54 protein-coding genes and 1 pseudogene (2 of these 55 running past the window's edge) are annotated in these 55,774 nt (G+C 62.1%); 21 read left to right on the forward strand and 34 right to left on the reverse strand.

The window, feature by feature from the left end:
• Positions 1-1,316 carry the 3' end of an efflux RND transporter permease subunit gene (locus tag BUA36_RS09800; RefSeq protein ID WP_072783982.1) on the forward strand. The gene continues 1,759 nt to the left of window position 1, outside the view, so only the last 1,316 of its 3,075 coding nucleotides appear in the window; its start codon lies off the left edge, out of view; it ends in the stop codon at positions 1,314-1,316.
• Positions 1,317-1,324: 8 nt separating this feature from the next.
• Entirely contained in the window at positions 1,325-2,362 is a 1,038-nt protein-coding gene (locus BUA36_RS09805) for a GGDEF domain-containing protein (protein WP_072783984.1), read from the forward strand.
• Here the strand turns inward: BUA36_RS09805 and BUA36_RS09810 are convergent.
• The 13 genes from BUA36_RS09810 to BUA36_RS09870 all read right to left on the reverse strand — a co-directional run bounded on the left by BUA36_RS09810 (position 2,339) and on the right by BUA36_RS09870 (position 16,277).
• The gene (locus BUA36_RS09810; RefSeq protein ID WP_072783986.1) at positions 2,339-3,874 is read right to left on the reverse strand and encodes a class I SAM-dependent methyltransferase; all 1,536 of its coding nucleotides are present in this window, start codon (positions 3,872-3,874) and stop codon (positions 2,339-2,341) included. The genes BUA36_RS09805 and BUA36_RS09810 overlap by 24 nt on opposite strands.
• Positions 3,875-3,974: 100 nt before the next feature.
• Entirely contained in the window at positions 3,975-4,550 is a 576-nt protein-coding gene (locus tag BUA36_RS09815) for an NnrU family protein (protein ID WP_072783987.1), read from the reverse strand.
• Between the two features lie 81 nt (positions 4,551-4,631).
• Positions 4,632-5,516 carry a MaoC/PaaZ C-terminal domain-containing protein gene (locus BUA36_RS09820; protein WP_072783988.1) on the reverse strand — a complete coding sequence of 295 codons (885 nt, stop codon included), beginning with the start codon at positions 5,514-5,516 and terminating at the stop codon, positions 4,632-4,634.
• Entirely contained in the window at positions 5,513-6,919 is a 1,407-nt protein-coding gene (locus BUA36_RS09825) for a serine hydrolase domain-containing protein (RefSeq protein WP_072783989.1), read from the reverse strand. Before BUA36_RS09825 ends, BUA36_RS09820 begins: the two co-directional genes overlap by 4 nt.
• A complete protein-coding gene (locus tag BUA36_RS09830) occupies positions 6,920-9,313 on the reverse strand; it encodes a TonB-dependent receptor (RefSeq protein ID WP_139260457.1) in 2,394 nt (797 codons plus the stop codon).
• On the reverse strand, positions 9,310-10,530 hold the full coding sequence (locus BUA36_RS09835; protein WP_072783991.1) for a sterol desaturase family protein: 1,221 nt from the start codon (positions 10,528-10,530) through the stop codon (positions 9,310-9,312). Before BUA36_RS09835 ends, BUA36_RS09830 begins: the two co-directional genes overlap by 4 nt.
• A 118-nt stretch (positions 10,531-10,648) precedes the next feature.
• Complete coding sequence (locus BUA36_RS09840) at positions 10,649-11,341, reverse strand: CPBP family intramembrane glutamic endopeptidase (RefSeq protein WP_072783992.1); 693 nt, start codon at positions 11,339-11,341, stop codon at positions 10,649-10,651.
• A gap of 88 nt (positions 11,342-11,429) precedes the next feature.
• Positions 11,430-11,939: a peroxiredoxin family protein gene (locus tag BUA36_RS09845; protein WP_072783993.1), complete on the reverse strand. Its 510-nt coding sequence runs from the start codon at positions 11,937-11,939 to the stop codon at positions 11,430-11,432.
• Positions 11,940-11,983: 44 nt separating this feature from the next.
• Positions 11,984-12,637: a MarR family winged helix-turn-helix transcriptional regulator gene (locus BUA36_RS09850; protein WP_072783994.1), complete on the reverse strand. Its 654-nt coding sequence runs from the start codon at positions 12,635-12,637 to the stop codon at positions 11,984-11,986.
• A 51-nt stretch (positions 12,638-12,688) separates the two neighbouring features.
• Positions 12,689-14,818 (reverse strand): TonB-dependent receptor, encoded by a 2,130-nt coding sequence (locus BUA36_RS09855; protein WP_072783996.1) that lies wholly within the window; start codon positions 14,816-14,818, stop codon positions 12,689-12,691.
• 66 nt (positions 14,819-14,884) lie between these two features.
• On the reverse strand, positions 14,885-15,220 hold the full coding sequence (locus tag BUA36_RS09860; RefSeq protein WP_229255657.1) for a hypothetical protein: 336 nt from the start codon (positions 15,218-15,220) through the stop codon (positions 14,885-14,887).
• A 28-nt stretch (positions 15,221-15,248) separates the two neighbouring features.
• Entirely contained in the window at positions 15,249-15,881 is a 633-nt protein-coding gene (locus tag BUA36_RS09865) for a LuxR C-terminal-related transcriptional regulator (RefSeq protein ID WP_072783999.1), read from the reverse strand.
• 21 nt (positions 15,882-15,902) lie between these two features.
• The gene (locus BUA36_RS09870; RefSeq protein ID WP_072784002.1) at positions 15,903-16,277 is read right to left on the reverse strand and encodes a DoxX family protein; all 375 of its coding nucleotides are present in this window, start codon (positions 16,275-16,277) and stop codon (positions 15,903-15,905) included.
• 171 nt (positions 16,278-16,448) lie between these two features.
• Between BUA36_RS09870 and BUA36_RS09875 the strand changes: the two genes are divergently transcribed.
• From BUA36_RS09875 to BUA36_RS09895, 5 genes are all read left to right on the forward strand, one after another.
• The gene (locus tag BUA36_RS09875; RefSeq protein ID WP_072784622.1) at positions 16,449-17,096 is read left to right on the forward strand and encodes a response regulator; all 648 of its coding nucleotides are present in this window, start codon (positions 16,449-16,451) and stop codon (positions 17,094-17,096) included.
• Positions 17,097-17,221: 125 nt separating this feature from the next.
• Complete coding sequence (locus BUA36_RS09880; protein ID WP_072784004.1) at positions 17,222-17,485, forward strand: DUF1427 family protein; 264 nt, start codon at positions 17,222-17,224, stop codon at positions 17,483-17,485.
• Positions 17,485-19,404: an amidohydrolase gene (locus BUA36_RS09885; RefSeq protein WP_072784007.1), complete on the forward strand. Its 1,920-nt coding sequence runs from the start codon at positions 17,485-17,487 to the stop codon at positions 19,402-19,404. Before BUA36_RS09880 ends, BUA36_RS09885 begins: the two co-directional genes overlap by 1 nt.
• Complete coding sequence (locus BUA36_RS09890; RefSeq protein WP_139260459.1) at positions 19,404-19,841, forward strand: DoxX family protein; 438 nt, start codon at positions 19,404-19,406, stop codon at positions 19,839-19,841. The genes BUA36_RS09885 and BUA36_RS09890 overlap by 1 nt, the downstream gene beginning before the upstream one ends.
• Positions 19,828-20,484 carry a YoaK family protein gene (locus tag BUA36_RS09895; RefSeq protein ID WP_072784009.1) on the forward strand — a complete coding sequence of 219 codons (657 nt, stop codon included), beginning with the start codon at positions 19,828-19,830 and terminating at the stop codon, positions 20,482-20,484. The genes BUA36_RS09890 and BUA36_RS09895 overlap by 14 nt, the downstream gene beginning before the upstream one ends.
• An 8-nt stretch (positions 20,485-20,492) precedes the next feature.
• Here the strand turns inward: BUA36_RS09895 and BUA36_RS09900 are convergent, their stop codons facing one another.
• Positions 20,493-21,125, reverse strand: coding sequence for a response regulator transcription factor (locus BUA36_RS09900; protein ID WP_072784011.1), 633 nt, complete (start codon positions 21,123-21,125; stop codon positions 20,493-20,495).
• 38 nt (positions 21,126-21,163) lie between these two features.
• Positions 21,164-22,099: an MBL fold metallo-hydrolase gene (locus BUA36_RS09905; protein WP_072784013.1), complete on the reverse strand. Its 936-nt coding sequence runs from the start codon at positions 22,097-22,099 to the stop codon at positions 21,164-21,166.
• Between the two features lie 119 nt (positions 22,100-22,218).
• Between BUA36_RS09905 and BUA36_RS09910 the strand changes: the two genes are divergently transcribed.
• Positions 22,219-23,187 (forward strand): LysR family transcriptional regulator, encoded by a 969-nt coding sequence (locus tag BUA36_RS09910; protein ID WP_229255658.1) that lies wholly within the window; start codon positions 22,219-22,221, stop codon positions 23,185-23,187.
• Between the two features lie 32 nt (positions 23,188-23,219).
• Here the strand turns inward: BUA36_RS09910 and BUA36_RS09915 are convergent, their stop codons facing one another.
• The 4 genes from BUA36_RS09915 to BUA36_RS09930 all read right to left on the reverse strand — a co-directional run bounded on the left by BUA36_RS09915 (position 23,220) and on the right by BUA36_RS09930 (position 28,945).
• Positions 23,220-24,167 (reverse strand): tetratricopeptide repeat protein, encoded by a 948-nt coding sequence (locus tag BUA36_RS09915; RefSeq protein WP_229255659.1) that lies wholly within the window; start codon positions 24,165-24,167, stop codon positions 23,220-23,222.
• 41 nt (positions 24,168-24,208) lie between these two features.
• Positions 24,209-25,468: a D-amino acid dehydrogenase gene (locus BUA36_RS09920; protein WP_072784015.1), complete on the reverse strand. Its 1,260-nt coding sequence runs from the start codon at positions 25,466-25,468 to the stop codon at positions 24,209-24,211.
• A gap of 47 nt (positions 25,469-25,515) precedes the next feature.
• Complete coding sequence (locus BUA36_RS09925; RefSeq protein WP_072784017.1) at positions 25,516-27,363, reverse strand: DUF885 domain-containing protein; 1,848 nt, start codon at positions 27,361-27,363, stop codon at positions 25,516-25,518.
• A gap of 79 nt (positions 27,364-27,442) precedes the next feature.
• Complete coding sequence (locus BUA36_RS09930) at positions 27,443-28,945, reverse strand: FAD-dependent oxidoreductase (protein ID WP_072784018.1); 1,503 nt, start codon at positions 28,943-28,945, stop codon at positions 27,443-27,445.
• Positions 28,946-29,054: 109 nt separating this feature from the next.
• Between BUA36_RS09930 and bla the strand changes: the two genes are divergently transcribed.
• The 7 genes and pseudogenes from bla to ybiA form a co-directional block, all read left to right on the forward strand.
• Entirely contained in the window at positions 29,055-29,936 is an 882-nt protein-coding gene (gene bla / locus BUA36_RS09935; protein ID WP_072784019.1) for a class A beta-lactamase, read from the forward strand.
• A complete protein-coding gene (locus BUA36_RS09940) occupies positions 29,933-30,151 on the forward strand; it encodes a DUF7661 family protein (RefSeq protein ID WP_072784020.1) in 219 nt (72 codons plus the stop codon). Before bla ends, BUA36_RS09940 begins: the two co-directional genes overlap by 4 nt.
• On the forward strand, positions 30,148-30,864 hold the full coding sequence (locus BUA36_RS09945) for a hypothetical protein (RefSeq protein WP_072784021.1): 717 nt from the start codon (positions 30,148-30,150) through the stop codon (positions 30,862-30,864). Before BUA36_RS09940 ends, BUA36_RS09945 begins: the two co-directional genes overlap by 4 nt.
• Positions 30,861-31,262, forward strand: coding sequence for a GFA family protein (locus BUA36_RS09950; protein WP_072784022.1), 402 nt, complete (start codon positions 30,861-30,863; stop codon positions 31,260-31,262). Before BUA36_RS09945 ends, BUA36_RS09950 begins: the two co-directional genes overlap by 4 nt.
• A 1-nt stretch (position 31,263) precedes the next feature.
• Complete coding sequence (locus BUA36_RS09955; RefSeq protein WP_072784023.1) at positions 31,264-31,590, forward strand: hypothetical protein; 327 nt, start codon at positions 31,264-31,266, stop codon at positions 31,588-31,590.
• Entirely contained in the window at positions 31,584-32,528 is a 945-nt protein-coding gene (locus BUA36_RS30680) for a GNAT family N-acetyltransferase (protein ID WP_167544273.1), read from the forward strand. Before BUA36_RS09955 ends, BUA36_RS30680 begins: the two co-directional genes overlap by 7 nt.
• Positions 32,529-32,539: 11 nt before the next feature.
• Positions 32,540-32,773 (forward strand): annotated as a pseudogene (ybiA, locus tag BUA36_RS09965) (riboflavin biosynthesis intermediates N-glycosidase); the annotation flags it as partial.
• 23 nt (positions 32,774-32,796) lie between these two features.
• On the opposite strand, the gene BUA36_RS09970 reads toward ybiA, so the two are convergent.
• The 5 genes from BUA36_RS09970 to BUA36_RS09990 form a co-directional block, all read right to left on the reverse strand.
• Positions 32,797-33,171, reverse strand: a complete 375-nt coding sequence (locus BUA36_RS09970; protein WP_072784025.1) for a VOC family protein — start codon at positions 33,169-33,171, stop codon at positions 32,797-32,799.
• 66 nt (positions 33,172-33,237) lie between these two features.
• Entirely contained in the window at positions 33,238-33,819 is a 582-nt protein-coding gene (locus BUA36_RS09975; protein WP_072784027.1) for a YdeI/OmpD-associated family protein, read from the reverse strand.
• Positions 33,820-33,828: 9 nt separating this feature from the next.
• Positions 33,829-34,632, reverse strand: coding sequence for a hypothetical protein (locus tag BUA36_RS09980; protein WP_139260463.1), 804 nt, complete (start codon positions 34,630-34,632; stop codon positions 33,829-33,831).
• Positions 34,629-35,237 carry a 4'-phosphopantetheinyl transferase family protein gene (locus tag BUA36_RS09985; RefSeq protein WP_072784031.1) on the reverse strand — a complete coding sequence of 203 codons (609 nt, stop codon included), beginning with the start codon at positions 35,235-35,237 and terminating at the stop codon, positions 34,629-34,631. Before BUA36_RS09985 ends, BUA36_RS09980 begins: the two co-directional genes overlap by 4 nt.
• A complete protein-coding gene (locus BUA36_RS09990; RefSeq protein WP_072784033.1) occupies positions 35,234-39,274 on the reverse strand; it encodes a Pls/PosA family non-ribosomal peptide synthetase in 4,041 nt (1,346 codons plus the stop codon). Before BUA36_RS09990 ends, BUA36_RS09985 begins: the two co-directional genes overlap by 4 nt.
• 126 nt (positions 39,275-39,400) lie before the next feature.
• On the opposite strand from BUA36_RS09990, the gene BUA36_RS09995 reads away from it, so the two are divergent.
• From BUA36_RS09995 to BUA36_RS10005, 3 genes are all read left to right on the forward strand, one after another.
• Positions 39,401-40,906, forward strand: a complete 1,506-nt coding sequence (locus BUA36_RS09995; protein WP_072784035.1) for an AMP nucleosidase — start codon at positions 39,401-39,403, stop codon at positions 40,904-40,906.
• Between the two features lie 82 nt (positions 40,907-40,988).
• The gene (locus BUA36_RS10000) at positions 40,989-41,759 is read left to right on the forward strand and encodes a hypothetical protein (RefSeq protein WP_072784037.1); all 771 of its coding nucleotides are present in this window, start codon (positions 40,989-40,991) and stop codon (positions 41,757-41,759) included.
• A 142-nt stretch (positions 41,760-41,901) separates the two neighbouring features.
• Positions 41,902-42,540, forward strand: a complete 639-nt coding sequence (locus BUA36_RS10005; protein ID WP_139260465.1) for a hypothetical protein — start codon at positions 41,902-41,904, stop codon at positions 42,538-42,540.
• On the opposite strand, the gene BUA36_RS10010 is transcribed toward BUA36_RS10005, so the two are convergent.
• The 3 genes from BUA36_RS10010 to BUA36_RS10020 all read right to left on the reverse strand — a co-directional run bounded on the left by BUA36_RS10010 (position 42,537) and on the right by BUA36_RS10020 (position 43,867).
• Positions 42,537-42,881 (reverse strand): four-helix bundle copper-binding protein, encoded by a 345-nt coding sequence (locus tag BUA36_RS10010; protein ID WP_072784040.1) that lies wholly within the window; start codon positions 42,879-42,881, stop codon positions 42,537-42,539. The two genes, BUA36_RS10005 and BUA36_RS10010, sit on opposite strands and share 4 nt — an antisense overlap.
• Before the next feature lie 70 nt (positions 42,882-42,951).
• Positions 42,952-43,371, reverse strand: coding sequence for a response regulator (locus BUA36_RS10015; RefSeq protein WP_072784041.1), 420 nt, complete (start codon positions 43,369-43,371; stop codon positions 42,952-42,954).
• On the reverse strand, positions 43,364-43,867 hold the full coding sequence (locus tag BUA36_RS10020; RefSeq protein WP_072784042.1) for a GAF domain-containing protein: 504 nt from the start codon (positions 43,865-43,867) through the stop codon (positions 43,364-43,366). The genes BUA36_RS10015 and BUA36_RS10020 overlap by 8 nt, the downstream gene beginning before the upstream one ends.
• Before the next feature lie 152 nt (positions 43,868-44,019).
• On the opposite strand from BUA36_RS10020, the gene BUA36_RS10025 reads away from it, so the two are divergent.
• Together BUA36_RS10025 and BUA36_RS10030 are read left to right on the forward strand one after the other, a co-directional pair.
• Positions 44,020-44,958 (forward strand): bifunctional helix-turn-helix transcriptional regulator/GNAT family N-acetyltransferase, encoded by a 939-nt coding sequence (locus tag BUA36_RS10025; RefSeq protein ID WP_072784043.1) that lies wholly within the window; start codon positions 44,020-44,022, stop codon positions 44,956-44,958.
• Between the two features lie 77 nt (positions 44,959-45,035).
• Positions 45,036-47,444: a penicillin acylase family protein gene (locus BUA36_RS10030; protein WP_072784044.1), complete on the forward strand. Its 2,409-nt coding sequence runs from the start codon at positions 45,036-45,038 to the stop codon at positions 47,442-47,444.
• On the opposite strand, the gene BUA36_RS10035 is transcribed toward BUA36_RS10030, so the two are convergent.
• On the reverse strand, positions 47,380-48,591 hold the full coding sequence (locus BUA36_RS10035) for an acyltransferase family protein (RefSeq protein ID WP_072784045.1): 1,212 nt from the start codon (positions 48,589-48,591) through the stop codon (positions 47,380-47,382). The genes BUA36_RS10030 and BUA36_RS10035 overlap by 65 nt on opposite strands.
• 147 nt (positions 48,592-48,738) lie before the next feature.
• On the opposite strand from BUA36_RS10035, the gene BUA36_RS10040 reads away from it, so the two are divergent.
• Positions 48,739-49,362: a hypothetical protein gene (locus BUA36_RS10040; RefSeq protein WP_072784046.1), complete on the forward strand. Its 624-nt coding sequence runs from the start codon at positions 48,739-48,741 to the stop codon at positions 49,360-49,362.
• A gap of 2 nt (positions 49,363-49,364) precedes the next feature.
• Here BUA36_RS10040 and BUA36_RS10045 read toward each other — a convergent pair whose 3' ends face one another.
• The 6 genes from BUA36_RS10045 to BUA36_RS10070 all read right to left on the reverse strand — a co-directional run.
• Entirely contained in the window at positions 49,365-50,081 is a 717-nt protein-coding gene (locus BUA36_RS10045) for a hypothetical protein (RefSeq protein ID WP_072784048.1), read from the reverse strand.
• A 2-nt stretch (positions 50,082-50,083) separates the two neighbouring features.
• Positions 50,084-51,886, reverse strand: a complete 1,803-nt coding sequence (locus BUA36_RS10050; RefSeq protein ID WP_167544274.1) for a DUF3857 domain-containing transglutaminase family protein — start codon at positions 51,884-51,886, stop codon at positions 50,084-50,086.
• A 103-nt stretch (positions 51,887-51,989) separates the two neighbouring features.
• Positions 51,990-52,403: a hypothetical protein gene (locus tag BUA36_RS10055; RefSeq protein ID WP_072784052.1), complete on the reverse strand. Its 414-nt coding sequence runs from the start codon at positions 52,401-52,403 to the stop codon at positions 51,990-51,992.
• A gap of 74 nt (positions 52,404-52,477) precedes the next feature.
• Positions 52,478-53,209, reverse strand: a complete 732-nt coding sequence (locus BUA36_RS10060; RefSeq protein ID WP_072784054.1) for a LytR/AlgR family response regulator transcription factor — start codon at positions 53,207-53,209, stop codon at positions 52,478-52,480.
• Positions 53,197-54,198 (reverse strand): sensor histidine kinase, encoded by a 1,002-nt coding sequence (locus BUA36_RS10065; RefSeq protein WP_229255660.1) that lies wholly within the window; start codon positions 54,196-54,198, stop codon positions 53,197-53,199. Before BUA36_RS10065 ends, BUA36_RS10060 begins: the two co-directional genes overlap by 13 nt.
• A 66-nt stretch (positions 54,199-54,264) precedes the next feature.
• On the reverse strand, positions 54,265-55,774 hold the 3' portion of the coding sequence (locus BUA36_RS10070; protein WP_072784056.1) for a Na+/H+ antiporter. The gene runs 125 nt beyond the window's last position; 1,510 of the gene's 1,635 nt are visible here — the last part of the coding sequence; its start codon lies off the right edge, out of view; the stop codon is at positions 54,265-54,267.

A 55,774-nucleotide genomic window follows, 5' to 3' on the forward strand; every position in this document is an offset into this window, starting at 1 on the left:
TGCCGGAATACGAGCAGATGTTCCAGATCACCGGCGTACCGACCACCAATGCCGGTATCGGTGGCGTGCTGTTCAAATCCTGGGACAAGCGTAGCCGTTCGGCGCACGAGATCCAGCAGGAACTGCAAGCCAAGTGGAACCACATTGCCGGTGGCCGCGTGGCGGCATTCCAGTTCCCGGCGTTGCCGGGTAGCTCGGGCCTGCCGGTGCAGTTCGTGATTACCACCACGGAGCCGTTCGAAAACCTGAACACGGTGGCGCAGGCAGTGCTGGACCGCGCGCGCAAGGACAACAAGTTCTACTTCGTCGACGTCGACCTGAAAATCGACACGCCGCAGGCGCGCGTTGACGTGGACCGTGAAAAGCTGGCCACGCTGGGCCTGACGCAGCAGGACTTCGGTAACGCCATGGCGGCGGCGCTGGGCGGCGGCTACGTCAACTACTTCTCGATCGCCGGCCGTTCGTACAAGGTGATCCCGCAGGTGCAACAGGTGGACCGCCTGAATCCTGACGACGTGCTGGACTTCTACATCAAGACGCCGAGCGGCGACATGATCCCGGCCAGCACCGTGGCGACCATCAAGTACAGCGTGCAGCCGGAATCGATTACCCGCTTCCAGCAGCTGAACTCCGCGACCGTCTCCGGCGTGAGCGGTGCGACCCAGGGTGAGATCCAGCAGTACCTGCGCGATGTGCTGAAGGAAGTGGCGCCATCCGGCTACACGGCGGACTTCTCGGGCGAATCGCGCCAGTACGCCAAGGAGTCGGGCGGCTTCCTGGTGACCATGCTGTTTGCGGTCATCATCGTGTTCCTGGCGCTGGCCGCGCAGTTCGAGAGCTTCCGCGATCCGATTGTGATCCTGTTCTCGGTGCCGATGGCGCTGTTTGGTGCGATGACGTTTATCTTCCTTGGCTTCGCGTCCATCAACATCTACACCCAGGTGGGTCTGGTGACGCTGATGGGCCTCATCTCCAAGCACGGTATCCTGATCGTGGAAGTGGCCAACCATCTGCGTGAAGCCGGCAAGTCCAAGCGCGAGGCTATCGAGGAAGCGGCTGCTACCCGTCTGCGTCCTATCCTGATGACCACCGCCGCGATGGTGTTCGGTGTGGTGCCACTGGTGATCGCATCGGGCGCGGGTGCGGCCGGCCGTCACGCCATGGGCCTGGTGATCTTTACCGGCCTGTCGATCGGTACCTTGTTTACGCTGTTCGTGGTGCCAGCCATGTATATGTTCCTGGCGGGTGAGCACAAGGTGGAGGCCAAGCCGGCCGACGCCGCACCAGGCGAGCCGTCGGCGCAAGGCGTCCACTGAGCGCCACCATGAGCAGGACCGACATCAGTAGCGCTGGCCGCTGGCGCTGGCTGTCGGGCGGGCGCCAGCGGCGTCAGGAAGAGATCATCCTGATGCTGCTGTGCGCCCTGAGTATCCCCAGCATTCTGCCGTTCGGCATCTACCGGCTGCTGCAAGGCAGCTGGGCCTCGGCTGCGGTAGACATGGCGCTGGTAAGCGGGATGTTTGCCGTCATCGTGCACGTCTGGCGCACTGGCCGATACCAGATCGCGAGCCTGGGCGTGACCATCTTCTATTCGCTCGGCATGCTGACCACCGTCTATCTGCGCGGTGTGTCGCTGGTGTACTGGGTGTACCCCACCATGATTGCCGCCTACTTCGTGCTGCGGCCGACAGTGGCCCTGGCCATCAACAGCGTCGGGCTGGTGGCGCTGGTGGGCATCCTGGTGTCGCAGTTGGCGGTGGTGAACCTGATGACCATTGTCGTGACCATCGGCCTGGTGAATCTGTTCGCCTACATCTTTGCGTATCGCACCGGTTTGCAGAACAAGGAACTGCACACGGCCGTGGAGCTGGATTTCCTGACCGGCATCGGCAACCGCCGCGCGCTGGAACGTAAGCTGGCCGAGCATGCGCAGGAGCGCCGTCCGCATCTGGAATCGAGCCTGCTGTTGCTGGATCTGGACCACTTCAAGCAAGTCAACGACCAGTATGGCCATGCGGCGGGCGACAAGGTGCTGATACGCCTGGCGGAACTGATGCGGCGCCACACGCGCTCGTCGGACCGCCTGTTCCGCTACGGCGGCGAAGAGTTCGCGATCATCGCCAGCGGCGCCGGCCTGAGTGCGGCGGCGCGACTGGCGGAGGGGCTGAGGGCCGCAGTGGCCTCAGCCACGCTGCTGGAGTCCCACCCCATCACCATTTCGATCGGCGTCACCTACATGAACAAGGAGCATACGCCAGCCGAATGGCTGGCGCAGGCCGACAAGATGCTGTATGCGGCCAAGCAGGACGGCCGCAATGCAGTCCACGTGGCCTACGGTTCAGACTACGCCGAGAGCCTGTAGCATGGGCAGGCGGCTGGTCTGGAAACCGGCAGCCTGCACCTTGAGTTCCGCAAGATTCGCCGCATCGCCCTCCAGCGCCTTGCCGTCCTTGAGGACTGCCTGCTGCTGTATCTTGAGCAGCTGCCATGCGTATTCTGCCCATTCGTCTGACTGCTTTTTGCCTTCCACGTAAGCCAGCAGAAGCAGTTGCTGAACCACCGACAGGGGCAACGCGCCGCCAGTGACCGGGCTGGCCAGATAAGCCAGGCCCCTGCCGTTACGGGCATACGTCAGCAGCGTCTTATTCAGCTGGGCGGTGCGGGGGCGGGCCTCGGCAATGGCATCATCATCTTGTGCCGCCACCAGCACGGCTTTTTCTGCCATCACCAGCGCACACTCCACTAGCTGGATCAGGTTGACCTGGTACTCGCGCAGTGCAAATTCGATTTCACCCAAAGTCCGTGGACGAAAATCGGACATCAGCTCCAACAACGGGCGGTAGACTTTTTCTTCCATGGTGCCCTGGCCCAGCGTGCCGGTGATGGTCATGTCCACTTCCTGCAGTGGGCGCATCATGACCAGGCGTAGTTGGCGTAGCTGGCTTACGCGTTCGAGCGCGTTAAGGGGACGTGGACCCTTGACCCAGTAGTCGCGCCGGAACTGCTGGTTGACGACGAAGTCGCGTACGCTCTCGCGGAATACCGGATCTGAAATCTCGTTGAGCAGCGTCTTCTGCTCGGCGCTCAGATGAAGCTGCGGCAGATGGTCCAGCGCCGTGGCGGAACAGCCGAAACTGAGTTTGGCCGTCTCCATCCAGTCTGCCATTTCTGCAAACGACATGGGCAGCCAGTCGCGGTTGAAGTATTCATGCGCCAGATAGTGGCGGTCCTGTTTTTCCATGGCCTTGAGCTTTTCTCCGATCAAGGGATAGGCGCGCGCAAAAAGAGGATTGGCGGCCCACAATTTGTGGGCGAAGGCAATCGCGCTATCGACCTTGCCCACCACGCCCGCGCCGGGGGGCGTCATGATCTCGGCATGGCGTGCCAGCAGGTTGCGGACCGGGACCATGGCGCTCCAGCCTGGAGACGTGTTATAGCTGACGTAGACGATGCCGCCCACCTTGAGTTTGCGGCGGATGAAATCGACAATGATGTGGCGGTTCTCGTTGGAGATCCAGCTCCAGATGCCATGCAGGCCGATGTAGTCGAAATCGGGGAGGTCGTCACGGCTGCAAAATTCTGCAAACGACTGGTCGTACAGCTGTGCGCCATTGGTGTAGCTGGCCGCGAGATCGCGTGCAAACGCGGCCTGAGAAGGGTTGAAGTCGGTGCCGTACCAGGTGCTGCCGGAAGCGGCGGCGTGAACGTTGGCGCTGACGCCTTGACCAAAACCCAGTTCACAGGCAATGCCATGCTGGGGCAGCGCCAGGCCGGCATTGAGCATCAGCAGCTGCGCACGCAGCGGCGAGAGCTCAGCATAATAGCCATAGGTGTAACCAACATTTGCAACGTATCCGCTAGTCCAATCAGTCATGACAGTCCTTTACCGGTAGAGAGGTTGTCAAATATTCTAGGCGATTTTGCAGTCTGCGGGCCGCACGGCATGCTGCTGCCGCTGGATGCGGCAAGTGCCTTTAGAAGGGACGTACGCCAATCAGCGGGCCATGTAGCCAGACGGCGAATATGCCCGCTCCTATGACGCCGGCTACGATGGTCAGCGCGGTGGCCGCGCCGTTACCGGCCGGGTAGACTGTCCCCATCGCCGCATCGCGCTTGCGGGAGGCGCGGAACAGCAGCACCGACCATGCCAGGAAGCTGCCAAACAACACGATGTCGTGCAGTGTGCCGTTGGCGATCAGGTGAGCCAGCGCCCAGGTCTTCACGCCCAGCGTCATCGGATGGTGCAGCCTGGCCTTGATGCCGTTGCGCGGAATGTAGGCGGCGGTGATAAAGACAAACGCGATGACGGCCAGCAGGGCGGCGATATGGCGCGTGAATGGTGGCGGCGCCCAGACCACGACGGGCGTTTCGCGTGCGATGCCGTAGCCATAAATAATCAGCCCGAAACCGATCAGCGAGATCACCGAGTAGATGCCTTTCCACGCATGCTCGCCCAGACGCGCGCGCGTGGCAGTGCGCCAATCCTCCGCCACAATACGGACCGAATGTAGTCCGAGAAATATAATCAGGCCAAGTATCAGTATCGTCATCGCGCTTCCCTAAGGTTGATCTGGTGGCGTGACGATACACTGGTAAACCCGGCCATGCAACGGGCTGGCGTGGGGTAGCCGTTAGCGCAGCCGGCCCGCCAGATGGACCGCGGCGCCGTTGCCGGCCAGCCGCAATGCGCGCCAGCCGTCGGCGTCGGCGCTGCCTTCCGGCGCCACCTGCACTGATAGCGCGGCGCAGGGCAGGGGCACCGGCTTGACGAAGCGGATGTCGATTTCGTCAAAGCGCACACCCTGCCGCATCAGCACCTCATAACTGCGCACCAGGCTGCCGAAGCCGTGCAACACCATGCCGCGGAAAACCGAACGACGTGCCAACGGGCCGCACCAGTGGATGGGATTGAAGTCTCCCGTCAGCAGCGCAAAGCGCAGGCCATCGCGGTCATCCGCGTGCCACAGACCAGCGGTAGTCCACTGCGGCTCGGGGCCGCGCTCCTGCTGCGCTCTGGGCGCGCGCGGGCCGGGCAGCAGGAAACTCATATGCAGCTGCGCTTCGACCAGTGCCGGCTGTTGTTCGGTGCCAGTGGTGACCGCCACCACGACCTTGATGCGGCCAGGCGTTTCCTCGATGCGGTCAACACCGGCACGGACCAGCAACGGCGTGCCGCGTGGCAGAGGACCGTGCACGCGCAGCGTCACGCCCTGGTTGATAACGGTGACAAGGCGATAGGGCATGCGCAACAGCAGCTCGCCCACCAGCGGCAGGCTCCATTGCGACACCATATGGGGCGGCAGCTGGCCTGCATAACATCCGCTGGCGCCGGCCCAGGTCAGATACTGCTCCACCAGCTCATGCGATGGCGGCGCGATCAGGCGTTCCACCGGCGTGTTGACGCCATGGCGGGCGCGACGCAGTGCATGGGATATTGTATGGCCCACCACGCGTGCGCCGGTCAACAGCATCGGCAGCTGATAGCGCAACAGGCCATAGGGCACAGCGGCCGTCATGGCTGGACCTGTTTCACGACTGCCGCCAGCAGCGCCTGCGGTTGATACAGCAGCTTGTGCGGCGTCAGTCCAAGCCGCACGACCACCAGTTGCTGCGACGGCACGATGGCGATGCTCTGGCCATCGTGGCCTTCCATCCAGTAGGTATCGGCCGGCAGCTGGAAACGGGTGTCGGGATTCTGTCCTTCCGGCGTGTCGCCGGATGGTCCCCAGCGCCACAACTGGCCCTGGCCATACTGCCCGCCGGACGCCGTCGCCACCTGCTGCATGCCCTCGACAAAACCGGCCGGCAGTATGCGCTTGCCTTGCCAGACGCCGTCCTGCAGCAGAAACTGGCCGAAGCGCGCCCAGTCCAGCGTGTTCGCATACATATAGCTGGAACCCACCAGATTGCCGCGTGCATCGGCTTCGATGATCGCGCTGTGCATGCCCAGTGGTGCGAACAGGCGGTCATGCGGCAGTGCCAGCACGCTTGCCGCAGTGGCGCTGTGCCCGGCGCCGGCAGCGGCGCGCTGCCAGATGCGCGACAGCAGCACCGTGGTGCCGCTTGAATAATTCCACTTGGTGCCCGGCGCCTGTTCGAGCGGCTGCGCCGCCGTGAACGACGCCATGTCCGGTTCCAGATACAGCATGCGCGTTACGTCGGAAACGTCGCCATAGCTTTCGTTGTAGCGCAAGCCGCTGGTCATGGACATCAGCTGCGCCAGCGTGATCTGCGTACGGTTGTCTGCCTTGTCCTGCCAGAAGCCGCTCTGCGTCAAGGACAGCTTGCCGTCGGCGATCTGCATGCCTGCCAGCGCCGCGCTGACAGTCTTGGTCATCGACCATCCCAGCAGGGGCGTGGCGGCGTTGAAACCTGCGCCGTAACGCTGGGCAATGAGCCGGCCGCGGTGAATCACCGCCAGGCCGCGCATGCCGGGACCCGCCAGCGCATCCTGTTCCAGCAACGCCTGTACCGCAGGATTGCTCTCCGCCTGCGAGCCGGTAGGCCAGGCCACGTTGGGCGAGGGCGCCCATATCTTGATCGGATTGAACTGGTACTGCGAGGCTTGCGCTACATCGCCATCCGGTACCGCCGCGCAACCGGTGCCGGGGCGGTAGACCGCCAGCCCATCGCCGACAAAACCCAGGAACTGCGCGCGCACCGTCTTGCGCTCCTGATCGACACGCACGCTCAGATGTTTGAGGATGGGGTGGCCGGGCGCCTGCACGTCATCGGCTAGCACGGCCTGCGCATCGCGGCCGGCGATGAAGACATTGGAGCACACCATCTTGGCGCCGTAGTTTGCGCCCACCCGCAACAGCTCCGGCGGCTTGGTGGCCAGCACCACCGCCAGTGTCGCCGCACCGCCTGCTGCAAGCACCACTACTGCCGCAGCAGCCAGTACGATTTTTGATGCCATTTACATGCTAGCCCTGAATTCGACACCGATTGCGCGCGGTGGCGTGAGATAAGCATACGGCGCGCCGTATTGTTCCGTCTGACCGCCCAGCGACGTGATGTAACGCTGGTCGAAGACGTTATTGACGATCAATGCTACACCGTAGCGCGAAGTTGGGCTATCCCAACCGACGCGCAGATCGAATTTGCTCATCGCTTCGCCGGTTTTCAGCCTGGCGGTGCTCAGGCAGCTCAAGGCGGCGGTATCGTTGTTGCAGCGCTGGCTGGTGGCATGCGTGCCCTGGAAGTTGACGCTGGCGCGGCCGGCGGCATATTCCCAGTTCATATTGATGCCGGCCATCGCGGTCAGGCGTGGCGTGCCGACTGGCTGGCCGCCCAGGTCCAGCGTGACTTTGCCGCTGGCATCCAGACGCTGGTAGCGCGTGTAAGTCTGGTCGATGTATTCGAAGCCGCCGAACAAGGATACGCGCGGCGATATGCGGATACGGCCATCCACATCCAGGCCATGCGCCTTCTGGTCGCTGGAGACCACGTTATAAGTCGGCAGCGTGCCCACGCTATATAGCTGGATGTCCTGCAGGTTCTTGAACTTGTAGGCGAACAGCGAAGCGTTGATGCTGGCGCGGATGTCCGGCAGCGCCATCTTCATGCCGGCTTCGAAGTTGGTCATTTTTTCCGGCTCAAAGCTGGGGTCCTGGCCGGTGCGCGTGGTGGAAGCCGGATTTGGTGGCGTGAAGATGTTGAAGCCGCCGGCCTGGTAGCCGCGTGACACGGAGGTGAACAGCAGCGTGTCCTTGTTGAGCTTATGGTCCAGCACCAGGCGCGGGCTCCAGTCGGTCCAGTCCTTTTCACGCTGGACCGGCGACGATGCCAGTTGCGCGGCGGTGCCAAAGATGACGTTCGATGGGAAGGCCGAAGCGTCCAGGCCAGCCAAGGGGCCGAAGCGGTTGAGGAAATTATCCAGTTGCGGCGATACTCGGCCCGGCACAAACCAGGTCATGCTCTTGTTGTCGCGCGTGTAGCGCAGACCGATGGTGGCGTTGGTCTGCGGCGTCAGGTGCCAGATGGTGTCGCCGTAGATCGATGCGGACCTGGTGCGCACGTCGCTGTAGTGCGTCTCATCCCAGTTGAATACCGTATTTGGGCTGATGCCCGGCAGGCCAGCTGCCGCAAGGCCGCCAAACAGCATGGCGAAATTCGGACTGCCGCCCTGGAACTGGCTCAGGGTATCCAGTGTGCCGGTGGTGACGTAGGCGCCCGCATCCTGATGTTCATTGTTGTGATAGAAGCTCAGGCCCGCGATCCAGTCCAGCTTATCGGTTTTGCCGGACAGCTTGAACTCCTGCTGGAAGCTGTGCGCGTGCTTGGCATCCTGTGTGGTCAGGTATAGGTCCGGGCGTGCACCGCCATCGTTGTCGGTCAGGTTGTGGGTCTGGAAGCGGCGGTAGGCCGTGACGGAATTGAAGGTCATGCCCGCCACAGGTGCCTCGATGCGCAGCGTGGCGCCGTCAAACAAACGGCCTTCGGTACCTTGCTGGTCGTTGGCCAGCGGTGCGTCGAACGGGTTGACGAAGTTGGCGACGTAGGCCGCGTCATAGACGCCGCGGTAGCCGCCCAGCGGCAGGTTGGGGTCTTTGATGACGCCAAAGGCCGGACGGCCATACTGTTCCATGTTCTCGTGCTCCCACGTGAACACCAGTTTGGCGGCGTCGAAGTCCTTGCGCAGCGACAGGCGAGTAGCCCAGTCCTTGTCGCCGCCGGATTTCTTGCCGGTGGCCGTATTGTCCGCCCAGCCTTCGCTGCCGGAACGCACCGCGACCAGGCGGGCTGCGAAGGTGCTGGAGAACGGGTAGTTCATCATCACATCTGCATTGGCGCGGCCGAACTTGCCCAGTTTGACGTGGGCCGATGCATCCAGGTCATTGCCCGGTTCATTGGTGGTGATGGCGATGGCGCCGGCTGCGCTGTTACGGCCGAACAGCGTGCCTTGCGGGCCTTTGACGACTTCAATCCGCTGCACGTCGATGAAGTTCATCAGCGCGCCGCCGGTCTTGCCGGTGTAGACGCCGTCCACATAAATGCCAACCGGGGAATCGGTGGCGATGCCGAAATCGCCCGCCTGCACGCCACGGATGCCGAAGCTGGGCTGCGTAGGTTCGTTGGCATCGACGGTCAGACCGGGGATGTAGCCGTTGAGGTCTGCCAGATCCTTGGCGCCGACGTTGGCGATGTCTTTGGCGGTGACCACCTGCATGGTCATCGGCACGTCCTGTACCAGCTGCTTGCGCGACTGCGCGGTGACGACGACGGACTGGATATCGTCAGCGGCCCACGCGGGTGGTACGAAGAAGGCCGCAGCGAGGCTGGCGGCAAGTACGGTGCGATTTGTTTTCATGTCGTCTCCCATTGATTTGCTTTTATGTTTTTTTCCAGCCATAACGCAGCGCCCAGCGTGAGCGCCAGCACCGTTGCCCGCAGCAGCAACGGCGCCTCGTATCCAAACCAGTCCGGCAGCAATGTAAACGCCAGGCCAAGCAGCATGCCGCGTGCCTGCTCGATGCGCGCGCTCAGGCGGCGTCCTTCCAGCAGTGCGCCCACGGTAAAGGTGCTGGCGACAATCAGCAGCGCATACAGTGTCAGTTCGGGCAGCAGCAATGCCGGGCCGGTGGCAATCAGGTGTACGACGCACGGCACCAGCAGGGCGAATTGCAATGCGGCGTAGGCGGCTATCGGCGCTGGCGTGCCGGGACGGTAATGCTGGTACTGGCTGCCATCGAAATGGGGTAACGGTTCTCCCGTCCATGCGCCCGGGCCGCCCAGCCATACGTGCAGCTTTCTCCGCCAGCCCTTGACCTGCGTGGTGGATTGCCACAGGTCGGCGTAGTAGTGAAAATTGGCCCACAGCGGATTCAGGCTGCGCAGCGGCGAGCGTACGCCGTAGATGATTTTCTCGTCGTCGCGTTCGTCGGCAAAGGTACCGAACAGGCGGTCCCACAGGATCAGGATGCCGCCGTAGTTCTTGTCGATGCAGTAGTCGTTCTGCCCGTGGTGTACGCGGTGATTGGAGGGGGTGACGAAGACGCGGTCCATCCAGCCCAGGCGGCCCACCATTTCGGTATGCACCCAGTACTGGTACAGCAGGTCGATCAGTGCGACGCCGACCATGACGATGGGCGGCACGCCGGCCAGTGCCATCGGCAGGTAGAACACCCAACCAAAAATCCAGCCGCTGGATGTCTGGCGCAGTGCGGTGGACAGGTTATAGAACTCGGAAGAATGGTGCACCACGTGCGCAGCCCACAGCACAGCCACTTCGTGGCCCATGCGGTGCGCCCAGTAGTAGAAGAAATCGTAGACCAGCAGCGCCGCCAGCCAGACCCACACGCTGCTGATGGGCAGCGTGGTGAAACGCCAGTGATTGTAGACGGCGGTGTAAATGCCAAGCACCGCCAGTTTGACGAACAGGCCGGTGACCTGACTCAGTACGCCGAGATGCAGACTGGTTAAAGCATCTGCGGTGTCGTAGGCTTTGACACCGCGGCGACGGGCTATCCAAACCTCCACCAGGATGGAGGCCATGAAGACTGGAATGGCAAAGACGATAGGATTCACGTGAGGCCAAGATCGTTTAAGTCGCTTCGATTATGCCTACAACAATGCTTAATACTCAAGAAATTAGCGGCCATGTGACGCGTAACGAACACATTTGGGCCGCCAGCACGCTTGATAGTTAATCCAGTTGTAGCGCCGGCCGGCGCGCATGCAACTGCCAGGAAGTGAGGGCGCCGTTCAATGGCAGCACAATGTGAATCACCATCAGCCACCACAAGCTGCCGCTGAGCGCATAGGCTACGGCGAATGCCAGTGCCATGACGATGCTGAGTGCAAACTGTTTGGGATTCTTGTAGCCGTGGGCCGCGCCATAGGCAAGGCCGGACAGGGCGACTGCGCCCCAGACGCCGATGTAGGGTTTCAGTGCCAGCAGCAGGAAGCCGCGGTACAGCAATTCCCAGCCGCCGCCGAGGGCGAAGGCCAGCAGTACACACAGACGTAATTCTTCCGATGTGGTTGGCATGCCGGAGTCGCGCATGCGGTCCAGCATCTCCACGCGTTTTGCGTCTGTCATTTTGCTGGTGCTGCGGTAGGTGCTGGCAAGGAGTATCGCCATGCCGATGACGGCGGCGCCCAGGCACCACAGCGGCACGCCGGAGGCGGGGAGCGTCAGACCCAGGTCCACAGCGCTGTAACCGTTCCACCAGCAGCACGCCAGCATCGCTACCAGCAATAGGCAGACGTCGCGGATGGTGGCGACATAACGCTGCGCGAGTGGACGCTTGGGTGCAGTAGAAGGGCGCACGCTGCGCCACAGGTGTCTCACCGGGAGGATGAAGACGAGATAGAACGCCAGCACCAGATCGATCATATAAGCCCCGCCATGGAAAAATGACGACCGATTATACGTTACGAAATAAGCAATCTGTCAACGCCGGCGTTCTGGCTGTGATCTGCCGCTAGTTAATGCTGCACGCGCCGTCCTCGCACCGCGCCTGCTGCGGTGCGGCTTCGGCCACCAGTTGCCCGATCAGTGCACCGACCCGCATGTCCTCGGCCTGGCCGAAATGGCTCAGGCGCAGGCGCCCCTGGCGATCGATCAAGATCAGTGTCGGCGTACCGCGCAGCTGATATTGCGCCATCGTCAGCGGTACAGGGCTGTGTGGCGACGGCTGATCTATCGCGACCGGGAAGCCGATGCGGTATTCGTGCATGAAGGCTTCCAGTGCCGCGCGGTGCATGACGGCGTGATGCTCGAATACCGAATGCAATCCGAGCACCGCTACATCCTGTTCATCGAATGCGGCGCGGATGGCTTTGGCCTGCGGGATGCCATGCGAAACACAGCCAGGGCACAGCATCTGGAACGCGTAGATGACCACAACCTTGCCGCGCAACTGCGTCAGCGACAGCGGCTGTGCGGCGTTCAGCCAGGCGGCTACCTGGAGTTCGGGAGCGATAGCGTGCATGGTAGGACTCCTAATTAAAATGATTAAAAAAACGAAGCAAAAAACTACGCAAAAACTTTCCAGTTGCGTGCCTTGGCAAGTGGATCGGCTGGTTCATGTTCCTGGCAATCCATGCGCAGCAACGACACCGACAGCGGCGCATTCACCAGATTGCAGTGGTGCGGCGCAGGCTTGCCCGGGTGGGCGTTCGGTTCAAAGAAGCGGCACGACAGACAGGCCCGCATCTCGGGAAAGCGCTCTGTCTTTTGCAACTGCGCGATCAGCTTGAACAAGCCGCCAAGCAGTTCCGTCTGCGTGGATGCAGGCAGGGCGTCTGCGGCTTCTTCGGCAAAGTGCAAGGCGCTGCCGATGCGGGCAGCCATGACCGCGCCCTCCGGCGTGAGGAAAAGTGCGGTGGCGCGGCCATCATCCTCGGCGCGCGCCTTGTACAGCAAACCCTTGGCGACCAGTGCCGATACCGAATCGCTGGCACTGGCGGCGCTGATCGACAACTGCGACGCGAGCCAGGACAGGCGCACACCCTGCTTGCGGCCCTGAAGCAGCTGCAGCATCTCGGCCTGGGTGGGATTCAGGTTTTCGGCCGTGGCGAATTCCCACATACCGGAGCGCATCACGCTGGCGATGCGTCCGATAGAGGTAACGATGCGCGCTGAAACATCAGGCGTATCCTGCCACGGCTTTTTCGGTTTGGTGTCCATGCGGCGGATTATACACCGCAATTCTGATTTACAAAGGAGTCCTAATAAAGATCAGAAGCTGGTTGAGATGCCGGCATACAGCGAGCGGCGTTCGCCATACTGTGGCGCACCGACGCCCACACCTGAACCGTCACGCAGCAGGTAGGATTTGTCGAAGGCGTTGATGAGCGCCAGGCGGCCTTCCACCGTACCCACCGGCGTGGCCTTCCACGTATGCGTGAGCGCCAGGTTGACCGTGGTGTAATGCGGCAGGTGACCGGAGTTGGGGGCGCCGCCATCGGGCGTCAGGCGCAGGCCGCTGCCATACAGGAAGTCGCCGCTGACCTGCGAATCGCCCCAGTGATAGTGGGCGCCGCCGGAAACCGTGACCGTCTGGTCGTGGTCCACGTGAATATAGTGGTTGGCGATATACGCCAGTTCATCCGGTCCAAACAGCGACTGGCCGGAGATGATGTTGGTCGCCTCCGCCTTCTGGGTGGTCAGGTTGAGGAAGCTGCCCCAGTTCTTTTGGCTGTAGACGGCGGACAGTTCCAGGCCCTTGGCATAGCCGCGGTCATAGTTGAACGGCGACAGGATCAGTGCCTGTCCGAACTGGCCTTCATCCAGCATGTTGCGGATTTTCTTGTAGTAGGCATCGGCCGTCACGGTCAGCGATTCGCTGATCTGGTGGCTCAGGCCCACGTCGAAGTAGTGCGTACGTTCGGACTTCACATTGTCCGACACCGCTACCGCCGGGGCGTTCGAGGTGCCGGCATATTTGTCGATGCTGGACTGCGCCGCCAGCTCCTGCGGCGGTGGCGTGAAGTAGCGCGAATAGCCTGCATGCAGTGCCGTGCCTTTGGCCAGCTGGTACGCCACGTTGATGCGCGGGCTCCATTGCTGTTCGTCGACGAAGGCCGACACCTTGTCGAAGCGTACGCCGTAGTTGACGGTCAGCGGCGCGCCGATATGCCATTCATCCTGCAGATAAACGCTGGACAGCCGGCCGGTCTTGCTGCCGTTGTCGACGATGATGCGGGCGAGACTGCTGGCCTGGGTGCCGTCGTCGTTCATGTCGAACACGCCCACGGTGTTGTCGCTGTGCGTGGTCTGGCGCGTATAGGCCAGGCCGCCGCGTATGGTATGCGTGTCATTCAGCTTGTAGCTGGCATCGAACTGCAGGCCGTTGGCGGAGTTGGAGCGCAGCGTATTGGAGGAGACGCCGTTGTACACCAGATCGCCGACAGGATCGGGCGTGTAGTGCAGCTCCGAATACTGGTTAAAGGCCGATACCTGGTAGTTCAGTGCCCCCACGCTCTTTTGCAGCGACAGCGTGACAAAGCGGTTGGTCTCGCGCTGATGCTGGTCCAGCTGCGACGAGGCGGGCGGCGTGGCGCCAGACAGCGTAAAGCCTGGCGACTGCTCCGGGTTGTTGGGAATCTGGAAGCGGCCGTTATAGGTGCCGAACATCAGACCCAGGCGCGTGTCGTCGTCGAGGAAATAGGACAGGGCGCCGAAGGACTTGGTCTGTTTGGTGCGGTCATGCAGCGCATTGCGCGTCGGCAGCGGGTTTTCGATGCCCAGGTTATTCGACTCGTAGCTGCCGGACAGGTAGTAGTTGAATGCGCCCTGCGAGCCAAAGAACTCTGCGCTTGGTTCGACATGGTCATGGCTGCCGACCAGCACACCGATGCGGCCACCAGGCTGGGTCTTGCCTTCCTTGGTCTGGATGTCGATGATGCCCGCAGTGCGCAGGCCGAATTGCGCCGGCAGTGCGCCGGTCATGAAATCGGTCGACTCGACAAAGCGCGTATCGATGGACTGGCCAAAGCCGCTGATGGCCTCCGGCAGCTGCACGCCATTGACGCGGTACTGCACATTGCCATGGTCGTCGCGTACGTGGATGGAGCCGGAGCCTTTGGAGTCCTGGCTGATGCCTGGAAGGCGCAGCAGCACTTCATTGAATGGCGTGTTGTCGCCCTGGCCCAGCTGGTCAACCATGTGGCGGTCGATGCTATAAATGGTGGTGCCGACATTGGGTGACAGGTCGATGCGTGCGCTCTTCAGGTGGGCGGCGGTGACTTCCACTTGTGGAATTGGCGCCGCATCTGGTGCAGCAGTATCTTCCGCGTAAGCGTGATGTGCGTAAAAGGCGGCAGCGATCAGCAGTGGCAGGGTACGGAGTTGTGGCGTGTGTTGCATATTAAATCCTTGAATGTACAGACGTGGCGCTGCGGCGGCCCGCAAAGGGCGTGCAACGGTTTAAATTCAGATGGAAGTAACAGCAACGCCAGGCGGCGCGTGGGAAGGCGGGGTGAGATAGCTGGTCTGGGCGGCGCATACGGCTGCCGGCGTCGCCAGCACCGGAAGGCTGCTTTGCAGCGCGACTGGCGCGACATGCACGGTTGCCGGCGGAACGCCGCCAGTGGGCAGATGCACCACCGCGCAGGCGGCGCAATCGGGTTCGTGGTCAGTGTAGGCGTGGGTGTGCGAACCCGCGCCGAGCAGCTGCAACGCCAGGAACATCAGCACGAAGAACATCATGACGCGTTGATAACGCGTCTGGCGATGTTCGGTGCTCATGGTGATGGTCGGGGCGTACATACCCGGATTTTACAACGGAATCCGCTACTTAGTGCTGCTGATTGTGATAAGAGTCACCCACCAGTCCACGCCGCGTCGCCAGTACCACGGCGTGCGTACGTGCCGTGGCGCCAAGTTTGTCAAAAAGACCTTTTACGTGGGTCTTCACGGTGCCGACGCCGATGCCCAGTTCGCGCGCGATGGACTTGTTGCACTGGCCTTGCGCCAGCAGTTGCAGCACATCGGTTTCGCGGCTGGTCAGGCCGATGCGCGTGAAGCTGTCGGCCACACAGCGGCTCAGCTCCGGACTCAGGTAGCGCATGCCACGGCTCAGCGAACGCACCGCCACCAACAGCTGTCCGGCATCGGCATTTTGCAGCAGGTAGCCATGTACGCCGGCCATCATGGCGGTGCGGACTTCCCACTCGCGCTCCAGCTGCGTGACGATCAGTACGCGCGGCTGGGCGTCGTGGTGCGGGGCGCTGGCGGCGCGGCGCATGTGTTCCAGGCCGCCGCGGTGATCGAGGATGATGACATCCGCGCGTTCGCCGGGGGCGGCGATCCGCAGGTCGTCGTGTGCGCCCAGCAGGGCGGCCAGGCCGGCGCTGATGATCGCATCTGCGTGCGCGACCTGCACATGCACTTTGTCGGCTTGCTGGACGATGGCGTTATCATCTCGCATATCTCTCTCCTAAAATAAAAACTAAAATCTGTCGCTGTCGGACGGCACCACCAGCCGGCGGCGGCCAAACAGGCGCGCATCCACCGAGTAGGCGCCGGCCCCCATCAGCACCAGCGCAATCGCCGTCACGGTGGCGATCATCAGCATGGCCGTTTGCGGCCAGCCTGTGTAGCCCAGGCATATCACCTGCCACGCAGCGCTGAGCAGGGCCGCGACTGGCGTCAGCAGTCCGGCCACCAGCGCCATCACCAGCAGTAGCTCCAGCATCGCAAGCCACCATGGCGTGACGTTGCAGCAGCCGCTCACCATCAGCAGCTGCAAGCTCACGGCCACCCTGAGCATCAACAGGCCGATACCCGCGCTACCGCGCGGAAAACTGGAGCTGAATCCCCGCATTTGGTCCGGCCCTCATGAATACGCTATGCCAGGTAGAAGAGTAAGCGTTCCCGCCTGTCTTGCCACGCCCCGATCCGGGAGGAGCGCTCTACCCATATGGAGGTATAGGCAAAGGCTTGCGCTTGTGTCATGCTGCGTGCCAGCTGTCAGAACTTTAATCACGAGATACGCATGAACCCTAGGCCTATCACCATCCTGAGCGTGGACGATCACCCGATGTTCCGCGAAGGTATCGCCAGCGTGATCGCTGACGAGGAGGATATGCAGGTAGTGGAAGAAGCCACCAATGGCGCGCAGGCAGTCGAAGCCTATCGCCGCTTGCAGCCTGACGTCACGCTCATGGATATCCAGATGCCGGATATGAACGGCATCGACGCCACCCTCGCCATCCGCAAGGAATTCCCCAACGCGCGCATTGTCGTGCTGACGACCTATGAAGGCGACGTGCTGGCCCAGCGCGCAATCGCCGCCGGCGCTGCCGGTTATCTGCTCAAGAGCATGCTGCGCAAGGAGCTGCTGGCCACCATTCGCTGCGTGCACCAGGGGCGCCGCAGCATTCCGGCGGCGGTGGCCACCGGTATCGCCGAACACTGGCACGAGGGTGCGCTGAGCAAGCGCGAAGTGGAGGTGCTGCAGCTGGTCGCAGGAGGGCAGAGCAACAAGCGCATCGGCATGCATCTGGTGATCTCGGAGGAGACGGTCAAGGTGCACATGAAAAGCATCTTGGCCAAGCTCAATGCCAGCGACCGCACGCACGCCGTCACACTGGCGATTGAGCGCGGCATTCTCGACCTGCATTCCTGCGGCGTGATCCAGTAGCCGGTCCATGCGCCGGCCGCCCCTGTCAAAAGAGGGAGCCCGGGGCGATCATTACCGGTGATGCCAGAAGCAGGCGTGCTCTCTACACTATGGGCACGATTTACTTACTGGAGTACCGTTAGATCATGAAAATGTATATCGTATCCGTGGCTGTTGGCTTGCTGGTCGGCCTGATTTACGGCTTCCTGAATGTGCGCTCGCCCGCGCCGCCGGTGATTGCGCTGGTTGGCCTGCTTGGCATGCTGCTCGGCGAGCAGTTGCCGCCGCTGCTGCGCCAGCTGTGGCAACAGGAAGCCCCCAAAGTCTCGTGGATCGAAGACCACGTCAAACCGCATTGTTTCGGCCAGCTGCCGTCCGCGCAGAAGTCCGATGAAACCAGGAGCACCTGATGACCCAAACTCCCGACCTGATTCTGCACCGTGGCCTGTTCACCACACTGGACCGCAGCAATCCGCATGCCGAAGCTGTCGCCATCACGGATGGCAAATTTACCGCCGTCGGCCGCGCCAATGAGATCATGGCGCTGGCCGGGCCGAATACCCGGATCATCGACCTGCACGGCAAGCGCGTGCTGCCAGGGCTGATCGACAATCACTGCCACATCATCCGTGGCGGCCTGAATTTCAACCTGGAGCTGCGCTGGGACGGCGTGCGCTCGCTGGCCGACGCCATGGCCATGCTCAAGGCACAGGTGGCGATTACGCCTGCGCCGCAGTGGGTGCGCGTGGTGGGCGGTTTCACCGAACACCAGTTTGCCGAGAAGCGTCTGCCGACCATCGAGGAACTGAACGCGGTGGCGCCGGATACGCCGGTGTTCATCCTGCACCTGTACGACCGCGCACTGCTGAACGGCGCTGCGCTGCGTGCCGTTGGATACAACAAGGAGACGCCGGCGCCGCCAGGCGGCGAGATCATGCGTGACGGCTCAGGCAATCCTACCGGCCTGCTGCTGGCCAAGCCGAATGCCTCGATTCTGTACGCCACGCTGGCGAAAGGGCCGAAGCTGCCGCTGGAATACCAGGTCAATTCGACGCGCCACTTCATGCGCGAACTGAATCGCCTTGGCGTGACCGGCGTGATCGACGCGGGCGGCGGCTTCCAGAACTATCCGGACGACTATCAGGTGATCCAGCAGCTGGCCGATGAAAAGCAGCTGACCATCCGCATGGCCTACAACCTGTTCACGCAGAAGCCCAAGCAGGAGAAGGAAGACTTCATCAACTGGACGCAGAGCGTGAAGTACCAGCAGGGCGACGACTACTTCCGTCACAACGGCGCAGGCGAGATGCTGACTTTCTCGGCCGCCGACTTCGAAGACTTCCGCCAGCCGCGCCCTGACATGCCGGACAATATGGAAGACGACCTGGAAGGCGTGGTGCGCGTGCTGGCGCAGAACCGCTGGCCATGGCGCATGCACGCGACCTACGACGAAACCATCAGCCGCGCGCTGGACGTGTTTGAGCGCGTGAATCAGGACGTCCCGCTGGAAGGCCTGAACTGGTTCTTCGACCATGCCGAGACCATTTCCGACCGTTCGATTGACCGTATCGCAGCGCTGGGCGGCGGTATCGCCGTGCAGCACCGCATGGCCTATCAGGGTGAGTACTTCATCGAGCGCTATGGCCACGGTGCAGCCGAAGCCACGCCGCCGGTAAAGAAAATCCTCGAAGCCGGCGTGAAGACCTCGGCAGGCACCGATGCCACCCGCGTCGCCTCGTACAACCCTTGGGTATCGCTGGCCTGGCTCATCACCGGCAAGACCGTCAGCGGCGCCCAGTTGTACCCGCGCGCCAACTGCCTGGACCGCGAAGCAGCGCTGCGCATGTGGACCGAGAACACCACCTGGTTCTCGAACGAGGAAGGCAAGAAAGGCCGTATCCAGGTTGGCCAGCTGGCCGACATGATCGTGCCAGACAAAGACTTCTTCGCCTGCGCGGAAAGCGAAATCTGGGACCTGGCTTCGGACCTGACCATCGTCGGCGGCAAAGTGGTGTATGCGGCCGGCATGTTCGCCAGCCACGATCTGCCGCCGCCGCCCGCAATGCCCGACTGGTCGCCGGTGCGCCGCTTCGGTGGCTATGCCGGCTGGGGCGAGAAGCAAGGCACCAGCCGTGCCGCGCTCAAGGAGCTGGAGCAGCGCCAGTTGCAGCAGAAGCGCGAACGCCAGCAGCAGGCCGCCGCCTGCGGCTGCGCCAATAACTGCAATGTGCACGGCCACCAGCACACCGGCGCGTGGGCCAGCAAGTTGCCGATCTCCGACCTGAAGAGCTTCTGGGGCGCGCTGGGTTGCGCCTGCTGGGCGGTGTGATGCGGTCGCCGGATATCGCCACGACCAGCGTTCCGCACGGCGGCGTGAGGGCGCCATGGGTACGCCGGGTATGCCTGCTGCTGTTGTGCGCCGCCTATCTCCAGGGCGGCATCAACAAGCTGACTGACTTCAATGCCGCCATCGGCGAGATGCAGCATTTCGGCCTGTCACCTGCGGCGCCCCTGGCAGCGCTGGTGATCGCGCTGGAACTGGGCGCGTCGGTCGCCATCCTGACCGGCTTTTACCGCTGGCTGGGCGCGGGCTTTCTTGGCGTGTTCACGCTGATGGCAACCTTCGTGGCCAACCGTTTCTGGGAGATGTCGGGCATGGAGCGCTTCATGGCCGCCAACAGCTTCTTCGAGCATCTGGGCCTGACCGGCGCCTTCCTGCTGGTGGCCTGGCTCGATATGCAGAAAGGCGGCGATGGAACGCGGTGACATCAAGCAGGGCATCGCGCTGGGTTTCCTGGCCGGGTATGTGGACACGCTGGGCTTTGTCGGGCTGTTCGGCCTGTTCACCGCCCACGTGACCGGCAACTTCGTACTGATAGGCCGCGCGCTGATCGAGCCCTCGCAATCGATCACCATCAAGCTCATGGTGTTCCCAGTATTTATCCTGTTTGTCGCGCTGGCGCGGCTGGCGATACTGTACTGGGACCGGCGCAGCGCCAAAACGCTGCGCAACAGCTTCCTGTTCCAGCTGGCGATGATGCTGGCGACCGTGGTGTGCGCGTGGCACGCGGCGCCGGTGGTGCGGGCCTCCGCGCCGCTGACACTGATGACTGGCATGCTGTGCGCCGGCGCCATGGCGGTGCAGAACTGCTACGGCAAGCTTTTGCTGGGCAAGACGGCGGCCACCACGGTCATGACGGGCAATGTGACCACGCTGGTGATTGAGCTGGTGGACTCGCTGCGCGGCGATCCCGAGGCGATAGGCCGCTGCAAAAAGCTGACCTGGCCGGTGCTGGCGTTTGCCGCCGGCTGCATGAGCGGCGGCGTCGGGTTTGTGCTGGCTGGCTTCCACGGCCTGCTGCTGCCGTGCGTGTTGCTGGTCTGGCTGGCCTGGAGTGCGAAGGACTAGATCGTCAATTACATTGTAATAATCCCGCGCTTGAGGGCGATCGTTACCGCGTGGGTGCGATCGTTCGCGGCCAGTTTGGCCAGCACGTTCTTCATATGCGCCTTGACGGTTTCCTCGGAAATCGACAGGCGTTCCGCGATGCGGCGATTGGAATTTCCGGTCGCCGCATAATTCAACACTTCCATCTCGCGCGAGCTTAACGGACCCTGGCCCATGTGCTGGGCCAGTTCCATGGCGATTTCCGGCGGGATGCGGCGCTGGCCCATGTGCACACCGCGCACGGTGTCCAGCAAGTCCTTGCGCAAAGTGCTCTTCAACAGGAAGCCGGCGGCGCCACCCTGGACGGCGCGCAGGATCTGCGCGTCGCCCTTGTAGGTGGTCAGCATGACGACACGGGCGTTGTTATGCTCGCGGCGGATTTCCTGCAGCGCGGTGACGCCATCCATTTCCGGCATGGCGATATCCATGATGGTGACGTCGGGCCGCAGCTGCGCGTGCGCGGCGACGGCCTCGCGGCCATTGCTTGCTTCGCCCACCCAGGCCATGTCGGCCTGGCTGGAGATGGCCTCGCCCAGGCCAGCACGCAACAGCGGATGGTCGTCCACAACCAGCACGGAAATAGGGCGGGAAGTATCACTCATACTACGCATTGTCACGATATTCGCTGACACCAGACTGACTAGCGCAACTGCGTGTAGCTGACCGGCACCCAGTCGTAGCCTTTGCCCGCCGTGCGCAGATGGCCCAGGCCCGGGAAGGAGATGTGGCTGGCGCCCACCAGCGCACCTTCCCTGGCTGCCGCCTGGAAGACCTTGGCGCGTGCAGCTGCGGCGTTCTTGGCGTCGCTGTCAAAACCGATCGTCACTTCCGGATGCGGGAACTGCACCGCGCCTGCGTGGATCAGGTCACCGATCAGCACCAGCTTCTTGCCCTTGCTTTCCACCGTATAGATGGTGTGGCCTGGCGTGTGGCCGTAGCTGGACGTGGCGCGCACGCCGGCTGCCAGTTCAGTGTCGCCGCTGAACGGTTGCACGCGCTGGGCGTAGGGATTCAGCGACGCCATCGCGCCCTGGAAGAAGCCTTTGCTGGCGGCCGGCGCCTTGTCCATATTGGCCTGGCTGAGCCAGAAGTCGGTATCGTGCTTGTCGGCGCGCACCACGGCGTTGGTGAACACGGTCTGGCTGCTGGCTGCCAGGCCGCCCACGTGGTCCGGGTGCAGGTGGGTCAGGTAGATTTCATCCACTTGCTCCGGCTGATAACCGGAGGCCTTCAGGTTGGCCACCAGCTTGCCCAGGGTCGGGCCGAACAGGCTGCCCGCGCCCGTATCCACCAGTATCAGTTTGCTGCCGGTGTTAATCAGGAAGGCGTTGACCGACGATTCGGTTGGCGTGTTCTGGAAGTTGCGGGCCAGCGCCTTGGTGGTGACGGCAGCCGGTTCGTGCAGCAGTTTGTCGAATGGCAGATCGATTGTGCCATCGCTCAGCGCGGTGACTTCAAAATCGCCCAGCATGATGCGATGGAAGCCTGGCGCATTGGTGCCGGCCAGCGGCGCGGCAGCAAACACAGGAGCGTAAACGGCGAAGGCCAGAGCGGCAAACAGGGGTGTGAATTTCATTATTGTCATCCTTAACAATTCATCGATAAGCGAAGTATGCTGCTTTGCAAAAAATGGCACAATATGCAAAAAGGCAAATAGTCTTTGCAAAATCCGCAAAGATGTCTGCCGGTGGAGAAATGATGATTGATGCTTTGAAGTGCTTCGTGACCGTGGTGGAGTTGAGCAGTTTGTCGCGGGCTGCGGTACAGCTGGAAATGGCCGTGTCTTCGGTGTCGCGCAAGATCGACGCGCTGGAGTCTGAACTGGGCGCGCGCCTGCTGCTGCGCAGCTCGCGCCATGTGGTGGTGACCGATGCGGGGGAGCGCTTCCTGCCGCGTGCTCGCAATATCCTGGCCGAGCTGGCGGATGGCAAACATGCCGTGCAGGAGCTGGACAGCGAGCCTCGCGGCCTGCTGACGGTGACTGCGCCGGCCGCATTCGGGCGCCTGCATGTGGCGCCGGCGATCGCCTCGTTCCTGCAGCGCTATCCGCTGATTGAAGTGGATCTGCATGTCAGCGACGACGTGGTGGACCTGTCCGCGCGACGCGTGGATGTTGCAGTGCGGGCCGGCGTGCTGCCTGCCAGCGACCTGGTGGCGACGTGGCTGGCGGGAATGAACCGTGTGGTCAGCGCCAGCCCGGCCTATCTGGCGCGGTATGGCTGGCCGGCGTCGCCCGAGGACCTGCTCAAGCATCAGTGCCTGACGGTGAATGGCCGCGTGCCGCCGCGCGGCTGGTGGCGCTTTGAAGGTGTCAACGGTAACCAGCCCTTGCCGGTCAAGGGCAATCTGCGCTGCGACGATACCGACTCGCTGCTGCATGCGGCCATCAGCGGCGCCGGCATTGTGCATCTGGCCAACTGGCTGGCCAGTGATGCGATTGTGGCGGGCCAGCTGGTGCCGGTGTTTCCGATGCTGCCGATTGAGCGCGACGACGTGCGCCGCGATACGAATGCGCCGGCGATACATGCCGTGCATATGCCGGGCCGGTCCAACCAGGCCAAGTCACAGCTGTTGATACGTCATTTGAAGGAGTATTTTGGCAGTCCCGCATATTGGGACGTGGCGATGGAGGCTGCCGGGGCGGGCGAGCGCCGCGCCCCGTGAGGTGAGTCAGCGGTCAGGCAGATGCAACGGGCTTAGTCCCAGTCGCTGCCGCCACCACCACCGCCGCTGTCGCTGCTGCCGCCGCCATCATCCCAGCCACCGCTGGTGCCAAAGTCGTTGCCGCCCATGTCGTCACGGCGCAGCAGTTCGTCGCGCGAGGACGGATCGTCGTAGACGATGTCATTGCGTGGCTGGCCGGAGCCGGAATCGTGGTTGCCGCCCGTGAACTGGCGCGCAATCGCTTCGCCGGCCACGATACCTGCACCTACTGCGGCGCCGGTCGCCAGGCCGCCCATGATGCGCGAGCCCATGCCAGGCTGCTGCGGTTGCGGATAGCCCGGTTGGCCGTAGCCTGGCTGGCCATAACCCTGTTGCGGTACGCCACCCGGCGTATAGCCTGGAGCGCCGCCGGGATTGTAGCCGCCCGGGTTGAAGCCATCATTAACGGCTTGCTGTTGCTGGCCGCGCTGCATGAAGCGGGTCGCCAGCCAGATAAAGCCAACCAGGCCGACGCCCAGGATCAGGATACTGGTCAGGGAAAAGCCGCTGCTTTGCTGTGGCGCGTTGGCGTAGCCGCCGCTGTTATAGCCGCTGCCGCCGCCATTCTGGCGTGCCGGCTGCTGCGAATAATTCACCTTCTGGCCTTGCACCAGCAGGGTTTTGAGCTTGGTCACCGCGGCGGGATCGATTTTGGGCAGGCCGGGGGCCAGCTGTTCAGCCTTGGCCAGCGACGCTTGCGCAGCCACGAACTGGCCTTGCTTGGCCTGCAGCTCGGCTTCGACAAAATACGCCTTCGCGCTGTTCGGGTGCGCTTTGAGCACCTGGTCCAGCATGGACTGGGCTTCCGCGTACTTGCCCGCTTCCGCCGCCACATAGATTTCGTGGATGGTGGGTTCGGCGGCAAATACAGGTGCGGTCAGCGCCATGGCGCCCGCCAGCAAGGTGATACGTGCAATAGATTTAGCCGTCAAATGTTTCATGTGATACCTCCTGGTGAAGACAGGCCTAAGATGAAGCTAGTTTACGCTAATTTCAAGGGGGTGGCGGTGCGCTGCAACACAGAGTCCCGCGAAGCGGCAATGGCGCCCGCCACCATCTCGGCCGTGGCGGCGGCCAGCGTCCAGCCCAGATGGCCGTGGCCGGTGTTGTAATACACGCCTGAGACCTTGCCGGCGCCCACGCGCGGCACCAGATCCGGCATCATGGGCCGCAGGCCGGCCCATGGCGTCAGGTTGCGGGTGCTGACCTCGGGGAAGTTCTGTTGCACCCAGTTGGTCAGCGGCGCGATGCGGTCGGCGCGAATGTCGCGGTTAAAGCCATTGAACTCCGCCGTGCCGGCCACGCGCAGGCGCTTGTCGCCCAACCGGCTGCAGACCAGTTTCACCGTGTCGTCCACCAGGCTGACATTGGGCGCGGCCGCCTGGCTGGCTGCATCGTCCAGATGCAGCGTGACCGAGTAGCCTTTGACCGGATAGACATTGACGTTCTCGCCCACTTGCGCGGCCAGCTCGCGGCTGGCAGCGCCGGCGCAAACCACCACGGCATCGTAATCGCTGGTAGTGGCGCTGTCGTCGTGCAGCACGGTCAGGCGCACGCCGTTGCTGATGGGGTTGAGCTGCACCACATGCTGATTGAAGCGCAGTTGCGCGCCCAGGCGCTGTGCCGCCTGCGCCAGGCCGGTGGTGAATTTGTGGATATCGCCGCTGCTGTCGCTGTCGGTGTAATGTCCGGCGTAGTACTGACCTTGCAGCGACGGCTCAATGGCCCGCATCTCCTCCGGCGTTACCGCGCGGCGCGGCACGCCCGCGCGCGCCAGCAGCTTGCTGACAGCGACCGCGTGTTCGAACTCTGCGCGGTCGTGGTGGATGTGCAGGATGCCCTGGCGTTTCAGGTCAAACTGTATGCCTTCCTCGTCGGCCCATTGGAACAGGTGCTCGCGCGCCGCCACCGCCATGCGGGCGAGGGCGATGGTGTTGTCGTGATAGTGCTGCATGGCGCCGATGAATTCGGAAAACCACGACAGCTTGTGCCACGTGGGATGCAGGTGCACCAGCAGCGGCGCATCGCGCTTGAGCATCCACTGCAGCGCCTTGGCGATGGTGGCGCGGTGATTCCAGACTTCCGCATTGGAGGCGGACAGCTGGCCGCCGTTGGCATACGAGGTTTCCATCGCCGCATAGCGATGGCGTTCCAGCAGGGTGACGGCAAAGCCGCGCTTGGCGAGGGCGTAGGCGGTGGTCACTCCCGTGACGCCGCCGCCGATGATGGCGATGGTTTTCATGATTTCGTGACAAGCTTACAAGAAAACCATCTCCGGATAAACGACTTTTACGTTTTCTGTTGTTTGGCGATGTAGCGGTCGATCACGGTCGGCAGCACGGTCAGCGGCACGCCAGTGCTGGTGACCAGCGCGTCGTTGAAGCCGGCCAGATCGAACTTGCCGCCCAGCGCCGCCTTGGCGCGCTCACGCTGGCGCAGGATTTCGTTGTGGCCCATCTTGTAGCCGCAAGCCTGGCCTGGCGATACTGTGTAGCGGTCGATTTCACTGGTCATGGCCTGCTGGCCGCGGCCCGTGTTCTCGACCAGGAAACGGATCGCCTGCTCGCGCGTCCACTTCATGGCGTGCATGCCTGTGTCCACCACCAGGCGGCAGGCGCGGAATTGCTGCGCTTGCAGATAGCCGATCTGGCTGAATGGATCGTTGGCGTACAGGCCAAATTCATCAACCAGTTGTTCCGCGTACAGCGCCCAGCCTTCGATGAAGGCGTTAAAGCCGATCAGCGAGGAGATCAGCGGCAGCTGGTCGTGGTGTTCGGCCAGGTAGGCGCCTTGCCACGCGTGGCCGGGCAGGCCTTCGTGCGCGGTCAGGGTGGCGATTTCCGACTTCGGCCACAACGTGGTCGATTTCAGGTTGATGTAGTAGATGGCAGGACGCGAACCGTCAAGCGAGGCAAAGTTCATATAGCCCAGCGGTGCGCCGGCTTCGATATCGACCGGCACGCGCTTGATTTGCAGCGGCACCTTCATGCCGAGGTGCGAAATTTGCGGCATCAGCTTGCGCACCGCCGTCACGCGCTCGTTGCAGTAGGCGATCAGTTCTTCGCGGCCCTTGTCGTTGTCGGCGTAAAAGCGTTGCGGCTGTTTCGACAACGCCAGCAGGCGCTGGCCCACAGTGCCATTGGTGATGCCCTGTTTTTTGAGGATGGCATCAATGCGCGCCTGCAGCTGCTTGTTCTGCTCCAGGCCAATCGCGTGGATTTCCTTTGCGCTGTGGGTGGTCGAGGTGCCGAGGCGCAGCGCCCATTCGTAATACGCGGCGCCATCCGGCAGGCGGTGTACGCCGGCCACGCTGGTCGCTTTGGCGGAGGCTTTGCTGAACGCGGCGATCTGGCGCTCCAGCGCTGGATAGATGGAACCCTCCACCAGTTTCAGCGCGCGGGCATTCCACTCGCCGGGGATGTTCTGCTTTTGCGTACGCTCGGTAATCGAGGTCACCAGCTTTTGTTTGGCAGCCGGCGTTTTGCGGAAGTCTTTCAGTTGGCCGAGTGCCGTGCGGCAGATGAAGTCGGGCGGCATGATGCCTTTGCCCGCCTGCTCCGCGATGCGCGCGGTTTCCTGGTCCAGCATCCTGGCCATGCCTTCCAGGCGGGCCATGTAGGCGTCGGCATCGGCGGCATTGTTGATCTGATGCTGGGAGTCGAGGAATTCCGGGAGGCGGGTCAGCGTGCCGTCCTGCTGCGTGACAGGGAAGGGCGCGGTGCCGCCATTGAAGCCGCTGGCCGCGCCACCGAACGGGAAGCGCAGACCTTGTACGCCCGATTCGGCGGCGTAGGCGATGGTGTCGTAGCGGGTTTGTGCCGTCTCGCTCAGGGCGGCGCGGCTGATCGCCTGCAGGCGGGTCTGGATGGATTTGACTTCCGCGGCCCATGCGGCATCGCCGGCCGGCGACAGATCTTCCAGCTGCGACTTCAGCGCGGCGCGCGCGTCCTTGTCCAGACCCAGGCCGGTGGCGCTGGTCGGCGACAGGCGCAGGATCTCTTCTGCGATATCGTCCAGCAGTTTGGCGAAGGTGGCGTCGGCGGCGTTGCCGCTGTCGGCAAAAGCCAGGCCAGGAGCGGTGCTGGCAGCAGTGGCGGAGAGCGTGGCCAACAGGAAGTCGCGGCGGGAGTAAGTCATGGCATCCTTTGTATGAGTAAGGTAAAGAATCAGCGCGATGCTGACCTTAGCGTGCTCCCTGCTGCGATGTCAATGGCTTTTAGCTATCCCTGCTGAAGCGAAGCTGGAAGCGCACAGCCAGTTCCCGCAGCACGTCGGTTTCCTGGCGTGGCATGGCGAGTGCGACGTGCATGTCTGGCCGTACCAGGTAGGCGGCGTCCTGCAGCAGGCCGGCGTGGGCCGCCTGCTCGCTCCATGGATAAGCGTGCAGCGGCAGACGCAGGGCTTGCGCCGCCGCCGTCAGGAGCGGACTGGCCTGGCCGTAGACGTGGATTTGCCAGTCCAGCGTCTGCAATGACGCGAAGTTGTCGGGCACCCAGGGCAGCCTGTCGCCGCCGATCACATCGCCCGCGCGGCCGCCGCTCAATGCGCTGTCAGGATAATGTATCAACACTTGTGAAACTGTTTTAAACAAGGTGCGCCGCGCCGCCGCAAATCCGCTCAGGACCGGGAACACATGCGGCAGCAGCCAGCTACGCAGCAGCTGCCCGCCGGTGCCCTGCGAGACGATCAGCTGGAAAGCGCGGTCGGTGGTGATGACCAGTTTGCGCGCGAAGACGATGCGTTCTGCTTCGTAGGTGTCGAGCAGTGAGGGATCGGCGCGACCTTGCAGCACGTGCGCCAGTTTCCAGGCCAGGTTGACCGCGTCGCCGATGCCAGTGTTCATGCCCTGGCCGCCGGCGGGACTGTGAATGTGGGCCGCATCGCCGGCAATGAAGCAGCGGCCGGCGCGGAAATGCGCAGCCACGCGATGATGCACGCGATAGGTGGAGAACCAGTTGACCCGTTCCACCTGTATGCCGAGCAGCGGTTCCAGTACCGGACGTATGTCCTCGAAAGTTGGCTGCTGCGGTGCGCCCTCTGGCATCACGCCGATCAGCCGCTGCATGCCGCTGGAGCGTACCGGCAGCATCAGCGCAAAGGTCTGGGCGCCCAGATTGCCGATCAGGTCTTCGTTGGGCGGTCCGCTGACCTGCGCGTCGGCCACATAGAACTGGTGGGCATAGGTGCCGCCGGTGAAATCCAGTTTGAGCGATTCGCGCACGCGGCTGCGGGCGCCGTCGCAGCCGCACAGGTACGCGCTGCTGCAGGTGATGCGGTCGCCGCCGTGTTCCAGCACGGCGCGTACGCCCCATTCATCCTGCGTGAACGATTCCAGTTCGGTATTCCATTCCACTTCCACGCCTTCGGCTTGCAGCTGGGCCGTAAGGAAGCGTTCGTGGTCATCCTGTGGAAACGCCAGCACGAAAGGATAGGGGCTGATGCCGGTGCCGATGTCCTTGAGCGGCAGTGCGGCGATTTCCTCGCCATGTTCGCGCAAATGGATGGCTTCTATCTTGATGCCGAGGTTGACCACCATGTCGCCAAAGCCCAGCTGGCGGTAGAACTCCAGCGTCCGCGCGTGGACCGCCATTGCGCGGGAAGCCTGGCCAGGTCCGCTGTTTTTATCGATGATACGGACCGTAACACCCCGTCTCGCCAATGCGATGGCAAGCACTAAACCGGTAGGGCCGGCACCGACGATGAGCACTTGGGTAGCCATGAAATCAGTCTACAGCGACGGCAGATTGCGGTGCGCGCAATTGAGTCTCCCCGGTCGGCGCCGGCACTGGTATGATATGTTTATTTTTATTTAACTGTGTGCTGGTTGTATGACTCACTCTACCACCCGTCGCGCGCTGATGCTGGCGCTGGTTTCCACGCCGTTTGCGCGAGCGGCAGACCTGCTGGACCAGGCCCCTACTACCGTGCAGCTGTCGCCGACGGCGCAACTGGCCTTGCTGGAGAAGGAATCCGGCGGGCTGTTGGGTGTCGCAGCGCTGAACACGGGCGATGGCCGTCAGCTGCTGCATCGTGCCGATGAGCGCTTCCCGGTTTGCAGCACTTTCAAGATGATGCTGTCGGCCGCAGTACTGGCGCGCGATCCGGCATTGCTGAAGAAGCGCATCCCGTACGAGAAAAGCGACCTGGTACCGCATGCGCCCATCACGAGCAAGCATGTGGGCGAGGGCATGACGGTGGCCGAGTTGTGCGAGGCGACGCTGCAGTACAGTGATAACCCTGCCGCCAATCTGCTCATGAAGCAGCTCGGCGGACCGGCTGCAGTCACGGCATATGCACGTTCCATCGGCGATAGCGAATTCCGCCTGGAGCGCTGGGAGACGGAGCTGAACACCGCGATTCCCGGCGATCCTCGCGATACCACCACGCCGGAGGCGATGGCAAGGTCGCTGCAAAAGCTGGTGCTCGGCGATGCGCTGCCGCCAACCCAGCGCAAGCAATTGAAGGACTGGATGCTAGGGAATACTACCGGCGCCACCCGCATCCGCGCCGGCGTGCCCGCCGGCTGGCCGGTGGCCGACAAGACCGGTGCGGGTGATTACGGCACGGTCAATGATATTGCGGTCATCTGGCCGCCGGGGAAGGCGCCGATTGTGCTGGCGGTGTATCTTACCCAGCCTGGCAAGGATGACAAGTCGCACCCGGAGATACATGGCGAGGTCGCCAAAATCGTGATCGAGGCATTCAAATGAAAGAACTGAAGTTCAAGGTCTTTGGTTCCTTCATCGCCGTGACCGGCGCGCCCGGTGCGTGGCGGGCGTTTTACTTCGGTGCGGAAGGCAAGCGCCGTCCTGCGGATTTCATCATTCCCGGCGACGTCGCCGAGCGGGATCTGTGCGAATACCTGTCCGACCTGTTGCATGAAGATGCGACGCCGCGCAACCACACTGCGGTGCAGCTGTCATGACGCACGACGGCGCCGTACAGCAGGCGGTCGACGCCTATCAGGAGGGCCGCTACGAAGAGGCTTTGGATCTGGTGCAGGCGCTGTTTGAGCGTGCCGACCGTACCCACTTCATCACGATGTTCACATGGAGTCAGCTGATTGAACACCATGCGCCCGCGCGCGACGCCCTGGTCCTCAAGCGCGAAGCGCAAGTGCGCCTGCTGTTGCAGGGTGACGTGACATTCCAGATGCGCGATGGCCGCTGGCCACGCTCGCGGTTTAGCGTCATCCATGAAATCAACGACATGCTGAATGACAGCCGTGCGACCTATGAGTTGTTCCTGCAACTGCTGGAGACGCAGCCGGAGCAGGCCGACAATGAGTCGTATCTTGCCTTGCCTGCCATCGTGGCGGCGGGCGACTACACGCTGGCCGAGCGTTATCTTCGCAATCCTCTGGAGCGCCTGGATGAACTGAATCAGACTTCCATCAGGTTCCCTCTGTTTCCGCCAGCGGGCCAGGCGCCGCGTCTGGCGGCGGAATTGAGCAATTACGTCAACAGCCTGTCCTTATGCCTGAACGTGCTGCTCGGACGTGGCCAGATTGCCGAAGCGGAGTCGCTGCGCGAGGCGGCATTGGCAGGGCTGCTGGACGATAAGCTGCGCGCACTGGCGGTACGCCAGCTTGCCGATCCAGGCACCATCTCACGCGAAGTCTCTGCGAGAATCGAATGATGAAAACCTACCATGGCAGTTGTCACTGTGGAGTGGTGACTTTTGAAGCGGATATCGATTTAAGCCAGGGCACCATACGCTGCAACTGCACGATTTGCACCAAGGTGCGCTTCTGGCCGGCGATCATCAAACCGGACGCCTTTCGTCTCAAGTCCGGCGAGGATGATCTGACGCTGTACCAGTTCCTCACCAAGACCGACAAGCACCTGTTCTGCCGCCACTGCGGCGTGCGCTCCTTCGGCATCGGCCGCTCGCCGCGTTGGGGCGATTTCTACGCAGTGAACCTTAGCTGCCTGGATGATGTCACGCCCGAAGAATTGGTGAACGCGCCAATCACTTACCTCGACGGCAAAAACGACAAATGGGAAACGCCGCCAGCAGAAACGCGGCATCTTTGAAATGAAGCACATCACGTTCAGGAACTGTTCGCTGGCGCTGGGTATATTGGCCAGCGCAGCAGTCATCTACCTGATGTATCAGCATTGGCTATTTGAACAGTGGGCGCGTGAGCAGGCGGCTCACGGTTACTTTATCTGCGGTATGTCGGTCATAGGCGTGGTGATCGGGGCAGGAGTTGCGCTGATCGTTGCTGCAATCGGTAGCGTGCTAGGCCTGATAAGCTATTGGCGTATTTCCCGTCCCCGGCCGCGTCGGCGTTTGCTGGAGCCCTTGTTGATTGTCGCCTTTCCTCTGTTTTGTATTTTTGTAGGCTTGTATCGATGGTAGTACGTTACACAAGAGAAGAAGACTGGCAGGAACTGAAACGTATCCGCTTAGCGGCCTTGCTGGACGCACCCACTGCGTTTGGCGTGGCGCATGCTTCCGCCGCTGCGTACACGGACACCGGCTGGCAAGACCGTGCGGCAGGTCGTGGACCCGCGCGGTATCTGCTGGCGTTTCAGGATGGTGCGGCAGTCGGCATTGTCGGGCATGTCCCGGTCAATGCGCAGACCCTTGGCCTGATTGCCATGTGGGTGGCGCCGGAAGTGCGCGGCACCGGCATCGCGAAGTCTTTGGTGCAAGCCGTGCAATCCCACGCTGCATTACACAACTACGTGCGCGTGACCTTGGATGTAGCTCCCGAAAATAGCCGTGCCGCAGCCTTCTACCTGAAGCAGGGCTTTACCTTTTTGCCTGAATGGGAAGCGCTGGAAAGCCATCCGGCTATCCAGTTGCAGAAGATGGCATGGCGCCACATCAGCATTGGCGTCGCCACAGAGACAGAACTGGCCGCTGTGGCAGGCTTGTATCAAACCGTCGGCTACGGCGGTGGCGTTTCCGCTACGGACGTGACCCTGTGTGCAAAAGCAGGCACCCGCCTGGCAGGCGCTGTTCGTCTCTGCAAGGAAGAGGGCGTGATGGTCTTGCGAGGCATGCACGTCCATCCAGACTTTCAGCGACAGGGAATCGGCAGCCTGCTGCTGACGCACTGCATTCCATACCTGTCACAGGGCGAGTCGTACTGTCTGCCGTACGATCACCTCGTGCAGTTCTATGAACAGGCGGGATTCAGGATTGCCGCTGTTGCCGGGTTGCCGCCATTCCTGGCAGAGCGCCTGAATGGCTACCTCGCATCCGGCCAGCAGATAGTGGCAATGAAGCGCCCTGGCATCCTGGGAAAACAATCCACGATCTCAAACACTGCGCAGACATCCGCTCCGTGACCTAGCTCCATATCGTGGTCCGCGCAAACCTGGGCAAGTTCGGGCAAAACCCCGCCTTGCGCGAATTCCTTTTGCAGACTAGCGAACGTGTGCTGGTCGAGGCCAGCCCCGTGGATAACATCTGGGGCATCGGCCTTGCCTTTGACGACCCGCGGGCAGAAAATCCGCTCGAATGGCAGGGACTCAATCTTCTCGGCTTCGCCCTGATGGAAGTGCGCGCCCGGCTTGATTTAGCCAATCATTGAAGCGGAACGCGCGCCGCGCTTTCTCAGGCTGCCGGCCTGGAGAAGATGTTGACCAGGTTGCCGTCCGGGTCGCGCAGCAGTAGCGAGAGGTTCCCCCAGGGCATACGCGTTGCGGGCATGACCACCTCAATTTGCTCTTTGATTGCGAGCTCGCTTATGGCCGGGACGTCGGCCACCTCAAATTCAAGAATGGCCGAGCGGTTGGCCGCTGCAACCGCAGCGTCAGCGTTAAAGCGGGCTACCAGCGCCTGCGACGATATCGCCAGCACCGCGCCATCAAAGCGCACTTCCGCGAAGCCGTCGGCCAAACGGACAGGGTCAATCCCGGAGATTTTTTGGTAGAACGCGAGGAGCGGTTCAAACTGCGCGGTGACCAGACGGATGGATGCGAATTTCATAATGGGACTCCAATTCAAAAGGAGCCCCAGTATATGGACGGGCACTGTCAGTTTTTGTCAGGAGCTTTAATCGTCCAGCCCTTTGCCGGCCAGGATGCGTTGAACGCATTTGTCGATGCGGGATTCGCGCGTCTTTGCCTGTTTGGCCGACGAGAAGTGCAGCAGGTAGCCGCGCTGGCGGCCGGGCGTCAGTTCTTCGAAGGCGGTGCGCAGGGCCGGGATCTCATCCATCTTGCGTTCCAGCTCTTCGGGGAAGGAAAATTCCGCAGTTTTTTTGAACGCCACCTTGGCGCCGGACTTCTCCAGCTCGATGGCGTTCTTGATGTAGCTCTTGAGTGTCTTTTCCAGCTTGGTGATCTGGTCGAGAGAAGTGAAGCGGACCTGGCGCGCGGCCTGCACGTTTTCTGTTTGCTGGACCAGGATGCTCTTGGAATCTTTCATCAGCGCGCCCTTGAAGAACAGCAGCGCGCAGTAGTCTTTAAAGCCGTGCATCAGCACCACGTTCTGGCCATCCAGCGTGTAGCAGGGCTGGCCCCACTTCAATTCTTCGCTCAGGTCACTCGACTGAATGATCTCACGCAGCGCCGCGAATTCAGCTTGCCAGCTGGTGGCGCGGTGCATGAACGCATCAACTTTTTCGCTGCTCATGTGGTCTCCTTATTTGCTGGATATGCCGCAAATAATATCGCATTGTGTAGAGCGCAGCGCGGTAATGACCTGCTGATACTGCGTGCTGAATTCAGGGGGCATGTTCGCTGCCTGCATCAGCCAGAATTTGAGCGCGGCTTCACGACGCTCCAGATCAAACACCTGAGAAAACGACGGTGTGACATCTGCCATCGCGGACATCATCTGCCGGCGGTTTTCAAAGCGGATCTCGGAGGTGCCAGCACTTTGCGCCGTGCCGAGATAGGCCTGCATCAAACCTTTGCGCATCTGCTCCAATCCTGCGCGGCGCTCATTGGTCATTTCTTCAGGCTTAAGATTTTTCGTCAACTCGGCCAGCAAAGGCATTTGCCTGGCCTGGCAACGCAGATTGAATGCCATCACCAGCGTCATTTCGTCCTGGTAGGTGAGCGCATTGCGCGCGCCCACCGCAGCGACGGCGGCAGCAACGCGCTGAGGATCGGTGATTGACTTGTCTACCTTCGCCGCCAGATCGTACAGCAGGTAGCCGATGACGATCTGGTTGGCCTGGCTGCACATGGTATTCAGCGATGACATGTCAGCGCTGGAGAAGGTTTGCGTGTCCAGGAAGCGCCTGTGGTCAGCCAGCGTATTCAGAACTTGCGCTGTAAGCGGGTCACTGCGCCTTGGCATGCCATGCTGGCTAGCTGCGGCAGTGCTGAGTTGTGCAAACTGCTGTGCGGCCAAGGCGTATTCCTCATATGGCGCCGCCATTGCAGCAAGGCTGGCAAGGCAGAACAAAGTACAGGCAGCGCGGTGGAGGCGTTTGATCATTGTCGTGGTGTTGTCGTATCTGAGGGACGGTAGGCCAATGTACCGGCCATCCCGGCGGGAAGTACAAGCGATTGCAAGTGGATCGCCGCGTCCGGCGCATGGCCGGTCCATTCGGATAAAGCCAGGCCAGAGAGTTTTAACCGCGCCTCGTATCGGGTCCAGGCTTCGGCGAGGGCGAGAGGGCGGTCCGGCGCAGCCAGCAATGCGGCGACGGCATCCTGCCCCAGATAGTCGCGGGCGACTATCTGCCAGTCGGGGATGTCCTGAATCTGCATCAGGTCCGCGCCGACAGGGCCTTGCAGATTGATTGCGGCGAGCGCGTAATTGCCGTCGTGGCTGAACGAGCAGCCGATACGGCATACGCTGCCGGCCAGCAGGATGCGTGGCGGCTCGCCCGGTTGTGAGGCGATGCTGATGTCGCCAACGCGCACGCGAAGCACGGCGGCCAACGCCTCGCGGGTGGCGAGGCGAATCCGGCTGCGGGCGATATCACGCTGAGGACCTGCCGGTGGCGGCGTGGCCGTGAGGTCAATCAGAATCGCAAACAGGCCGTCCTGCGGCACCGGCACGGGACCGGGCCAGAGCTGGACGGCCAGTGTTTTCATTTGCGCGTCGGGGCCGCCGGGCAGCCTGCCCAGTTGCCGTTGGCCGGGATGTGCTCACCTTTCATCACCAGCGTGAGCGGGCCAAGGCGGGCGTTATCGCCGACCGCTGCGCTGTACAGCACCGCCGCGCGTGGCCCCATGTAGACACGCTCGCCGATGAAGACATGGTCGATTTTCATGACGCGGTCTTCAAACAGGTGCGTCTGCGGGCAGGTCAGCGCATTCAGTTCGCTATTGTCGCCGATGCGTACGCAATCGAATTCGGTGATGTCGGTGGTGTCCATGTACACGCCTTTGCCTATGCGGCAGCCCAGCACATTGAAGGCCAACGGCAGCCACGGCGTACCGCGCAGGTAGCGCATGAAGTTCGGCACCGCGATCCCTTCGTACAGATTGGTCACGCCTTCGGACAACCAGACAAACGGCGTCCACATGGGTTCCGACTGTTTGCGATAACGCCCGATCAGCAGCCATTTAAGCAGGACCACGAAGAAGTAATTGCCGATGCCGTAGCCCAGGCCCGCCAGCGCCAGGTCCCAGATCACTTCGCCCCAGCGTCCTGCGCCTGCGGCAGGCATCACGGCCAGCACCAGCGTGTAGCCCACCGCAATCACCAGCGCGTGCGGCGCCACGATGCGGAAGGCCTCGATCAAACCACGGCCCAGGCGGCGCAGTGGCGACGGGTGAAAGGTCAAATGTTCCGGATAGCCGCTGGTCTGCTCGCGCGCCGGCAGATTGATCGGCGGGGAACCGAGCCAGGTGTCGCCGTCCTTCATGTGTTGATTATCCGGCGCGCGCGAATGCACGCCGATCAGCACATGCTCGGGCAGCACCGTGCCATCCGGGATGTAGGCGCCGTTGCCGACAAAGCTGCGGTGTGAAATTACCGTCGGCTTCATGACCATCCAGCCGCCGTCGATTTCCTCGTCGCCCAGCATCACGGCGTCGGCGATGAAGGTTTCGTCACCCAGCGTCAGCATGTCCGGCACCACGCCCAGCGCGGTGGAAATTTCCGCATCCTTGCCTACCTTGGCGCCGAGCAGGCGATACCAGTATGGCGCATACACCGTCGCATAAATGCCGTGCAGGACGTTCAGGCTGGATTCCTGGATTTGGCTCACCAGCCATTTGGCGCAGTAGGTATTGCCGTGCACGGGGAACTGGCCCGGTTTCAGGCGCGGCAGCGCGCTCCAGCGGATGCCGGCCGACACCAGCGCAGTCAGGATGATGAGCACCGCGCTGGCCGGGAAGGCCAGCAGGAAGTAGCGCAGCAGGCGAATTCGCATGTCGTCGCCCTGTATCCATGGCAGCCAGTTGGCCTCGTCGAACCAGTCGATGAGTACAAAGCTTGGGAATACCGGCATGAAGAACAGCGTCACAATCAGCAGGGTGCCCAGGATGAAGAACAGCGCTTCCGCCGCATGACGCGCGGCGCCAGTGGCTGGACGCGGTGGCAGCGTTCTGGTGAACGCGCCCATGTCACGCGCTGGCGAACCTGCCCACACACGCCCTGCCGGTACGACGCCGCCGTCGGCCAGTGCGGACTGGCCTTCCAGATGGCCCAGCGCCTCAACGCGTGTATTGCCTTCCATGATGGCGTAGGAACTGATGCAGGCATCCTGCTGCAGCGTGATCTGGCCCAGATGCAGCTGTCCGCGTTCGACGCGGGCGTTTTCAAAGTTGACCGCGTTGCCGATGCTGACCTTGTCGCCGATGTGCAGCAGGTCCGGTACGCGCAGCGTCATCGAACCGATGGTGACGTCCTTGCCAACCTTGGCGCCCAATGCACGCAACCACCATGCGTTGAGCGAGGACCCGCTGAGCAGATAGGCCGGCGCGGCTTCGACCAGGCGGTCGGCCAGCCACCAGCGGTAGTAGGTGATGCCCCACAGCGGGTAGACACCGGCTTTCAGGCGGCCGGCGATGAGCCATTTGCCAGCGATGGCGATACCGAATTCCATGATGGTCGCCAACAGGAACACACCAACTGACGCGGCGATCGCACGCACCACCGAGTCGCCCGGATCGCCGGTGAAGAAGTGGTAGGTGAAAAACGGCGCCAGCCACTGCGCCATGCGCAGCGTGACCAGCGGCGGCATGGCCGCAGCTTGCGCTATGCCGCATATCCAGCGTTTCAGCGTCGAAGGCGGCGTCCAGTCCTGTTCTTCGGCGCCGGTGTCCGGCGCGTCAGCCAGCACCTGGGCGATTTTGCCGATCTGGCGTTGCTGATAGATGTCGCGCACGGTGATGTGGGCGTAGCGTGGATCGGCACGCAGTGATGAAGCCAGACGGGCGGCAAAGAAGGAATGGCCGCCAAGGTCGCTGAAGAAGTCGGCCTGGCGCAGGATGGGCTGGCCGGGGAACAGCGTCGCCAGCGCGGCAAACAGGGCTGCTTCTGCTGGCGTTTCGGGCAGGTCCGAGTCTTCCGCGCTGCCGGCTTGGGCTGCGCTGAGTGGCCGGGCTTTCAGTGTTTTGCGGTCGATTTTGCCGGAGGTCAGGCGCGGCATGGCGTCCAGCATCTCGTAGCGGCTGGGGACCATGTACGGCGGCAGCTTTGCTGCCAACGCGGTGCGCAGTTCGCGCGGCTCCAGCGCGGCTGCGCCTTCCGGGACGATGTAGGCGACCAGCTGGTCGATGCCGTCGTCCTTGCGCAACAGGACGGCAACCGTGCCGACGCCAGGCTGCTGCGCCAGCAGGGCTTCGATTTCGCCGAGCTCCACGCGGAAGCCGCGGATTTTGACCTGGTCGTCGGCGCGGCCCAGGCAAACCACTTCGCCGTCAGTGCCGATGCGGGCCAGGTCGCCGGTGCGGTACAGGCGCGCATCATGCGGGCCGCTGGACCAGGGATTGAGCAGGAACTTTTCCGCCGTCAGATCCGGGCGGCCCAGATAACCCGCCGCCAGACCCGGGCCGGTGATGCACAACTCGCCCACCTCGCCGCGTGCGAGCAGGCGCAGTGCCGGTTCATGTGGTGCGGTGGCGGCGATGGCCGGTTCGGTGTTGGTGTCGATCACCAGCAAGCCGTAGTTGGGCAGCGGTGTGCCGATGGTGACTGGCTGGCCGGGCTGCAGGCGCGCCAGGCTGGCCGATACGGTCGCTTCGGTCGGGCCGTAGGTGTTGAACATCTGCCGGCCGTCGCGCGACCAGCGCTGCACCAGCGATTCCGGGCAAGCCTCGCCGCCGAGATTAATCAGGCGCAGGCTGGGCACTTCCTGGTTGAACAGGGCCAGCAGGGTCGGGACGGCATGCAGCACCGTCACGTGGTTTTGCTCCAGCATGCGCGGCAGGGTTTCCGGATCGCCGCTGATTTCCTTGGGACCGATCCACAGCGTCGCGCCGACCAGATACGCGATCCAGATTTCTTCGAACGACATATCGAAGGCCACCGAAAAGCCTTGATAGACCTTGTCGCTGGCCTGCACGCCCAGCACCGCGTTCTCGCTGCGCAGGAAGTGGCAGATGCTGCGCTGGGTGATGAGAATGCCTTTGGGTTTGCCGGTGGAGCCGGAGGTGTAGATCACGTAAGCCGGTACGTCGGGCGAGACGGCGCCGCGGCGCGCCAGCACTTCGCCGGCGGCGGGAGCGGCCAGCAGGGCTTCGGCGGTCCACACAGGCTTGCCGATGCCGTCCAGGCGTGGCGCCAATGCCGCGCTGGTCAGCACGCCGGCGCCGGCGGCGTCATCGAGGCAGACCTGCAGGCGTTCGACCGGCGTGTCTTCGTCCACCGGCAGCCAGGCCAGGCCGGCTTTGGCGATACCGGCTTGCAGCACCAGCAGCTCGATGCCGCGTGCCAGCCACAACCCGACGATCTGGCCGGGCTGCACGCCCGCCGCGATCAGACGCGCGGCAACCAGATCGGCCTGGGCGTTCAATTCGCGGTAGCTCAAGGAACGGTCGCCAAAAATCAGCGCCGTCTGGTCAGGCGTGCGTGCGGCAGTGGCTTCCAGCAGGTCGGCAAGGATTTCCTCGCGCAGTAAATGGTCCTGCTGCGGGCCAAAAAGAACATCGGGATTGAGCTGTATTACGCGTTGATTCATGCTGATACTTTATTCTGATTTAGCCGCCATTGTACGGTACGCCAGTTGGTTCCCCTAGGGGGAGAATGCAAGTTCTGCTTACAGCCTTTACAATAGGAAATACGAGTTGAAAATCGAAGGAGCCGCATGACTACGAATCACCGTCCATTCATCGCCCCTGAGCAGTTTGATGACGCCCAGGCGGCCTATGACCAGGTGTTGGCTATCTATGAAACCAACATCGCTTATTTGCGCGACTCCATGAAACGTTTTGTCGCTGGCGAAGACGTCGGCGACCATGTCCGTGCCTGTTATCCCTTTGTCCGTGTGCATACCGACACCGTGGCCCGCGCCGATTCGCGGCTGGCGTTTGGTTTTGTGGCCGGCCCTGGCACTTATGAAACCACGCTGACCCGGCCGGATCTGTTCGCTCGCTACTATTTGCAGCAATTCAAACTGCTGCTGAAGAACCATGGCAGCCATCACGTCAAGATTGAAGTTGGCACCAGCGCGCAGCCGATACCCATTCACTTCTCGTTTGCCGAGCATGAACATATCGAAGGCAGCCTGACCGCCGAACGCCGCCTGCTGATGCGCGACGTGTTCGACCTGCCCAACCTGGCGGCCATGGACGACGGCATCGCCAACGGCACCCACGAGCCGCCGCCAGGTGAAGCGCAGCCGCTGTCGCTGTTCACGGCGCCGCGCGTGGACTATTCGCTGCAGCGCCTGCGCCATTACACGGGCACCTCGTGCGAACATTTCCAGAAGTTTGTTTTGTTCACCAACTACCAGTTCTACATTGACGAATTCATCAAGCTGGGACATGAACTCATGGCCAGTCCATCCGGTGCGCCGGGCGACGATTACATCGCTTTTGTCGAGCCGGGCAACCTGGTGATGCGCCGTGTGGGCCAGGCCGTGGCGCCGGGTGACGCCCACGGCGCGCCGCTGCCGCGCATGCCGCAGATGCCGGGCTACCACCTGGTGCGTGCCGATGGCACCGGCATCTCCATGGTCAATATTGGCGTCGGTCCCGCCAACGCTAAGACGATTACCGACCACATCGCCGTGCTGCGCCCGCATGCCTGGCTGATGCTGGGGCACTGCGCCGGCCTGCGCAACACGCAGGAGCTGGGCGATTACGTGCTGGCCCATGGCTATGTGCGTGAAGATCACGTGCTCGATGAGGACCTGCCGCTATGGGTGCCGATTCCGCCGCTGGCCGAGGTGCAGGTGGCAATTGAGGCGGCGGTGGCGGAAGTCACGCAGCTCACGGGGCATGACCTCAAGCGCGTGATGCGGACGGGTACGGTGGCCAGCACCGATAACCGCAACTGGGAACTGATGCCGCAGCGCACCCCGGAGCGCCGTTTCAGCCAGAGCAGGGCGATTGCGCTGGACATGGAAAGCGCCACCATTGCCGCCAACGGCTTCCGCTTCCGCGTTCCGTATGGGACCTTGCTGTGCGTGAGCGACAAGCCCATGCATGGAGAAATCAAGCTGCCCGGCATGGCCAACCAGTTCTACCGCGACCGGGTTGACCAGCATTTACGCATCGGCATCCGCGCGATGGAACTGCTGCGGGCGCTGGGCGTGGACAAGCTCCACAGCCGCAAGCTGCGCAGTTTTACGGAGGTGGCTTTCCAGTAAAGCGGCGACGGTGAGAATGTGAGATTTTTTGTGGCTTGCGATCAAGTATCCTGCGTGTTCATTAATAAAAAGTGGACTGAACATGAAATTGATCCTGGCTAGCCTGGGCGCCGTTGCGCTGTGCACATCGGCCGCCTGCTTTGCTGCTGACAGCCCGGCCACTGTCGCCCAACAGTTTGTGGACGCGTTGCAGCATCACCGCGTGAACGATGCGGCAGCGATGTTCGCGCCGGGCGTGGATGCGGCAGCAACGGCGCAGATGCTGAAGCGCGCAGATGACAGCGTCGGTGGTTTCTCGACGATGCACGCGATTCCCATGCTGCCGGACGGTAAAACCATCAAGCTGCTGGTTCCGGCGCGTAATAATGCATCCCTGCAGAAGTTCGTCCAGTTTCGATATGGCGCCACTGCAGACGATGGGCAGCCGGTGTTTTACGAGTTGAACCTTGCCGACGACAGCAATGCGCCGCAAGTGCTGTCGTTTGATCTGCATTTTCCTGCCGCTGACGCCAACACCAGCCAACGCGCTAATAAGCTGGTGCGTGCTGTGCTTGGGTTGTCCGCGCAGCCGGTTTCTCCCCATGAAGAGGCGAACATGAACAACGTGGTGCATCTGGTCGTCAGCGACGACAGCTATATACACCTGGGTGATAAAAAACTGCGCACCCGGGAAGAAGTCACTGCCGCCCTGCGCATCGTTAAGGAACAAAATCCCGACGCGATTGTGTCGCTTGAGGCTGGCAGCTCAAACCAGTATGAAGCCATCGGCCAAGCCATCTATGGCGCGCATTTCGCCGGCTTTTCCGGTGAGCGTTTTCGCATGATGATTGAGGGCAAACCACTGGTGCCCTAGGAATATTGGTCAGGCACTCCGGTATTCAATTGACTATTTAAACCACGCCGCCTATATTCAAAGCCGACTTATGGTCTGCGTGGTGCGATCAGCGTCCCGACGATTTGCCGCGCAGTCTATCGCTATCTTCATGGAGGCTTTGATGTCCCAGGAACGAATTTCAGTTGATGATCTGCTGCAGAAGCAGGCTGCGCCACCCCAATTGCTGGTCACCATTGAAGCACTCACAGAACCCGATCTGGTGAAAGTCACGCCGTTTAACAGCGGCGCGAGATGTGCCTGCAACACCGCACTCAAAATCAGGAAGGAGGCCATCGACTGGGTCAAGCCGACCGACCAGACCCATGAGTGCTGCGGCAAGCAACTGATCGTGGTGGAAATTGGGTTGAAGGACGCCACGCTGGCCGACGTCCTGGGGCAGCTCGCCGCCAACGCCCAGGCCCGCTCGCTGCCTACGCCGGAACAGGCGCAAGCGTATTTTCAGGACAATATGCCTCCGGCCGGCGCGGCCCGGCCCCGCAGACCAATGGCCAAGCGCCCTCCCGGGAGAAATGAACGCCCGCTTGGCCCGGTCGGCATCTGGGACCCGGAAGAAGGCAGTTCCGGTGTCGGCGAGCAGAATACCTGCGAAGAGGCGTTCAAATATTGCAATTACTGGTGCAAGTTCTTCGGCAAGAGCTACCCGAGCGGTATCGCCAGATGCCTATGCAACTGCCAGAATGATTACTGGCGCTGCGGCGATCCGAACACCTTCATCCCGATTGACTGCGATCAGCTTTAAAGCCTGTTTTGCCCTGACGCCATTGCGCGGCAGCTTTTTTCGCACGCTTCGCAGGCGCGGACGCATTCCACCATGCCGTCCAGGTCACGGCAACTGAGCGCGCAGGCATAGCAGATGTCTGCGCACAAGGCGCACAACTGCGCGCTGTATGGCGAACCGCTCAGCTGAAGATTGGCGGACGTTTCGCAGATCGTCGCGCAGTCCATCATCAGGCGGAAGTGTTGCGGTTCGACGTGCTTGCCGCCCATCTGCAGACAGTGGCGTAATGCCGTTTGCAGGCAGGCTTGATGGCAGTTGGTGCAGGCGTCGATGCAGTCCTGCATGTCAGGCATTTCATCCATTTCGGCTCCTTGTGCTTGGCTTGGAAAACTTCCATGCTAGGCGTGGGGGTAGCCGGGCTCTGTACGTTGCCTATCTTTGGGCGGCCACCGTGCCGAACGATTCAAATGCTTCCAGCAGTATCTTGGCGCGGAAGGGTTTGAGGATGACACGGTTGACGTGGCGCTCGCGCAGTTCGCGCATCAGATCCGCAGTCGCCTGGTCCACCATGACGGCGATGGGAATGCTGGCCGCACTGGCCGACAAGCCGTTGCGTACTTTATCCAGCAAGGCCAGGTTGTAATGGCAGTTCTCATCCGCGCCGCAGTCGATCGAGATGACGGCGCCATGGAAGGCGCGCTCACGCAGCATGCGTTCCGCCGCCTGCATGCTGGCGGCTTCGTGTACCGTGCCCAGGCCCAGCGAACGCGCGGTCAGCGACACGGTTTTACGCAGCAGCGTTTGCTCTTCCACGAGCAGCATGTTCAGGTTCCTGACTGGCGCTTCACTCATGAGGGGCCTCCGCAGGATTGCCTAGTTCTTCCACCAGCAAGTCACGCAGCGAGGAGAAAATGGCCAGCTCGGTGTTGTCGAGTGTGCGCGGTTTGTGATCGATGAGGCACAGCGTGCCGATGACGTAACCGGACGGCATGGGCAGCGGGGCGCCGGCATAAAAAATTACGTAGGGCGCGCCGGTGACGATCGGATTGTCGGCAAAGCGCGCATCCGCCCGCGCATCGTGAATGACGAAGATGTCCGGCTGCAGGATCGCGTGGCCGCAGAAGGAGACGTCGCGGCCCATCTCGCACACGTCCAGTCCCACGCGGGCCTTGAACCATTGGCGGTTATCGTCGATCAGTGAGATCAGCGCGATCGGCACGTCAAACTCCTGCGCCGCAAATTGGACCACCTTGTCGAAGCGCGCTTCGGGTGGCGTGTCGAGTATCAGCATCGCGCGCAGCGCGGCGAGGCGTTCGCTGTCGTAAGCAGGGATCGGCGCAGCTAACATGGCAAGGGGCGGCGCACGGCCGCGTAGTCGTGTTGTGCTTACTCTAACATTACTGGCCACAGATGGCGCATCTGGTGCCGCGATGAGACACAATGTTGACTGAGTCAGCAATTTATCGCACAATCGGCCCGTTGACGCTAGCCGGAGTCCCCATGCCTGCCCCTGTTTTCAGCGACCGCGTTGCTGCGGTCCGTTCGTTTAACCGATTCTTTACGCGCCAGATCGGCGTGCTGCGCGAAGGCCTGCTGCATAGCGACTTTACGCTGACCGAAATGCGCGTACTGTATGAATTGGCCCACCACGGCGACCAGCCATCCGCCACGCTGTGCCGCGACCTGGGACTGGACCGCGGCTACCTGAGCCGCATCATCGCCAAGTTCGAGAGCGCAGGCTTGGTGGGCAAAGTCCCATCGGCCACCGATGGCCGCGCCAAGCTGCTGCACATGACGGAACACGGCCGCGCCGTGTATGAACCGCTGGACCGCCGCTCGCGCGAAGAAGTGGGCGACATGCTATCGCGCTTCGATGAACCGGACCAGTTGCGCATGCTGGACGCGATGAACACCATCCGCGAACTGCTCGACTCCGCAGAGGGCATGAAGTATGCGCAGCCGTTCGTGCTGCGCGCCCACCGTGCCGGCGACATGGCCTGGATCACGCGCCGCCATGGTGATCTGTACGTCCAGGAGCAGGGTTGGGACCGCAGTTTCGAAACGCTGGTAGGCCAGATCTGCGCCGATTTCGAGCGCGACTTCGATCCGCAGCTGGAGCATTGCTGGATCGCTGAAATGGCGGGCGAGCCGGTCGGCTCCATCGCCGTGGCGCGCAGCGGCGAGGAAGGCGTGGCCAAATTGCGCCTGCTGCTGGTGGAAGAGGAGGCGCGCGGCTACGGACTGGGCTCGCGCCTGGTCGACGAATGCCACCGCTTTGCGCGGAACGCGGGTTATCGCAAGATGCGCCTGTGGACCACCGACCAGCAGAAAGAAGCGCGTCACATCTACCGCAGCAAGGGCTATGCGCTGGTGGCGGAAGAACCGGTGCACGCTTTTGGGCAGGATATGGTCAACGAAACGTGGGAGCGCGATCTGTGACATCAAGTAGCTGATTGCTCCGCTGGCGCGGCTCTGGCAATATCCTCCACTAATCGTTTAAACAACATGGGGATGGTATGCAAAAGAACCGGCTGCTGGTGTGGTCCAGGCGTGTCCTGTTTATCCTATTGGCTTTATTGGTGCTGGCAATCGCCGGCGCCTGGCTGTACCTGCGCGGCAGTCTCGCACAGCTGGATGGCACGCTGAAAGCGGCCGGCCTTGAATCCACGGCCAGCATTGCGCGCGACGCGCATGGCGTGCCGGTCATCAGCGGCGGTAGCCGGGGTGACGTCGCCTATGCCACCGGTTTCGTCCATGCGCAGGAGCGTTACTTCCAGATGGATCTGCTGCGCCGTGTGGCGGCGGGCGAGCTGTCGGAGCTGTTCGGCGAACGTGCGCTGCCGCTGGATAAATCCCACCGCCTGCACCGCTTCCGCGCGCGTGCCGAACTGGCAGTCAAGTCCATGCCCGCCGCCGACCGCGCGCTGCTGGAGCGTTATGTGGCAGGCGTCAACGCCGGTTTGAATGCCCTCAGCGCCAAGCCGTTCGAGTATGCGCTGGTCGGCATGCCGCCGCGCGCGTGGGCGCCGGCCGACTCGCTGCTGGTGATCTGGGCAATGTATTTTGACCTGCAAGGCAGCCAGGAGCCGCGTGAACTGGCGCGTGGCTGGTTCAAGGAGCATACGACCGAGGAGCAGCGCGCCTTCCTCGCGCCAGAAGCGTCACCATGGGACGCGCCGCTGGATGCGAACAGCATTGCCGCCAGCGACATTGCCATCCCTGCCGCGCCGCCGGCATGGTGGGGCAAGCCGAAAGCGGCGGATGCGCCAGCGCCGGCCAAAGTGGCGGCGGCTGAATTCCTCAATACCGTTGGCAGCAACAACTGGGCGGTGGCCGGCAGCCGTAGCGATACCGGCGCCGCCATCGTGGCCGATGATATGCACCTTGGCATCCAGCTGCCCAACACCTGGTACCGCGCGGCCCTGCAATTCCCGGACGGGAAGGGCGGCCAGCGGCGCCTGGTGGGCGTGACGTTGCCAGGTACGCCGTTTGTGGTGGTGGGCAGTAACGGCCGTGTAGCGTGGGGCTTCACCAACAGCTATGGCGACTACATGGACTTCATTGCACTGGACACGGATGCCTCCAGACCCGGCCAGGTACGCACGCAGGCGGGTTGGGAGACGCCGGCCGAAAACGAGGAAACCATCCTGGTGAAAGGCGCAGCGCCGGTCAAACTCATCGTACGCGAAACCTCGCTTGGACCGATCCGCGAAGCGCTGGGCCGCAGCTATGCGCTGCACTGGACGGCGCATACCCCAGCCGCCACCAACTTCAATGCACGCAACCTGGAAGTGGTAGACACGCTGGAACAGGCGCTGGCGATCGCGCCGACGCTGGGCATCCCGGCGCAGAATTTTGTCGGCGGTGACGACAAGGGCAATATCGGCTGGACGATCGCCGGTCCGCTGCCGCGCCGCGCACCGGCTGGCGTGGCGTCGACCTATCCGATGACGGCCGATGATGCGGCGGGCGTATGGCAAGGCTGGCTGGCGCCGGAAGAGTATCCGAAAGTGATCAATCCCGCCGATGGTCACATCGCCACCGCCAACAGCCGCCAGCTGGCAGGCAACGGCGCGGAGAAAATCGGCGACGGCGGCTTTGACCTCGGCGCGCGCACGCATCAGGTACGCGACGACCTGGCGGCGCTGGGAGCGAAGACGGACGTGAAAAAAGTCTACGCCATCGGCCTTGATGACCGTGCCGTATTCCTGACCGCCTGGCGTGAGCGTGCGCTGGCCACGCTGGATGCCAAGGCGATCAACGGCAACGCGCAGCGCACCGAAGCGCTGGCGCTGTTGAAGGATAACTGGAGCGGCAAGGCCAGCGTGGATTCCGCCGGCTACCGCATCACGCGCGGTTTCATGTACGCCGTGTACGACATCCTGTACGAGAGCGCCAACGCCGAACTGGCCAGGGTCGATAGCAAAGCCAGCATGGCGTCGGTCAGCTCGCGCTGGCCGGTGGTGGTGGCGCGCCTGCTGGACCAGCAGCCAGCCGCCTGGCTGCCACCGCAGTACGCGGACTGGCAGGCCTTGCAGCTTGCCGCCATGGACCGCGTCATCAAGGACCTGACCAAAGATGGCCAGCCGCTGGCCAAGGCGACCTGGGGCCAGCGCAATACGGCGGCCAGCGCGCATCCGTTTGCAGCGGTGCTGCCGGTAGTGGGCAAATACCTGAAGGTGGCGCCGGATATGCTGCCGGGCGACCAGCACATGCCGCGCGTGTCCGGTCCCACGTTCGGCCAGTCGGAGCGCCTGACCGTGTCGCCGGGCCACGAAGAGCAGGGCATCTTCAACATGCCGGGCGGCCAGAGCGGCCATCCCTTGTCGCCTTACTTCCTGGATGGCCGCATGGACTGGGTTACTGGCCGTGAGTCGCCGCTGCTGCCGGGACCTGCGCAGCATACGCTGACGTTTGTGAAGTAAGCGGGCCGAGACCGAACAGTGGGCGCAGCACGGCGATGCGGCGCACCACTTCAAAGACACCGAAGCTGAAGCCGAAGGTCAGCACGATCAGGAACACGCCTTCGATGCCTGGCGCCAGCTTGATTGGCTTCATCCAGTGCGCCATGCTGACGATCAGCGTCTGGTGCAGGATGTAGACCGGGAACACGGCTTCGGTCAGGTAGCGGCGCTTGGCGCTGTCGAAATTCAGATGGCGGCGGCCGAACCCGCACACGGTCAGGATGGGCGTCCACTGGCACAGGCAGTAGATGACGCGGAATACCGGCCGCCATTGCTGGACTTCGGGCGTGTTGGCCAGCGCTTCCGGCATCGACCAGTAGCACACGATCAGCGCCCAGCTGGTAAGCCACAGGCCAAGACTGGTCCAACGCAGCGTTTCGATTTTCGCCCACAGGCCGCCTTGCACCGCCATCAGTGCGCCCAGCGAGAACAGGAAGAAGTACTGGGCGTGGTTGTACCAGTCATTGGTCAGCGCGTGCGTGGCGGGGAAGCGGTCGGCCAGCGTGAAGCGTGCGATGGCCAGTACCAGCACCGGCAGCACCACAATTGTCCAGCCGCTGAGCAGACGGCCCAGTGCATCGCTGGCTTTCTGGAAGCGCGCGCCCAGCAGCCACACGATCAATCCGGCTATCATGGTGTAGGCCCACAGATAGGCGACAAACCACAGGTGGTTCCAGGTCGGCATGGCGAGGCAGTCGGTGCCACGGCAGAAGCCATGGTAGCCGCTTACATACAGCCGCATGAATTCAGCGTAGCTGCCTTGGTAGGCGACTTTTTCCACCACTTCGAAATACGCCTGCGGCGGCACGATCACGAACATGCCGAAGATCAGCGGCACCAGCAGCCGCCAGCTGCGCTGCCTGAGCAGCGCGCCGACGCGGAATTTTTTCAGCATGAAGGCGGTGGCCACGCCCGAAATCATGAACAGCAGGCCCAGACGCCATGGCGACGACAGGATCATCAGCGGCTCGATGGCATCGCTGGCGAAAGGACTTTTCACGTGCCAGTCCCAGGTCACGTAGTACATGCCGGTGTGGTAGAAGATCAGCACGCAGAAGGCGAAAATCCGTATCCAGTCGAGGAAGTAGAGGCGGTTGCTATGATTCATTCTGGCTCCTTTTTGTAATGAATCCAGATTAATGGCGCCCCGTGCCTGCGTCCATCGCCGTGGGGCGAAATGGGCGCATTTTGGGGTGAGCCGGACTTGTTTAGTTGATACAATCAATCTCCGCCCAACCAACTGGAGGTAACTTTTATGAAGATTGCCGATGTCGATTTAAGCGTGACCAATGATGGTTTTCTGAAAGTGGACGCCATGGCGACCACGCCAACCCTGGGCTGGACCAATGTTGGCCTGCAGCCTGTGGAATACGTGATGTTTCCGGGAGATGGCGTTCTCGATATCCAGCTTGTGGGCACGGCGCCGGTGGGGGCCGCTGCCACCAGTATCGGACACTTTCCGGTCAGTGTTGTCGTCAGCGACAAGCCTGAAGTGAGGGGTGTTCGCATCAGCTGGCAAAATGAGCGGTTGATTACGGTATTGAGGGCGGTAAAAAATGCAGAAGATATCGGCAAGGCGCCGATATTCCTGGAGGCTGGTTCGATTCAGGGCGATCAGCTGTTTCTGAACGTGCGCTATGCCGGTGGCTGCGGGCCGCACAGTTTTCAGCTTGGCTGGGATGGTGCGTTCCTGAAGTCCTTCCCGCCGCAGATCATCCTGCGCCTGAGCCACAACCCGTTGCAGGACGAGTGCAAGGCGGTGCAGAGCGAGCTGCTGCAATTTGATCTATCGACCGCGCTGGGCGAGACGCCGCCTGAACTCATGAAGATTCACGTGGCCTCGGTGCAGAATCAGATCTCGATTGACGTCCCCAGGTAGCGTCAATTGCACTGGTAGATTTCCAGTGCCCCGTTATCTGCTGCGCCGTCCGCGACATGCCAGCCGGTGAGGCCAAACGGGGTTTTGACGAGCAAGGTGGCGCCGGTTTTTTGATCCTTCCCGGGCTGCAGGCCGATCACGAAGGCTGTCGTTCCTGGCGCGAGTGTCGCCACCACGTTTTTGCTGGCAGGCGATTCAAACAGCCGGACCGTCCCTTGTACCTGCGTTTCTGTGCCGATGTAGATGAGTGGCTGCACGGCTTCGGCGAGCGCTTTTTCTTTTTGAACGATCTTCCTGGTATAGCGCGGCCCGCATAGCGACAGGTGCAGCTGGTTCAGATACGCCATGCCGTTCCCCGCGAAATACCATTCTGCGTCATCAGGATTGAACACGGCATACTTGCCCAGCACCGCCCCGGTCACCACGTCCACCAGCTCGTAGTAGGAAGGGAAGTGCATCATGTCTTCGATCATGTCGACATGGACTTTCAGCTTGGGCCCGAAACTGACCGTGCCGAGACGCGTCCTGTTGTAGTAGGCCTTGTCGTAGGCGCCTTGTGGTACTGGCTTGCCGCTCCACTTCACAAACTGCGATGCAGATTCGACGTGGATATGCGGCGCCACTAGCGCCTTTTCGTTAAACAGCGGCGCGGCGCCGGACAGCGCCGGTGCTATCGCCGTCAGAAATACCGCGATCAGCTTTAAGGGAGAGATGGACATGTCTAGTTCGCGGATGCCGAGGCGCCCGGCAGGTCAGGCACTTGCAGGATGAACTGGCTGCGCAGGTCGCGCACCATTTTCTTGATGTCGGCCTGCATGGCCAGTTGATCTTCCGGCGTGCAGACTTTGGTGCCGGCCTTGCCGCTTTTGAGGCTGCGTTCAATCACCAGCTTGCCCTCGGTCTGTTTGAACCTGGCATGGTACTGGAAGTAGGGACTGGCGATGTCCACGTCGGGCGGCACGGCGAGCAGCCTGGCGTTCTGCGGAAACTGGTAGCTTGCCTGTTCTTCGAAGTCGTTCTCATAGCAGATGAAAGGCTGGGTACGGGTCGTTTCGTTGGTCATCCTGAACACCTGATTCCACAGCCCGGCATACAAGCTGCTCGCTGCAACCAGGCCAACCGTTCCTGGCAGGTAGGCCCAGTTTTCTCCTTTACCATGCAAGCTATATTGATAGCCTTTGCCGGTGTTCGTATTATCCGGATCACCGGCGTCCACAGTGCCGCTGCCTTTGATGCCATTTGCCTTGAGCAGGCTTTCGACGAAGCGGCTTTGGTCGTTCTTGTTCCAGTTCTGTATTTCGGTACGGACCTCTTCTTCCCAGGAGCCCAGATTGTCGCGTGTGAATCTGAATTGGGCTGAGCCGTCTGCGGCAATCTGCACCGTATAGACATTTTTGACCTTGCCCGCTTGCGATACCGGCGTATGGCCCATGGCGCCAGTCCGCGTCAGGATGACCTGCTTGTCCAGATCCCAGAACGGCAGATAGCCGACGGCGAGATTGTTTGCAGTTGAATCGATGTATAAATCGAGACCGGGAATATAGGTAATCACATGATTGAACGGCTCCATGTGGGCTACCGGTGACAGCTTGTAGGCGCTGCCATAGTTGATCAGTGCTGGCGTGCTGTCGATGCCTACAGCGCCCAGCATGGCCTCCATCAGCGCAACGTGATCCTTGCAATCGCCGTAGCGGTTCTTCAGGATTGATTCTGCGCTGTGCGGTTCGATGCCGCCGTTGCCAATGTAGACTGCGACGTAGCGGATATTCTTGCGTACCCAATTGCCGATGGCATGTGCTTTTTCGCGCGGATCGCTGAGCCCTTGTACCAGTTCACGCGCTTTAGCTTCGATATGCGGCGTAGCCTTGGCGGCTGCCTTGGCAGCGCGGTCGTACGCGAGGCCGATGGTGCCGTAGCTGTCGAAGGTCGAGACAATCAGATGCTGTCCGTAGTCGGAGTAAGCAACGGCGTCGGCTTCAATGCGCGCATTGTCGGCAGGCAGATAGTCCCAGCGGTAGACAGTGCGGTTCTCGTGCTGTTCCGGCGGGCTGGCCATGTAGCCGCGTTCGTCGACTTTGAGCTGCATGTCCGCGGGCAGGTCGTAGATCAGGGTCTGCTGCTTGGTCGGATTGAAGTAAGGCGTGGTCCTGTCATAAAACTGGCCACTAAACTGCGCACTGCTGCGCTTCCTGCGGATTTTTGAATACAGCTTGTCGCCCACTTCCACCTCGGCATAGATCACCGTTTTAACCTGCATGTCCTGGAACATGGGCGCACCCGCGTAGGCTGGTTCCTGCTGCAGCTTGATCTGGCCGGGCAGCACCGCTATGCGGCGGCCATCGGGTTTTTCCGTGTAGGCTTCGACGATCTCGACGTCTTCCAGCGTGCGGTTGAAATGGAACTGGCGCTGGGCTTCACCGGCAATGGCGCGCTGTTCATTCAGCTGCACCAGCGTTTCTTCCGTCGACATATAGCTGCCGTCACGCTGGACGACGAAGTGCTGCAGGTTTTTTAATACGGACACCGATCTGTCAGTGCCATCATCAGCCGCTAAAGCGTGGGAGGAAAGCAGGGCAGCGGCGCACAGCGCCGCGAGTAACTTCAGCTTCATTGAATGCTATTTCTTGTTATTGGATGATGTCGTAGTCTTGCGTGTCGATGACTTTCTTGTCGATCGAAACCACCACGCGGTAATGGCCGGGATCAAAGCCGCTGGCAGGCATGCGCCAATACATGCGGTATGGGCTGGCTTCCAGCCTCATGTTCTTGTCGCGCACGGCGACGACCTTATCGCCTTCATACCAGGTCCAGTTGACGGCGTGGGTACCGGCGCTACCCGCTTGCGGGTCCCATTTGAGGCGGGTGATAACGACCAGCGTATCTCGCTGGTGGATTTGCGTTTGCGGGATTTCTTCAAACGCTGCGCCGTTGCGCGCTGCGGTGACCAGGCCGCCGTTTGGCGTGATCTGATCGACATTGATGGAGGCGCAGCCCTGCATCGAGCACAGTACCGCCAGGCTGGCAGCGATCTTTTTCATCATGTCCTTACGTCCCTATGAAATTAGTTGAACGGATTGTAAGGAGATTGCTGCGTGCGGAAATACACCATTTGTCACTATTTACAAAGCGATACAAGACGGGCTTCGACGTCGGCGCGGTACTGGCGGCTCAGCGGAACACGGGCGTCGCCGCGCAGCAGCAGTTCACCATCGCCTTTCTCCAGATTGACGATGCTGGCGATCCAGTTCAACTGCACGGCAGCGCGGCGGTGGCAGCGGATGAAGCGCGGCCCCAGCTTGTCCAGCAGGCCAGCCAGCGTCTGGCGCATCAGTGGCTCGCCCTCGGCGGTGTGCAGAATGACATAGTTGTCAGCCGTTTCTATCCATTGGATGTCGTCCACCTTGACCACGCGCGTGCCATTGCGTTCGGGGACCAGCAGCTGTGCGACGGCGGGCAGGGCTTCTGCCAGCGCCGCTGCTGTGACAGCGCGCTGCGGCAGCCGTTCGCGTACGCGCTGCATGGCGCGTTGCAGGCGCACCTGGTCGTAGGGCTTAAGCAGGTAGTCGATGGCATTGGCATCGAAAGCGCGGATGGCGTATTCATCGTAGGCCGTCACAAACACCACCAGCGGCGCCGGTTCCGGTAACGAGGCGGCGACATCGAAGCCGGTAATCTCGGGCATCTGGATATCGAGCATAAGCACATCCGGCGCGAACGTGGACAGGCGCTCCAGTGCTTCAACACCGTCGCGCGCTTCTTCGATGGCGCTGATGCCGGGTTCCTGCGCCAGCATGCGGCGCATTTTGTCGCGGGCAGGGCGTTCGTCGTCGACGATCAGGATACGCATGGCAGTCTCACTTCCGCCCGCACGCCGGCGGGCGATAATTGAATCAGGTCGAACGTGGCGCGCTTGCCGTACAAGGCTGCCAGCCGCTCGCGCAGATTGCGTACGCCGATGCCATGGCCAGACGGGTCACCGGCGGCCAGCGTGCCACGGTCATCTTCCAGCCGCAGCACCAGCAGGTCCTGCTCGCGCTGCACCGAGATGTGGATGGCTGCCGGCTGGCGTTGTTTTTCAACCGTGTGTTTGAAGATGTTTTCCAATAGCGGCTGCATGCTCATGACCGGTACTTCACAGGCCAGCAGCGAGTCGTCGATCTGCCAGCTGATGCTGACGCGGTCCGAGAAACGCTCGCCCATCAGCGCTGCATAGCCGCGCAGCAGGCGCAGCTCGGTCTCCAGCGGTACCAGATGGCGCTCGCCGACATCCAGCGTGGCGCGCAGCACATCGGACAGCTGGATCAGCATGGCGTCGGCACGCTGCACGTCGCTGTACATCAGCGATGAAATCGTATTGAGTGCGTTGAACAGGAAGTGCGGCTGCATCTGCTGGCTTAAACGCAGCAGCTGCGCCTCACGCAGCGAGGCGTTGGCGCGCTCCACGCGCAGCCGCTCTTCCAGCATGGCGTAAAACGACAGCACGCCAAACACGATGCCGGTGAAGGTGGTAAAGAACACCGTGATCTTCACGTCTTCATACAGGAAGGTCTGCGGCCATGGCGTGTGGGTATAGACCTGTCCATTCAGCGCATATACCGCATGGCGGATACCAAAGGCCACCGGGACGAAGGCAATCCAGTACATCGGCAGCCACACCAGCTGCCGTGCAAACCAGCGTATCGGTGAGGAGACCAGGCCGTCGTACTTTCGTGTCAGACGGCGCTGCGTCACCAGCAGCAGGGTGCAGGTGAAGGCCGACGAAGTCTCCCACAGGATCGGCTTCCAGTACTCATGGCCGCCATCGCGAATGTATTCCTGCACGGCAGTTGATATCATCAGCGCCCAGAACAAAAGCCAGGCGAGGATTAGCAGCAGTCGGGTGCGGGAACGTAGCATCGGTGGTTAACGGTAGCGTGCTTCCATCAGGTCGATCTCGCGTACCAGCTTGCGCGAGATCTCGTCGGAGATATGGTCATGGCGGGCCAGGTCGAATACCGTGCGGCGCTCTGCCGCCAGCGCGGCCAGCCGCAGTTCCTTTTCTGCATAGTCGGTCTTGCGCCACGCCTGTTCGGTGTCCGGATCCACCTCTTTGAGCTTGTGCTCATAAAACGCGATCACGCGCGCTGCTGCTTGCGGGTAGACTTCCGGATCGATGCAGGCGTCGGATTCCATCAACGCGATCTGGGTCTTTTCAATCGCGGTAATCGCCGCGTTGGCGGCGGCGCGGCGGGCGATGTCTTCTTCCTGCTGCTCTTCCGGCTCGGCCGGGAAGGTCATGCCGGCCAGCAGGCGCGGCAGGCCGATGCTGGCGACCAGCAGTGAAATCAGGATCACCGAACAGGCCAGGAAGATGGTCAGTGCGCGCGCGGGGAAGGGCGAGCCATCCGGCAGCGCCAGCGGCAGCGTCAGCACGCCGGCCAGCGTGATGGTGCCGCGCGCACCGGCCAGCGTGGTCGCCAGCAGCAGGCGTGGATTGATCTTGTGGCGCGGACGGTGACGCACTTTTTGCTTGAAGATGGTGAGGCGCAGCGACGCCCACACCCACGCCATGCGCAGCACCAGCAGGCCGAAGGTGATGGCAAACGCGTAGGCCACCAGCCACCAGCGGTTCACATGGCCGCTTTCCTCCAGCGAGGTACCAGCCAGCAAGAAGATGTCCGGCAATTGCTCGCCCAGCAGCACGAACATCACGCCGTTCAGCGAGAACTGTACGGTGTCCCACACGGCCGAACGCTGGATGCGCGTGTTGGCGTGCGCGTGGCCGCTCAGCTCCACGTAGCTCATGGTGATGCCGGCCGCCACTGCAGCCAGGATGCCCGATGCATGCAGGCGCTCCGCCACCAGGTAGGCGCCAAAGGGGATCAGCAGGTTGACCAGGATCGGCGAGCCAGGCGGCTCGCCGAAGTGGCGCACCAGCCAGCGCTGCGCCCAGGTCACCACCAGGGTCAGACCGACGCCGGCGGCAAGCCCCGCGATCACCAGCCAGATAAAGGTGAGGGTGGCGGTTTGCAGCGAGAAGGCGCCCGTCATGGCGGCCGCCACGGCAAAGCGGAAGCACACCAGGCCGGAAGCGTCATTGAGCAGCGATTCGCCTTCCAGAATGTGCATCAGCCGTTTCGGGATGGGGGCGCTGGAAGCGATCGAGCTGACCGCGATCGGGTCGGTCGGCGAGACAATGGCCGCCAGCGCAAACGCCACCGGCAGCGGCATGGCGGGTATCAGCCAGTGAATCAGGAAGCCGGCGCCGACCACGGTGAACACTACCAGTCCGAGCGCCAGTTCAAGGATGGTGCCTTTGTCGCGCAGCAGGCCGCTTTTGGGAATGCGCCAGCCGTCCAGAAACAGCAGCGGCGGCAGGAAGACCAGGAAGAACAGGTCCGGCTCCAGGTCCACGCCATGCGAGGACTTGGCG

Source organism: Duganella sacchari (genome assembly GCF_900143065.1).
Taxonomy (GTDB): Bacteria; Pseudomonadota; Gammaproteobacteria; order Burkholderiales; family Burkholderiaceae_D; genus Rugamonas; species Rugamonas sacchari.

Bases quoted from the DNA above. Each gene is read 5' to 3' on its own strand.
- BUA36_RS09805 (WP_072783984.1), top strand. From the start codon at position 1,325: ATGAGCAGGACCGACATCAGTAGCGCTGGCCGCTGGCGCTGGCTGTCG.
- BUA36_RS09810 (WP_072783986.1), bottom strand. From the start codon at position 3,874: ATGACTGATTGGACTAGCGGATACGTTGCAAATGTTGGTTACACCTAT.
- BUA36_RS09815 (WP_072783987.1), bottom strand. From the start codon at position 4,550: ATGACGATACTGATACTTGGCCTGATTATATTTCTCGGACTACATTCG.
- BUA36_RS09820 (WP_072783988.1), bottom strand. From the start codon at position 5,516: ATGACGGCCGCTGTGCCCTATGGCCTGTTGCGCTATCAGCTGCCGATG.
- BUA36_RS09825 (WP_072783989.1), bottom strand. From the start codon at position 6,919: ATGGCATCAAAAATCGTACTGGCTGCTGCGGCAGTAGTGGTGCTTGCA.
- BUA36_RS09830 (WP_139260457.1), bottom strand. From the start codon at position 9,313: ATGAAAACAAATCGCACCGTACTTGCCGCCAGCCTCGCTGCGGCCTTC.
- BUA36_RS09840 (WP_072783992.1), bottom strand. From the start codon at position 11,341: ATGATCGATCTGGTGCTGGCGTTCTATCTCGTCTTCATCCTCCCGGTG.
- BUA36_RS09845 (WP_072783993.1), bottom strand. From the start codon at position 11,939: ATGCACGCTATCGCTCCCGAACTCCAGGTAGCCGCCTGGCTGAACGCC.
- BUA36_RS09850 (WP_072783994.1), bottom strand. From the start codon at position 12,637: ATGGACACCAAACCGAAAAAGCCGTGGCAGGATACGCCTGATGTTTCA.
- BUA36_RS09855 (WP_072783996.1), bottom strand. From the start codon at position 14,818: ATGCAACACACGCCACAACTCCGTACCCTGCCACTGCTGATCGCTGCC.
- BUA36_RS09860 (WP_229255657.1), bottom strand. From the start codon at position 15,220: ATGTACGCCCCGACCATCACCATGAGCACCGAACATCGCCAGACGCGT.
- BUA36_RS09865 (WP_072783999.1), bottom strand. From the start codon at position 15,881: ATGCGAGATGATAACGCCATCGTCCAGCAAGCCGACAAAGTGCATGTG.
- BUA36_RS09870 (WP_072784002.1), bottom strand. From the start codon at position 16,277: ATGCGGGGATTCAGCTCCAGTTTTCCGCGCGGTAGCGCGGGTATCGGC.
- BUA36_RS09875 (WP_072784622.1), top strand. From the start codon at position 16,449: ATGAACCCTAGGCCTATCACCATCCTGAGCGTGGACGATCACCCGATG.
- BUA36_RS09880 (WP_072784004.1), top strand. From the start codon at position 17,222: ATGAAAATGTATATCGTATCCGTGGCTGTTGGCTTGCTGGTCGGCCTG.
- BUA36_RS09885 (WP_072784007.1), top strand. From the start codon at position 17,485: ATGACCCAAACTCCCGACCTGATTCTGCACCGTGGCCTGTTCACCACA.
- BUA36_RS09890 (WP_139260459.1), top strand. From the start codon at position 19,404: ATGCGGTCGCCGGATATCGCCACGACCAGCGTTCCGCACGGCGGCGTG.
- BUA36_RS09895 (WP_072784009.1), top strand. From the start codon at position 19,828: ATGGAACGCGGTGACATCAAGCAGGGCATCGCGCTGGGTTTCCTGGCC.
- BUA36_RS09900 (WP_072784011.1), bottom strand. From the start codon at position 21,125: ATGAGTGATACTTCCCGCCCTATTTCCGTGCTGGTTGTGGACGACCAT.
- BUA36_RS09905 (WP_072784013.1), bottom strand. From the start codon at position 22,099: ATGAAATTCACACCCCTGTTTGCCGCTCTGGCCTTCGCCGTTTACGCT.
- BUA36_RS09910 (WP_229255658.1), top strand. From the start codon at position 22,219: ATGATGATTGATGCTTTGAAGTGCTTCGTGACCGTGGTGGAGTTGAGC.
- BUA36_RS09915 (WP_229255659.1), bottom strand. From the start codon at position 24,167: ATGAAACATTTGACGGCTAAATCTATTGCACGTATCACCTTGCTGGCG.
- BUA36_RS09920 (WP_072784015.1), bottom strand. From the start codon at position 25,468: ATGAAAACCATCGCCATCATCGGCGGCGGCGTCACGGGAGTGACCACC.
- BUA36_RS09925 (WP_072784017.1), bottom strand. From the start codon at position 27,363: ATGACTTACTCCCGCCGCGACTTCCTGTTGGCCACGCTCTCCGCCACT.
- BUA36_RS09930 (WP_072784018.1), bottom strand. From the start codon at position 28,945: ATGGCTACCCAAGTGCTCATCGTCGGTGCCGGCCCTACCGGTTTAGTG.
- bla (WP_072784019.1), top strand. From the start codon at position 29,055: ATGACTCACTCTACCACCCGTCGCGCGCTGATGCTGGCGCTGGTTTCC.
- BUA36_RS09940 (WP_072784020.1), top strand. From the start codon at position 29,933: ATGAAAGAACTGAAGTTCAAGGTCTTTGGTTCCTTCATCGCCGTGACC.
- BUA36_RS09945 (WP_072784021.1), top strand. From the start codon at position 30,148: ATGACGCACGACGGCGCCGTACAGCAGGCGGTCGACGCCTATCAGGAG.
- BUA36_RS09950 (WP_072784022.1), top strand. From the start codon at position 30,861: ATGATGAAAACCTACCATGGCAGTTGTCACTGTGGAGTGGTGACTTTT.
- BUA36_RS09955 (WP_072784023.1), top strand. From the start codon at position 31,264: ATGAAGCACATCACGTTCAGGAACTGTTCGCTGGCGCTGGGTATATTG.
- BUA36_RS30680 (WP_167544273.1), top strand. From the start codon at position 31,584: ATGGTAGTACGTTACACAAGAGAAGAAGACTGGCAGGAACTGAAACGT.
- BUA36_RS09970 (WP_072784025.1), bottom strand. From the start codon at position 33,171: ATGAAATTCGCATCCATCCGTCTGGTCACCGCGCAGTTTGAACCGCTC.
- BUA36_RS09975 (WP_072784027.1), bottom strand. From the start codon at position 33,819: ATGAGCAGCGAAAAAGTTGATGCGTTCATGCACCGCGCCACCAGCTGG.
- BUA36_RS09980 (WP_139260463.1), bottom strand. From the start codon at position 34,632: ATGATCAAACGCCTCCACCGCGCTGCCTGTACTTTGTTCTGCCTTGCC.
- BUA36_RS09985 (WP_072784031.1), bottom strand. From the start codon at position 35,237: ATGAAAACACTGGCCGTCCAGCTCTGGCCCGGTCCCGTGCCGGTGCCG.
- BUA36_RS09990 (WP_072784033.1), bottom strand. From the start codon at position 39,274: ATGAATCAACGCGTAATACAGCTCAATCCCGATGTTCTTTTTGGCCCG.
- BUA36_RS09995 (WP_072784035.1), top strand. From the start codon at position 39,401: ATGACTACGAATCACCGTCCATTCATCGCCCCTGAGCAGTTTGATGAC.
- BUA36_RS10000 (WP_072784037.1), top strand. From the start codon at position 40,989: ATGAAATTGATCCTGGCTAGCCTGGGCGCCGTTGCGCTGTGCACATCG.
- BUA36_RS10005 (WP_139260465.1), top strand. From the start codon at position 41,902: ATGTCCCAGGAACGAATTTCAGTTGATGATCTGCTGCAGAAGCAGGCT.
- BUA36_RS10010 (WP_072784040.1), bottom strand. From the start codon at position 42,881: ATGGATGAAATGCCTGACATGCAGGACTGCATCGACGCCTGCACCAAC.
- BUA36_RS10015 (WP_072784041.1), bottom strand. From the start codon at position 43,371: ATGAGTGAAGCGCCAGTCAGGAACCTGAACATGCTGCTCGTGGAAGAG.
- BUA36_RS10020 (WP_072784042.1), bottom strand. From the start codon at position 43,867: ATGTTAGCTGCGCCGATCCCTGCTTACGACAGCGAACGCCTCGCCGCG.
- BUA36_RS10025 (WP_072784043.1), top strand. From the start codon at position 44,020: ATGCCTGCCCCTGTTTTCAGCGACCGCGTTGCTGCGGTCCGTTCGTTT.
- BUA36_RS10030 (WP_072784044.1), top strand. From the start codon at position 45,036: ATGCAAAAGAACCGGCTGCTGGTGTGGTCCAGGCGTGTCCTGTTTATC.
- BUA36_RS10035 (WP_072784045.1), bottom strand. From the start codon at position 48,591: ATGAATCATAGCAACCGCCTCTACTTCCTCGACTGGATACGGATTTTC.
- BUA36_RS10040 (WP_072784046.1), top strand. From the start codon at position 48,739: ATGAAGATTGCCGATGTCGATTTAAGCGTGACCAATGATGGTTTTCTG.
- BUA36_RS10045 (WP_072784048.1), bottom strand. From the start codon at position 50,081: ATGTCCATCTCTCCCTTAAAGCTGATCGCGGTATTTCTGACGGCGATA.
- BUA36_RS10055 (WP_072784052.1), bottom strand. From the start codon at position 52,403: ATGATGAAAAAGATCGCTGCCAGCCTGGCGGTACTGTGCTCGATGCAG.
- BUA36_RS10060 (WP_072784054.1), bottom strand. From the start codon at position 53,209: ATGCGTATCCTGATCGTCGACGACGAACGCCCTGCCCGCGACAAAATG.
- BUA36_RS10065 (WP_229255660.1), bottom strand. From the start codon at position 54,198: ATGATATCAACTGCCGTGCAGGAATACATTCGCGATGGCGGCCATGAG.